Genomic DNA, 57,671 nt, shown 5'->3' with positions numbered 1-57,671 from the left:
TCAACACCAGTACAAGTAGTAAGAGTAGTTTCTTTAATACCAACGATTTCTACTTCGTCACCAACGCGTAGGATACCGCGCTCGATACGACCAGTAACTACTGTACCACGACCCTGGATTGAGAATACATCTTCAATAGGAAGTAGGAACGGTAGATCAACAGCACGCTCTGGAAGTGGAATGTAAGAATCTAGTGCTTCTGCAAGCTCAACAATCTTGTCTTCCCACTCTTTTTCGCCGTTTAGAGCGCCAAGTGCAGAACCTTGAATTACAGGAAGATCATCTCCTGGGTATTCGTACTCAGAAAGAAGTTCACGAACTTCCATTTCTACTAGCTCAAGTAGCTCTTCGTCATCAACCATGTCACATTTGTTCATGAATACGATGATGTAAGGGATACCAACCTGACGACCAAGTAGGATGTGCTCACGAGTTTGTGGCATAGGGCCATCTGTAGCAGCAACAACTAGGATACCGCCGTCCATTTGAGCAGCACCAGTGATCATGTTTTTAACATAATCGGCGTGTCCAGGACAGTCTACGTGTGCGTAGTGACGTTCAGGAGTATCGTACTCTACGTGAGAAGTAGCGATTGTGATACCGCGCTCACGCTCTTCAGGAGCGTTATCGATAGATGCGAAGTCTTTAGCTTCACCACCGTATACTTTTGACAAAGTAGTACAGATAGCAGCAGTTAGAGTTGTTTTACCGTGGTCAACGTGGCCGATAGTACCAACGTTTACGTGCGGTTTCGTACGTTCAAATTTTTCTTTAGACACGAGCGTGTTCCTCTAGGTACGGTTTATAAAGTGGCTTTGTAGACCACGCAACCAAATAAATTGGATGTAAAGTATATATCAAAAGGAAATATTTGCTTGAGAGCTGGTGCTGATAGGCGGATTTGAACCGCCGACCTCACCCTTACCAAGGGTGCGCTCTACCAACTGAGCTATATCAGCACACGATAGATTGGAGCGGGCAGCGGGAATCGAACCCGCATCATCAGCTTGGAAGGCTGAGGTAATAGCCATTATACGATGCCCGCAACACGTAACTCTTCGAGCTATTTCCTTAAGAAATTGGTGGTGGGAGATGGATTCGAACCATCGAAGGCAGTGCCGTCAGATTTACAGTCTGATCCCTTTGGCCACTCGGGAACCCCACCAAATTTTGCTTTCATAAAGAAAGTGGTGCCGACTACCGGAATCGAACTGGTGACCTACTGATTACAAGTCAGTTGCTCTACCTACTGAGCTAAGTCGGCACATAAGTGGAGCGCATTCTATTGGATGATTTCGAACCTTGCAATAAGAAAATGCAAAAAATCTTCAGATTTTGTATTTACGTTGAGCAACGACTAATTTTTCGGCATGTTTAAAGGAAATCACCACACCTTTGTCGTCGTACAATTGAAATATTTGTCTCTTCATGTATGTTGAGGCGATGCAGAAAAGGAAGGCTCAAATCAATGAATCCACACATAAATTTCAACCGACACCAATGGGCGGAGCTAAGAGCATCTGTGCCTATGGTGCTATCTGATTCGGACATTGTAGAGTTGCGTGGTATCAATGAAAAGTTGGATACTCGCGAAGTAGAAGAAATTTACCTTCCCCTATCTCGACTTCTTAACCTACATGCGGGCTCTCAGCAGCGCCGTCAGCGTGTTTTAGATACCTTCTTGAACAAAGAGGACAGTCACAGCCCTTTCATTGTAGGAATCGCTGGTAGCGTCGCAGTAGGCAAGAGCACTACCGCACGTGTCATGCAAGCCCTACTCTCACGCTGGGGAGACCACCCTAAAGTGGCTCTTATTACTACAGACGGTTTTCTTTACCCAAATGAAGTGCTCGAAGAAAAGGGGATAATGCACCGAAAAGGTTTTCCTGAATCTTACGACATTCAAAAATTGGTTGATTTCGTATCGGATGTTAAAGCAGGTAAAGAAAAGGTTGAAGCACCTATCTACTCACACCTCACCTATAACATTACCGATGAAGTGGAAGTAGTTGATAGACCGGATATTTTGATCTTAGAGGGACTAAACGTACTTCAATCAGGAATGGACTATCCAGAACAACCACATCGCGTTTTCGTTTCGGACTTTCTTGATTTTTCCATTTATGTGGATGCCGATAGCACCTTGATTCAGCAGTGGTATGTGCAACGATTTTTGAAATTTCGTTCTGGTGCATTCAAAAAGCCCAACTCTTATTTTGGGCATTACACTAAACTGAGCGAAGAACAGGCCGTAGCTAAAGCATGCTCAATTTGGGCCGACATCAATGGCAAAAACCTAGTCTCAAATATTCAGCCAACTAAAATTAGAGCAAACCTGATCCTCAGGAAAGGCGTTGATCATAAAGTCGATCAAATCCTATTAAGAAGCTGATCTAACAGAAATTTCTCCACCGACAAAAGATTCAATCTGATTGCCAGTGTCGAGCAATAAAGCGCCTTGTTGATCAATACCTTTGCACGTGCCGAACACTTCTCGGTTACCCATAATCAACTTAATCGGCTGTTCCAAGAAATTATCGTATTGATTCCATTGTTCTAGGAAGGGGGTTAATCCTTGATGTTCATAGATACTAATCGCGTCGTGTAATTTTTTTGTCATCACAATCACGATCTCATTCCTAGAAATAGCCAGATCACCTACAATCTCTTTTAAGCTAGTCCAAGGCTGACCAATACCTTGCACATGCTCTGGCATTGATACATTAAGTCCAATACCTATCACTAGGTTAGCGGCGTCACCCGCCTGTCCTGACAATTCAACTAATATGCCTGCAAGTTTCTTATTGTCAAAGTACACATCATTTGGCCACTTGAGCTTGAGGCCTTGTATACCTAACTCTTCAAGGGCATCTACAAGCGCTAGACCGATGACCAGACTTATGCCCATAGCTGCAGGAAGGCCCGCCTCCAGACGCCAGTACATTGAGTAATAGATATTTGAGCCAAAAGGAGATACCCATTCACGGCCACGGCGTCCACGCCCTTGAGTTTGATATTCAGCAACACAAACACTTCCTGATTGAAGCGCTTTCTGTCCCAACATATGTTGATTTGTCGAATCAATAATAGGGATCACTTCTACCGGTAATTCCAGTTTTTCAACCAACAACTGATTATTCAACAGATCCAGAGGTTGCTCTAGCCTATACCCCTTGCCTTTGACACTATAGATATCAATACCAAGTTCTTGGATGGATTTAATATGTCTCGCAATAGCAGCTCTAGAGACACCGAAATGCTCGCCAAGCTGTTCTCCTGAGCAAAACTCGCCCTTGCTAAGCTCCTGAATTAATTTGAGTTTAAAGCTAAAGTCTTTCAATTGGCTTCACCATCAAAAATAGCGTTAAGGTTGGTTTCGCTAGTGCGCCCCATAAATCGGACTTCATGTTCCAGGGTAATCTGATATTTCTGCCACACCGTTTGTTTCACATGCCAAGCTACAGACAAAACATCTTGAGCTGTCGCATCATTGAAATTTACGATAACTAAGGCCTGCTGGTCGTGAACCCTTGCACCACCATGGGTGTACCCCTTGAGGTTAGCATTATCAATAAGCCAGCCGGCTGCAATCTTGATGTTATCTCCCGCGGGGTAACCAACTATGCTCGGATAGCGTAGTTTTAGCTCATCAAATTGAGCGTTAGAGATTACGGGGTTTTTGAAGAAGCTTCCCGCATTACCCATAACCCTTGGGTCAGGCAATTTTGATTGACGAACCTGACAAACAGCATCAAAGATTTTTTGCGCGGTTGGTTCACCTTCAATCAGTTGTTGCAGTGCGCCGTAGCCCGTTTTAGGGCTCCAAGTTTTTGGCAGTTTAAAACCAACTTTAGTGATCAGTGCCTTACCGGATAGTTGTTGTTTAAATATGGAGTCTCGATAACCAAAATTGCATTGATCCGAAGCCAGTCGCCTCAATGTGAATGACTGCAGATCTAGATACTCAACAAAGTCACATACATCCTTCAATTCCACGCCATAAGCCCCAATATTTTGGATAGGCGCTGTCCCAGCACAGCCAGGAATCAAAGCAAGATTTTCCAAACCCGGCATTTCCTTTTCGACTGTCCACTGAACCAGTTTTGGCCAATCTTCTCCAGACGAAATCTCAAGAAAATAGAAGTTCTCATCTTCAGTAACTCGCTTCCCCTTCAATCTATTTAATACCGCTACTCCAGCAAAATACTCGGTAAATAGCATATTACTCCCCGTGCCTATAGGAAGTTTGGGCAAATGTTTCCACTCCGGGTTGCGATAGATTTCGATAAGATCTTCTACTGAACTCGCTTCCACAAGAAAATCGCAGTTCGTTTTAATCGAAAATGTATGGTAGAGAGAAAGTTCCGCTTGAGGGGTTATATGCATCATAGAAATAATTGTTCCATTCCCTTATCGAGATTCCAAAAGGTAGTGTTTGCCACTTTCCCTTATAATACTGGAACAAACTCAATTCCGCAGTTAATTAATGAACAGTCTGATTATCAAAGAGTTGGAGCCTCTGCGTTTGCCGCTCCTAAAAAAATTATACAAATCCCACTACCCTTCGACCAAAATAAAGGCTGGTGAAAAGATCATTGTGGCGGAGCGTGACTCGCAAATCGTGGGGGTCGTACGATATCGTAAGTTAGATAAGTGGGAACTACTGACCGGTATGCTCGTTATTCCTGAAGTGCGAAATCAAGGTATTGCTTCACAGCTTTTACACTTTAGCCAAAATGACATTTTGCAGGACAATTTTTTCTGCTTTGCGTATAAACATCTAGAGCAACTGTACAAGGCTCACGGATTTAAAACTATTCCAGTAGAAGAACTCCCTTCTACATTAGCCAAGCTATATTTACGCTACACTCAGACGGGAAAGCCACTAATTGTCATGCAATATCACAGTTAACTAATTTCAAGATAATTGTTTACCAATTCATCTAGGCACTAAAGCTGCAAATTTGGTAAAATAACAGGCTAGATCAGCCCTTTACAGGACTTAATATTCATAATGGTTTTAGCTAAGAATGTCATCGATGGACTCAAAGCAGTTCCCGTTGATCCAAAAGACTTTAGAACACTTTATTCGGCTAAAGAGTTCAAAGCACAGCTATTAGAGCTTATCAAAACAGCCAAGAAGCGTATCTACATTGCCGCCTTGTATCTTGAGGACGACGAAGCAGGACGAGAGGTCTTTGATGAGATCTACAAGGCAAAGCAAGCTAATCCAGGATTAGATGTTCAGATCTGTGTAGATTGGCATAGAGCTCAACGTGGCCTAATAGGTGCCGAGTCATCTGATGGCAATGCTGCTATGTACACAAAGATGGCTGAGTCTCACAAACATACCGTTCCCGTTTACGGTGTGCCAGTCCGCGGTAAAGAAGTATTCGGTGTATTACATCTTAAAGGTTTTATCTTTGACGATACCGTTCTTTATAGTGGCGCAAGCATTAACAACATCTATCTACATCACCAAGAAAAATATCGTTTTGATCGATATCATCTAATCAATAGCCCTGCAATTGCCGATGCCATGGCTAACTATATTATGGATGCACTCATTAAAAACCCTGCAGTTAATACACTGACAGAAAAAGAGCGTCCAACCACTAAGTCATTAAAAAGTGCAATTCGTCAATTGAGAGCAAGCCTAGCGGTAACTAACTACCGCTTTGATAGTTCAGATGTTTCCGACGGAAATGTATCGGTTACACCTATTGTCGGTGTAGGAAAACGTAGAAACTTTCTCAATATGGCCATCGTTCAATTACTGCGAGATGCCAAAGAAGAAATCACCATCTGCACTCCTTACTTTAACTTCCCTAAGAGTGTTGCAAAGGAGCTAAAGAAAGCGCTGCGACGCGGGGTTAAAGTAACGGTTATTGTAGGTGACAAAACTGCCAACGATTTTTTCATTGATCCTGAAGAAGAGTTTAAAACAGTTGGTGGGCTACCTTATCTATATGAGATGAATCTACGTCGTTTCTTGAAAGCCAATGAAGCGAATATTGCTTGCCGTAAATTGGACATCCTTCTTTGGAAGCACGACTCCAACAGTTATCACTTAAAAGGATTATGGGTAGATAAGCAGAACATGCTGCTAACTGGCAATAACTTAAATCCTAGGGCTTGGAAATTAGACTTGGAAAATGCCTTGTTAGTTAGAGATCCGCAAGGCTATCTAAAATCTCAGTTTGAACAAGAGTTTGAGAATATCCAAGAGAACACCCAACGTATAGGAAGTTACAAACATATTGAAAAGATTGAACACTACCCAGAGGCCGTACAAAAGCTATTACGTAAAATAACGCGTGTCCAAGCTGATAGGGTACTCAAACAGCTTCTTTAACTTTATTAATTCTATCATCGAATAAGAGGCTCCTGTGGAAACATAGGGGCCTTTTTTGGAGTTGCTTCTGCTCTCAGCAAAAGATTAAATCAGTCGAACTGAATGTCCAAAATTGGAAAACATTGCCACTAGTATCGAGTGACTTCAATATATGGAAAGGGTGAACTAAGCCGGCATTCCAGAAATTCGATGGCGCTTTCGTCCAAATGGGCTTTTAACCCAGTTTCAGTGCTGCTTCGAAAAAGCAATAGATGTAAAAAAGGCCCTAGTCTTTCGACTAAGGCCTTTAATATGGCAGGGGTGGAGAGATTCGAACTCCCAACACGCGGATTTGGAATCCGCTGCTCTGCCAATTGGAGCTACACCCCTAAAATTTTTGGTTTCTTAAATCTGAAAAAACCCCGCATAAAGCGAGGTCTTCAGAATAAGTGGCGGAGTGGACGGGACTCGAACCCGCGACCCCCGGCGTGACAGGCCGGTATTCTAACCAACTGAACTACCACTCCGCACCAATTTGTTATTGTCTTGAAGTCTTACTCGCGTTGCTTCAATACAATCTAATTTAAAGCCTGGCGATGTCCTACTCTCACATGGGGAAACCCCACACTACCATCGGCGCTATTATGTTTCACTTCTGAGTTCGGCATGGAATCAGGTGGGTCCACAATGCTATGGTCGCCAAGCAAATTTTAAAATTCGGAAAGCTAATATCTAAAAGTTCTTAATACACATTCAAAGTTCTTACTTCGAGTCCACAAAACCCCTTGGGTGTTGTATGGTTAAGCCTCACGGGCAATTAGTACAGGTTAGCTCAATGCCTCGCAGCACTTACACACCCTGCCTATCAACGTTCTAGTCTTGAACAACCCTTTAGGACACTTAAAGTGCCAGGGAAGACTCATCTCAGGGCTCGCTTCCCGCTTAGATGCTTTCAGCGGTTATCGATTCCGAACTTAGCTACCGGGCAATGCCATTGGCATGACAACCCGAACACCAGAGGTTCGTCCACTCCGGTCCTCTCGTACTAGGAGCAGCCCCCTTCAATCTTCCAACGCCCACGGCAGATAGGGACCGAACTGTCTCACGACGTTCTAAACCCAGCTCGCGTACCACTTTAAATGGCGAACAGCCATACCCTTGGGACCGACTTCAGCCCCAGGATGTGATGAGCCGACATCGAGGTGCCAAACACCGCCGTCGATATGAACTCTTGGGCGGTATCAGCCTGTTATCCCCGGAGTACCTTTTATCCGTTGAGCGATGGCCCTTCCATTCAGAACCACCGGATCACTATGACCTGCTTTCGCACCTGCTCGAATTGTCATTCTCGCAGTCAAGCGGGCTTATGCCATTGCACTAACCACACGATGTCCAACCGTGTTTAGCCCACCTTCGTGCTCCTCCGTTACTCTTTGGGAGGAGACCGCCCCAGTCAAACTACCCACCAGGCACTGTCCGCAATCCCGATAAGGGACCAACGTTAGAACATCAAGCATACAAGGGTGGTATTTCAAGGACGGCTCCAACGATACTAGCGTACCGTCTTCAAAGCCTCCCACCTATCCTACACATGTAGGGTCAATGTTCAGTGCCAAGCTGTAGTAAAGGTTCACGGGGTCTTTCCGTCTAGCCGCGGGTACACTGCATCTTCACAGCGATTTCAATTTCACTGAGTCTCGGGTGGAGACAGCGTGGCCATCATTACGCCATTCGTGCAGGTCGGAACTTACCCGACAAGGAATTTCGCTACCTTAGGACCGTTATAGTTACGGCCGCCGTTTACCGGGGCTTCGATCAAGAGCTTCGACCGAAGTCTAACCCCATCAATTAACCTTCCGGCACCGGGCAGGCGTCACACCGTATACGTCATCTTACGATTTTGCACAGTGCTGTGTTTTTAATAAACAGTTGCAGCCACCTGGTATCTGCGACTCCTAGTAGCTCCATCCGCAAGGGACTTCACCGCCAAGAGCGTACCTTCTCCCGAAGTTACGGTACCATTTTGCCTAGTTCCTTCACCCGAGTTCTCTCAAGCGCCTTGGTATTCTCTACCCGACCACCTGTGTCGGTTTGGGGTACGATTTCTTATAATCTGAAGCTTAGAGGCTTTTCCTGGAAGCATGGCATCAATGACTTCACTGCACGTAGCAGCTCGACATCGTATCTCAGCGTTAAGAAAGTCCGGATTTACCTAAACTTTCCGCCTACATACTTGAACCTGGACAACCATCGCCAGGCCCACCTAGCCTTCTCCGTCCCCCCATCGCAATTATAAGAAGTACGGGAATATTAACCCGTTTCCCATCGACTACGCCTTTCGGCCTCGCCTTAGGGGTCGACTTACCCTGCCCCGATTAACGTTGGACAGGAACCCTTGGTCTTCCGGCGAGGGAGTTTTTCACTCCCTTTATCGTTACTCATGTCAGCATTCGCACTTCTGATACGTCCAGCAGCCCTTACAGACCACCTTCAACCGCTTACAGAACGCTCCCCTACCCCGCATACAAAAGTATGCAGCCGCAGCTTCGGTGTATAGCTTAGCCCCGTTACATCTTCCGCGCAGGCCGACTCGACCAGTGAGCTATTACGCTTTCTTTAAATGATGGCTGCTTCTAAGCCAACATCCTGGCTGTCTGAGCCTTCCCACATCGTTTCCCACTTAGCTATACTTTGGGACCTTAGCTGGCGGTCTGGGTTGTTTCCCTCTCCACGACGGACGTTAGCACCCGCCGTGTGTCTCCCGGATAGTACTCAATGGTATTCGGAGTTTGCAAAGGGTTGGTAAGTCGGGATGACCCCCTAGCCTTAACAGTGCTCTACCCCCATTGGTATTCGTCCGAGGCGCTACCTAAATAGCTTTCGGGGAGAACCAGCTATCTCCAGGTTTGATTGGCCTTTCACCCCTAGCCACAAGTCATCCGCTAATTTTTCAACATTAGTCGGTTCGGTCCTCCAGTTGATGTTACTCAACCTTCAACCTGCCCATGGCTAGATCACCTGGTTTCGGGTCTAATTCTAGCAACTCGACGCCCAGTTAAGACTCGGTTTCCCTACGGCTCCCCTATACGGTTAACCTTGCTACTAAAATTAAGTCGCTGACCCATTATACAAAAGGTACGCAGTCACGCTTCGAGGCGCTCCTACTGCTTGTACGTACACGGTTTCAGGTTCTATTTCACTCCCCTCACAGGGGTTCTTTTCGCCTTTCCCTCACGGTACTGGTTCACTATCGGTCAGTCAGTAGTATTTAGCCTTGGAGGATGGTCCCCCCATGTTCAAACAGGATATCACGTGTCCCGCCTTACTCGTTTTCACTTAAAATGCGTTGTCGGTTACGGGGCTATCACCCTATACTGCGAGACTTTCCAGACTCTTCACCTGACGCATTAAAAGCTTAAGGGCTAATCCAATTTCGCTCGCCGCTACTTTCGGAATCTCGGTTGATTTCTCTTCCTCCGGGTACTTAGATGTTTCAGTTCCCCGGGTTTGCCTCGTTATGCTATGTATTCACATAACGATACGTGCTTATGCACGTGGGTTTCCCCATTCAGAAATCCCAGACTCAAATGGTTATTACTACCTAATCTGGGCTTATCGCAAGTTATTACGTCTTTCATCGCCTCTGACTGCCAAGGCATCCACCGTGTACGCTTAGTCACTTAACCATACAACCCCAAAGGGTCTTGCTTAACGCAATACGCTTGCTACAGCGTAGTATGACGTTTCCAAGGTGCGTTATCTCTTTATTATGAGCGAGATAACATTCGATTTTGCCGGACTCAAATTTGAATGCACTCTGGCAAGAGTACATTCCCAAGAACACTTGAATGTGTGTTGGTACCTACATCATAAAGACATAGGATTTGAGAACTTTTAAATTTGAACAACAATGAAATCACATTGTTGTTCGTCAGCTTTCCAAATTGTTAAAGAGCATGATTCTTTGCTAATAAATAGCTTACGAAACCATTTTTAAGAGTACTTAAGCAAATACGCTTAAAGATGGTGGAGCTATGCGGGATCGAACCGCAGACCTCCTGCGTGCAAGGCAGGCGCTCTCCCAGCTGAGCTATAGCCCCATCTTGGTATTTTTTCTTAAACAAGGCAGATTGTGAGGCCGTGTACATCAGTACACAACGAAGAATCTAACGCAGTATAAGGAAAAATTGGTGGGTCTGAGTGGACTTGAACCACCGACCTCCCGCTTATCAGGCGAGCGCTCTAACCAGCTGAGCTACAGACCCAATTTTTCACAAAACAGTACAAGTACCATTTCGCAAAATACTCTCTTTACTTTCTAAACCGTATCAATCTGTGTGGACACTCATCGTGAGTAATCATCGTATAAGGAGGTGATCCAGCCCCAGGTTCCCCTAGGGCTACCTTGTTACGACTTCACCCCAGTCATGAACCACAAAGTGGTGAGCGTCCTCCCGAAGGTTAAACTACCCACTTCTTTTGCAGCCCACTCCCATGGTGTGACGGGCGGTGTGTACAAGGCCCGGGAACGTATTCACCGTGACATTCTGATTCACGATTACTAGCGATTCCGACTTCATGGAGTCGAGTTGCAGACTCCAATCCGGACTACGACGCACTTTTTGGGATTCGCTCACCATCGCTGGTTGGCCGCCCTCTGTATGCGCCATTGTAGCACGTGTGTAGCCCTACTCGTAAGGGCCATGATGACTTGACGTCGTCCCCACCTTCCTCCGGTTTATCACCGGCAGTCTCCCTGGAGTTCCCACCATTACGTGCTGGCAAACAAGGATAAGGGTTGCGCTCGTTGCGGGACTTAACCCAACATTTCACAACACGAGCTGACGACAGCCATGCAGCACCTGTCTCAGAGTTCCCGAAGGCACCAATCCATCTCTGGAAAGTTCTCTGGATGTCAAGAGTAGGTAAGGTTCTTCGCGTTGCATCGAATTAAACCACATGCTCCACCGCTTGTGCGGGCCCCCGTCAATTCATTTGAGTTTTAATCTTGCGACCGTACTCCCCAGGCGGTCTACTTAACGCGTTAGCTCCGAAAGCCACGGCTCAAGGCCACAACCTCCAAGTAGACATCGTTTACGGCGTGGACTACCAGGGTATCTAATCCTGTTTGCTCCCCACGCTTTCGCATCTGAGTGTCAGTATCTGTCCAGGGGGCCGCCTTCGCCACTGGTATTCCTTCAGATCTCTACGCATTTCACCGCTACACCTGAAATTCTACCCCCCTCTACAGTACTCTAGCCTGCCAGTTTCAAATGCGGTTCCGAGGTTGAGCCCCGGGCTTTCACATCTGACTTAACAAACCACCTGCATGCGCTTTACGCCCAGTAATTCCGATTAACGCTCGCACCCTCCGTATTACCGCGGCTGCTGGCACGGAGTTAGCCGGTGCTTCTTCTGTCGCTAACGTCAAACACATAAGCTATTAACTTATATATCTTCCTCACGACTGAAAGTACTTTACAACCCGAAGGCCTTCTTCATACACGCGGCATGGCTGCATCAGGCTTTCGCCCATTGTGCAATATTCCCCACTGCTGCCTCCCGTAGGAGTCTGGACCGTGTCTCAGTTCCAGTGTGGCTGATCATCCTCTCAGACCAGCTAGGGATCGTCGCCTTGGTGAGCCATTACCTCACCAACTAGCTAATCCCACCTGGGCATATCCTGAAGCGAGAGGCCCGAAGGTCCCCCTCTTTGGTCCGTAGACGTTATGCGGTATTAGCTATCGTTTCCAATAGTTATCCCCCACATCAGGGCAATTTCCCAGGCATTACTCACCCGTCCGCCGCTCGACGCCCAATAAATCACCCGAAGGGTCAATATTGTCGTTTCCGCTCGACTTGCATGTGTTAGGCCTGCCGCCAGCGTTCAATCTGAGCCATGATCAAACTCTTCAATTAAAGTTTTTTGGTCTTTCGACCGGCTCAATGAATACTGACTTCAAAACTGTTCCTTACTCGAAAGTAAGAAGTAATTTTAAAGCTATTATCGTTCCAACAGAACGATAATGAATTGACTGTGCCAATGATTAAAAATCATTGTATTGGTCACTCAGTTCATTGATAAATCTTTTCGATTATCATCAACGAGTGCCCACACAGATTGATAGGTTTAAATTGTTAAAGAGCGTGCTTTAAGTGCCTTAACACTTAAGCAGGTCGCATATATTACGCGACTGACTGTTAAAGTCAACATAAAACTCTAAATAAATTAGAATCTTATGGTGACTCGCTTCAATAGAAGCAAGTCTAAAATTAAAGCCTGGCGATGTCCTACTCTCACATGGGGAAACCCCACACTACCATCGGCGCTATTATGTTTCACTTCTGAGTTCGGCATGGAATCAGGTGGGTCCACAATGCTATGGTCGCCAAGCAAATTTTAAAATTCGGAAAGCTATTATCTAAAAGTTCTTAATACACATTCAAAGTTCTTACTTCGAGTCCACAAAACCCCTTGGGTGTTGTATGGTTAAGCCTCACGGGCAATTAGTACAGGTTAGCTCAATGCCTCGCAGCACTTACACACCCTGCCTATCAACGTTCTAGTCTTGAACAACCCTTTAGGACACTTAAAGTGCCAGGGAAGACTCATCTCAGGGCTCGCTTCCCGCTTAGATGCTTTCAGCGGTTATCGATTCCGAACTTAGCTACCGGGCAATGCCATTGGCATGACAACCCGAACACCAGAGGTTCGTCCACTCCGGTCCTCTCGTACTAGGAGCAGCCCCCTTCAATCTTCCAACGCCCACGGCAGATAGGGACCGAACTGTCTCACGACGTTCTAAACCCAGCTCGCGTACCACTTTAAATGGCGAACAGCCATACCCTTGGGACCGACTTCAGCCCCAGGATGTGATGAGCCGACATCGAGGTGCCAAACACCGCCGTCGATATGAACTCTTGGGCGGTATCAGCCTGTTATCCCCGGAGTACCTTTTATCCGTTGAGCGATGGCCCTTCCATTCAGAACCACCGGATCACTATGACCTGCTTTCGCACCTGCTCGAATTGTCATTCTCGCAGTCAAGCGGGCTTATGCCATTGCACTAACCACACGATGTCCAACCGTGTTTAGCCCACCTTCGTGCTCCTCCGTTACTCTTTGGGAGGAGACCGCCCCAGTCAAACTACCCACCAGGCACTGTCCGCAATCCCGATAAGGGACCAACGTTAGAACATCAAGCATACAAGGGTGGTATTTCAAGGACGGCTCCAACGATACTAGCGTACCGTCTTCAAAGCCTCCCACCTATCCTACACATGTAGGGTCAATGTTCAGTGCCAAGCTGTAGTAAAGGTTCACGGGGTCTTTCCGTCTAGCCGCGGGTACACTGCATCTTCACAGCGATTTCAATTTCACTGAGTCTCGGGTGGAGACAGCGTGGCCATCATTACGCCATTCGTGCAGGTCGGAACTTACCCGACAAGGAATTTCGCTACCTTAGGACCGTTATAGTTACGGCCGCCGTTTACCGGGGCTTCGATCAAGAGCTTCGACCGAAGTCTAACCCCATCAATTAACCTTCCGGCACCGGGCAGGCGTCACACCGTATACGTCATCTTACGATTTTGCACAGTGCTGTGTTTTTAATAAACAGTTGCAGCCACCTGGTATCTGCGACTCCTAGTAGCTCCATCCGCAAGGGACTTCACCGCCAAGAGCGTACCTTCTCCCGAAGTTACGGTACCATTTTGCCTAGTTCCTTCACCCGAGTTCTCTCAAGCGCCTTGGTATTCTCTACCCGACCACCTGTGTCGGTTTGGGGTACGATTTCTTATAATCTGAAGCTTAGAGGCTTTTCCTGGAAGCATGGCATCAATGACTTCACTGCACGTAGCAGCTCGACATCGTATCTCAGCGTTAAGAAAGTCCGGATTTACCTAAACTTTCCGCCTACATACTTGAACCTGGACAACCATCGCCAGGCCCACCTAGCCTTCTCCGTCCCCCCATCGCAATTATAAGAAGTACGGGAATATTAACCCGTTTCCCATCGACTACGCCTTTCGGCCTCGCCTTAGGGGTCGACTTACCCTGCCCCGATTAACGTTGGACAGGAACCCTTGGTCTTCCGGCGAGGGAGTTTTTCACTCCCTTTATCGTTACTCATGTCAGCATTCGCACTTCTGATACGTCCAGCAGCCCTTACAGACCACCTTCAACCGCTTACAGAACGCTCCCCTACCCCGCATACAAAAGTATGCAGCCGCAGCTTCGGTGTATAGCTTAGCCCCGTTACATCTTCCGCGCAGGCCGACTCGACCAGTGAGCTATTACGCTTTCTTTAAATGATGGCTGCTTCTAAGCCAACATCCTGGCTGTCTGAGCCTTCCCACATCGTTTCCCACTTAGCTATACTTTGGGACCTTAGCTGGCGGTCTGGGTTGTTTCCCTCTCCACGACGGACGTTAGCACCCGCCGTGTGTCTCCCGGATAGTACTCAATGGTATTCGGAGTTTGCAAAGGGTTGGTAAGTCGGGATGACCCCCTAGCCTTAACAGTGCTCTACCCCCATTGGTATTCGTCCGAGGCGCTACCTAAATAGCTTTCGGGGAGAACCAGCTATCTCCAGGTTTGATTGGCCTTTCACCCCTAGCCACAAGTCATCCGCTAATTTTTCAACATTAGTCGGTTCGGTCCTCCAGTTGATGTTACTCAACCTTCAACCTGCCCATGGCTAGATCACCTGGTTTCGGGTCTAATTCTAGCAACTCGACGCCCAGTTAAGACTCGGTTTCCCTACGGCTCCCCTATACGGTTAACCTTGCTACTAAAATTAAGTCGCTGACCCATTATACAAAAGGTACGCAGTCACGCTTCGAGGCGCTCCTACTGCTTGTACGTACACGGTTTCAGGTTCTATTTCACTCCCCTCACAGGGGTTCTTTTCGCCTTTCCCTCACGGTACTGGTTCACTATCGGTCAGTCAGTAGTATTTAGCCTTGGAGGATGGTCCCCCCATGTTCAAACAGGATATCACGTGTCCCGCCTTACTCGTTTTCACTTAAAATGCGTTGTCGGTTACGGGGCTATCACCCTATACTGCGAGACTTTCCAGACTCTTCACCTGACGCATTAAAAGCTTAAGGGCTAATCCAATTTCGCTCGCCGCTACTTTCGGAATCTCGGTTGATTTCTCTTCCTCCGGGTACTTAGATGTTTCAGTTCCCCGGGTTTGCCTCGTTATGCTATGTATTCACATAACGATACGTGCTTATGCACGTGGGTTTCCCCATTCAGAAATCCCAGACTCAAATGGTTATTACTACCTAATCTGGGCTTATCGCAAGTTATTACGTCTTTCATCGCCTCTGACTGCCAAGGCATCCACCGTGTACGCTTAGTCACTTAACCATACAACCCCAAAGGGTCTTGCTTAACGCAATACGCTTGCTACAGCGTAGTATGACGTTTCCAAGGTGCGTTATCTCTTTATTATGAGCGAGATAACATTCGATTTTGCCGGACTCAAATTTGAATGCACTCTGGCAAGAGTACATTCCCAAGAACACTTGAATGTGTGTTGGTACCTACATCATAAAGACATAGGATTTGAGAACTTTTAAATTTGAACAACAATGAAATCACATTGTTGTTCGTCAGCTTTCCAAATTGTTAAAGAGCATGTTTATTTCCTAAAAAGGAAAAAACCATTTTTAAAGACACTTAATTTTCTTAAGAAGAAAATGCGTTTAAAGATGGTATCCCGTAGGGGAGTCGAACCCCTGTTACCGCCGTGAAAGGGCGGTGTCCTAGGCCTCTAGACGAACGGGACATAGGCATCTCTTAACTTTCTAAACCATATCAATCTGTGTGGACACTCATCGTGAGTAATCATCGTATAAGGAGGTGATCCAGCCCCAGGTTCCCCTAGGGCTACCTTGTTACGACTTCACCCCAGTCATGAACCACAAAGTGGTGAGCGTCCTCCCGAAGGTTAAACTACCCACTTCTTTTGCAGCCCACTCCCATGGTGTGACGGGCGGTGTGTACAAGGCCCGGGAACGTATTCACCGTGACATTCTGATTCACGATTACTAGCGATTCCGACTTCATGGAGTCGAGTTGCAGACTCCAATCCGGACTACGACGCACTTTTTGGGATTCGCTCACCATCGCTGGTTGGCCGCCCTCTGTATGCGCCATTGTAGCACGTGTGTAGCCCTACTCGTAAGGGCCATGATGACTTGACGTCGTCCCCACCTTCCTCCGGTTTATCACCGGCAGTCTCCCTGGAGTTCCCACCATTACGTGCTGGCAAACAAGGATAAGGGTTGCGCTCGTTGCGGGACTTAACCCAACATTTCACAACACGAGCTGACGACAGCCATGCAGCACCTGTCTCAGAGTTCCCGAAGGCACCAATCCATCTCTGGAAAGTTCTCTGGATGTCAAGAGTAGGTAAGGTTCTTCGCGTTGCATCGAATTAAACCACATGCTCCACCGCTTGTGCGGGCCCCCGTCAATTCATTTGAGTTTTAATCTTGCGACCGTACTCCCCAGGCGGTCTACTTAACGCGTTAGCTCCGAAAGCCACGGCTCAAGGCCACAACCTCCAAGTAGACATCGTTTACGGCGTGGACTACCAGGGTATCTAATCCTGTTTGCTCCCCACGCTTTCGCATCTGAGTGTCAGTATCTGTCCAGGGGGCCGCCTTCGCCACTGGTATTCCTTCAGATCTCTACGCATTTCACCGCTACACCTGAAATTCTACCCCCCTCTACAGTACTCTAGCCTGCCAGTTTCAAATGCGGTTCCGAGGTTGAGCCCCGGGCTTTCACATCTGACTTAACAAACCACCTGCATGCGCTTTACGCCCAGTAATTCCGATTAACGCTCGCACCCTCCGTATTACCGCGGCTGCTGGCACGGAGTTAGCCGGTGCTTCTTCTGTCGCTAACGTCAAACACATAAGCTATTAACTTATATATCTTCCTCACGACTGAAAGTACTTTACAACCCGAAGGCCTTCTTCATACACGCGGCATGGCTGCATCAGGCTTTCGCCCATTGTGCAATATTCCCCACTGCTGCCTCCCGTAGGAGTCTGGACCGTGTCTCAGTTCCAGTGTGGCTGATCATCCTCTCAGACCAGCTAGGGATCGTCGCCTTGGTGAGCCATTACCTCACCAACTAGCTAATCCCACCTGGGCATATCCTGAAGCGAGAGGCCCGAAGGTCCCCCTCTTTGGTCCGTAGACGTTATGCGGTATTAGCTATCGTTTCCAATAGTTATCCCCCACATCAGGGCAATTTCCCAGGCATTACTCACCCGTCCGCCGCTCGACGCCCAATAAATCACCCGAAGGGTCAATATTGTCGTTTCCGCTCGACTTGCATGTGTTAGGCCTGCCGCCAGCGTTCAATCTGAGCCATGATCAAACTCTTCAATTAAAGTTTTTTGGTCTTTCGACCGGCTCAATGAATACTGACTTCAAAACTGTTCCTTACTCGAAAGTAAGAAGTAATTTTAAAGCTATTATCGTTCCAACAGAACGATAATGAATTGACTGTGCCAATGATTAAAAATCATTGTATTGGTCACTCAGTTCATTGATAAATCTTTTCGATTATCATCAACGAGTGCCCACACAGATTGATAGGTTTAAATTGTTAAAGAGCGTACTTTCAAGGCTTGCCTCTCAAGTGGACGGCCATTCTAGCGATTTGAACCTCAGTGTCAAACACTTTTTGAATTTAATTTTCGAAGAGAAGTTAAACTCAATTTGGTTCGGCTAGTTAGCCTACTGAAACACTACGAAGCGTTTCCGCTGTTGCCGTGTCAGTGGGGCGCATTATAGAGACCTAAGTCACATTGGCAAGGGCTTTTTTAAAGTTTTATTTCAAGCGCTCATAAAACAAGCAAAAAGAGTTTTTGCGACATATTAGACGTGATCAGAGGATAAAATTGGAAAAATTATTGTGGCGTGCGTAATATCTATGTGTCTGTTTTGTTAATGAATTTCACACCCATCAATTCACCAATATAGTGATAAGCGAATTATGAACTCAAACAAGTCTCTATTGATTGTCATCATCCTTGCAGTAGCTGGTTTTGCACTTGTGCCTCTCTTGCCTATATCTTCTGGTATTGCTTTCTGTTTAGGCGTAGTTACTACAGCCTTAATCTTATGGCAGAAACCTGCTAGTACTGCTTTAAACTCTAAACCCTCTCATTCGCCTGTACCCGAATCCGTTTCGAGCGATGAGAACACAACCTTATATGTAGGGAACCTTTCCTACAAAGCAAGTGAGGCTCATGTGAAAGAGCTATTTGAAGAATACGGCACCGTTTATAGCGTGCGTCTAATGAAAGATAAGCGAACGGGTAAACGTCGTGGCTTCGGTTTTGTCGAAGTAGAGAATGACGATGCTGATGCTATGATCTCTTCTCTTAATGAACATGAATATATGCAAAGAACAATAAAGGTCCGCGTTGCGAACGAACCTAAGCACCCTTCAGCGGATGAATTCTGATCTCAGAAAAACCTAACTCAGTAAAAGAAGATTGTAGCGCGGACCTGGAATATGGCTCCGCGCTACAGTACACATCGTAGCTTAATTCATCGCTAGTATTTGTCGCTAATATCTCTTTAAGTAGAAACTCAACCCTTCTCGATATAGCCTCCCCCGAATCCACCAGCATCACATCTGCACCTAACACTTGATGAATCTCATTTCTTAATAGAGGAAAGTGGGTACACCCTAATACCGCAACATCGATGTTTCCTTTTAGAGGCTGTAGTACTTGCGCTAGTAAAGTAAGGTCAATACTCACTCCTCTGAGCTTTTGTTCGGCCATGTCCACCAATTCAGTAGTACCGACCATTTTGACGTCTTTATCTTTCGCAAAGTCTTTGATTAAGTCATGGGTATATTCTCTAGTCACGGTAGCTGGAGTCGCAATAAGACCAACACCAAGGTTAGCTCGTTGTGAAGCAGGCTTAATAGCAGGAACAACACCAACTATAGGAATAGAGAACTTATCTCTTAATCTTGGAAGGACAACTGTACTTGCGGTATTACATGCAATCACGACTAAAGATATATTCTGAGTTTCAACGAAGTGCTGCACGTATTTTTCAACACGGTCAACTAACTCATCTTGTGATAGCTCCCCATAGGGATACGCCTCATTATCAAAAGCATAAGTAACACTCACCCAAGGAAGTCTTGCCTTTATGTCTTTAAATACAGAAATGCCACCCACTCCGGAGTCAAACATTAAAATTCTTGTTTCAGGCATTTGCGCTCTTTGTCAGGTTCAGATTATTAATGGAGGCTACTCTATCAAAATACACGACATAGTTAAGTCATCTAATATTATAACGAAGCGAAAGTTACAGCACTGTTTTATGAGCAGACAGCTATTATTGAATCAAATATCTAACGCACACAATCTATACTCCAGAGTCTGATGAGTATAGAATCTGCGCCTCTTGTTTCAAGTCAGGAAAAGTGAATGGCCAACCAAAATGTAAACTCTGAGTCTTATCAGGTGCAGTTAGATGATAAAACCGCACGTCTGCAAGAGATGTTTAGCGAATATACAATGCCATCATTAGAGGTTTTCACTTCTGATGAGCAGCATTACCGAATGCGAGCAGAGTTCCGCGTTTGGCACGAAGGTGAAGATCTGTATTACGTGATGTTCAATCAAGAGACACGTGAAAAATACCGTGTTGACCAATTCCCTGTTGCAAGCCGCTTAATCAATGACTTGATGCCACTATTGATTGAAGCAGTAAAAGAGCACGACATGCTACGTCATAAGCTTTTCCAGGTAGACTTCCTTTCTACTCTTAGCGGTGAAATTTTAATTTCACTTCTTTACCACAAACAACTTGATGATGAGTGGCAAGAGCGAGCTAAAACTCTCAAGCAACGTCTCAATGATGAAGGGTTTAATCTAAACCTTATCGGTAGAGCAAGAAAGATGAAAGTCGTCCTTGATAGAGATTACGTAATTGAAAAGCTAAATGTGTTTGGTAAGACTTACACTTATCAGCAAGTTGAGAATAGCTTTACCCAACCTAACGGTCGCGTTGCTGAGAAAATGCTGGAATGGGCAGTAGACTGCACTAAGGAATCTAAGGGTGACTTGCTAGAGCTTTATTGTGGTAATGGCAACTTCTCACTGGCTTTAGCTCAAAACTTTAATCGTGTACTGGCTACTGAGTTGGCCAAGCCATCTGTAGATTCAGCACAATACAATATTAAAGCTAACGCAATAGAAAACGTTCAGATTATTCGTATGTCTGCAGAAGACTTTACTGATGCTATGGAAGGAAAGCGCGAATTCCGTCGCCTCAAGCAGGCGAATATAGATTTAAGCAGCTACGACTGTAATACCATCTTTGTTGATCCACCTCGTTCAGGTATGGATGAAGGCACCTGTCGTATGGTTCAAGGTTACGAACGTATTTTATACATTTCCTGTAACCCAGACACATTGAAAGATAATTTAGATATTCTATCTACAACGCACAACATTACTCGTTATGCCCTATTTGACCAATTCCCATATACCCACCATATGGAAATGGGGATAATGCTTGAACGCAAAGCCTAGATAATAAAAAAGAGCGGAGATGCGCTCTTTTTTTTATCTTCCCAAGTAACCTAGCTTTCTTCCTATCCACAAAAGTAGTAGCAAGGTAAAGATGATTGAAAAGAAGTTTGAGCCCGCTTCTGGATACTGCGCTTTTAAAAATGCGCCATGTCCAAAGAAACCAATAAAGAAACTACCTAGTCCTAGCAATGGGAAGTCCTCATCCACAGGCTTACTTAAGTAGTTTTGATAAATCACTTGGACGGCTAATACCAAGCAAATCAATGGGAAAATTGAAAAAGAATAGCCTGGCACTGATAGTGAAGACAGCAATGCACTGCCACTCATACCGCAGATCAGTGCTAATAATAGTGACTTTTTATCCGAAGCTGATGCTTCTTTCTTATCTGTCATAGAATCCTCTTAATCTTTCTTATTTTGAAATTGATTCATAGCGTGGCCACCCAAAGAGATCATTCGTACTTGATCAACCAGTCTTTGCCTGTGTGCCGCGCGTTGGTTGGGCTCAATATCAAGAAACTCCGCTCCAGAGCTAAATACTAGAGTAACAATAGCCTCAGCCTGTAGTGACGCAATTTCTCGTGGCAGTTGCTGCGCACTAAGGTAATCCGCTAATTCAGCACAAAAGAATTGAATTTCTCTAGCAACTGCAGCGCGGAACTCTTCAGATGTCCCTGAACGTTCACGTAGCAAGAGTCTAAATATATCTGGGTTAGTCTCAATAAATTCAACAAAAGTTTCTATTGAGGTTTGAATAACACTACGGTCTGGTTGAATCCTTTCGCGAGCTCTGCGCATCAACTGTCGTAGCAACAAACCCGCTTCATCCACCATGACAATACCGAGCTGATCCATATCATCAAAGTGTCGATAAAAAGACGTTGGTGCAATGCCAGCCTCTCTTGCGACTTCCCGAAGGCTCATGCTAGAAAAGCTTCGGCCAGCCGATAACTGCCCAAATGCTGAATCAATGATCGCTCTTCTGGTTTTTTGTTTTTGCTCTGCCCTAACGCCCATATTCTATTCATACTCTTTTTGACCTGCCCCAATAAAACATAACTGCTTCTCTATTTGCAAACTCTCCCTCCCTACAAAGTGATCTTTATTGTGAGACCGACCACTTAGTCACCACTAACTGATTTACCAATATCAACAAAGGTTTAAAATACCATTAACAAAACAAGGAGGTTTCAGTGAGTTCTTCATCGCATTTTGATGTAATCGTAATTGGTAGTGGCCCCGGTGGTGAAGGTGCCGCTATGGGATTGACCAAAGCTGGCTTCAACGTTGGTATTATTGAAAAAGAGAAAAGTGTCGGAGGCGGATGTACTCATTGGGGCACTATTCCCTCTAAAGCATTGAGGCATGCCGTTAGCCGCTTCATTGAATTCAATAACAACCCACTCTTTTGCAAAAACAACCGTAGCTTAGACGCCAGCTTTGACGACATTTTAGATCATGCTAAAACCGTTATAGATAAGCAAACTACTCTAAGACAAGGATTCTACGATAGAAATCAGTGTACATTGATCTTTGGCGAGGCTAAATTCTCCGACGCTCATACTGTAAAAGTCACCGGAGAGGATGGACGCGTTAAGCAGTATACCGCTGACCGATTTGTGATTGCGACAGGTTCACGCCCTTACCACCCAAACAATGCAGATTTTAACCACCAGCGCATCTATGACAGTGACTCTATATTGTCTCTGCATCATCAGCCAAGACACATCATCATTTATGGCGCTGGGGTTATCGGATGTGAATACGCCTCTATATTTCGTGGTTTAGGCGTCAAAACAGATCTTATCAATACCCGTGAACAATTGCTCTCATTTCTAGATAAAGAAATCTCTGATGCTCTTTCTTATCACTTTGGCAGTAATGGTGTAGTAATACGCAATGGTGAGTCATTCGCAGAGATAGAAGGTACTGATGATGGTGTTATTGTTCATCTAGAATCAGGGAAAAAAATGCGAGCTGATTGCTTGCTGTATGCGAATGGTCGCACAGGTAACACGGACACTCTAAACTTAGATGTCACGGGTTTATCTGCAGATTCACGCGGTCAGTTGACAATCAACAGCAACTATCAAACTGATGTTGAGCATATTTATGCGGTCGGTGATGTCATTGGATACCCGAGCTTAGCGAGTGCAGCTTATGACCAAGGTCGCTTTGTCGCCAAAGCGATTGCAGAAGGTGAGGCGACTCAGCGATTGATTGAAGATATTCCTACTGGCATCTACACCATCCCAGAAATCAGCTCTGTGGGTAAGACAGAGCAAGAGCTTACTGCAGCAAAAGTGCCATACGAGGTGGGACGAGCCTCCTTTAAGCACCTAGCACGCGCTCAGATTTCAGGTAAAGATATCGGCAGTTTGAAGATTCTCTTCCACAGAGAAACCAAAGAAATATTAGGTATTCATTGTTTCGGTGAAAGGGCTGCTGAGATTATTCATATAGGCCAAGCCATCATGGAGCAGCCTGGGCCTGCAAATAGTATCGACTACTTTGTGAATACTACCTTCAACTACCCCACCATGGCAGAAGCCTACCGAGTTGCGGCTCTTAACGGATTAAATCGTTTATTCTAATTCCGCTTAAGCATGGGCAGTTTCTAGAAACTGCCCTTTTTTCCACAAACGAGCAAATACCCAAGCCAATGTGGCTCCACGCATAGCCATAAAGCCCAACATAGCAATCCAAAGACTGTGGTTCTCAAGATAAGCAAAGCCAAAATAAAGTGCGAAGAACACTAGCGCTGCAACAAACATGCTATTTCGCATTTCCTTACCGCGTGTTGCGCCAATGAATATGCCATCAAAGAGATAACACCACATCGATACGATAGGCATAATGGCTAACCATGGTAAGTATTCACGGGCCGTTGCTCTGACACTATCTATATCGCTAATCAAGCTAACAATAATATTGCCACCAGCACCAAATAATAAGGCAAATCCGCTACAGATGATCAATCCCCAGAAAAAGGTACCGAGTATAGAAAGAGAAAGCTCATTCTTACTTTTTGCCCCTATGGCTTTTCCTACCATTGCCTCTATAGCATAAGCAAAGCCATCCATTGCATAGGACACCATTAGTACCAAGCTCATCAATACTGCATTCGCAGCCACAATATCGTCACCAAAGTTAGCACCTTGGAAGGTCATAAATGCCAACACAGCTTGCAAGCATAAAGAGCGCAAAAATATATCTCGGTTAAGACGCACAAAGCGAGATAGCCCAGTGAATAATTTGTCTATACCCAGAGAGAGTATCTGTTTAGAGCTCAAAGATACCGCACTACCCCAAATTTTATGACAAAAGTAAATACCGACTGCTGCACCGGTGTAATCAGCAATGACAGATGCTGAGGCCGCACCTGCGACACCATAATCAAGAACAACAACAAATAAGACATCCAAGACAATATTAGTGGCGTTAGTGATAATGACCATCCACATTGGCGCTCTTGCGTTTTGGTTTCCTAGCAACCAACCAAGTAGCACAAAATTGACCATTGCCGCCGGTGCACTCCAAGCTCTAATGGTGAAATATTCATTGGCGTAGAATTGAACTTGCGCACTGGCATCACTGAACCCTAAAGCTAGGTTGATAATTCCTCTGTGTAAAACCAAGAAAATCAGCGCAAAGGCCAACGCCATAAAAATGCCCTGGAGTAACACAAGCGCAAGCTTTCGCGGATCTTGTGCCCCCTTGGCTTGTGCTGATAGACCGGTTGTCGACATACGTAGAAAGCCAAACAGCCAAAACACCATGCTGATCATTGTGCTTCCTAAAGCAACACCACCCAGATACCAAGAATGATCTAAATGACCAACGACCGCAGCATCAACTAACCCCAAAAGAGGAACGGTAATATTAGACAAAACCATAGGTATCGCTAAAGCGAGTATTCTCTTATGCAGACTGAGATCCATCAGGGAGCGAATAACGGGGTTTTGCATGACAATCCTTGAGGTATTTTAGGCAAAAAAAAGCAGCACTCCGATAAAGGGCGCTGCATACAGTGAATCATAATTTTTAGGGTATTGGTATTACATCCAAGTGCTATTGCGGATAATTCCCACCGCAATACCCTCTATAGCGAGATGCTGCTGTGTTAGATCTACCTTGATTGGAGAAAGCTCTTCATTCTCTGGGTGCAATAGGACTGTAGACCCTTTGCGCTCCAACCTTTTAACAGTGACATCTTCGTCGACACGAGCTACGACCACCTGTCCATCTCTAACATCTTGCGTTTTATGTACAGCCAGAAGATCGCCATCCATAATGCCTATGTCTTTCATACTCTCGCCGTGTACACGAAGCAGAAAATCAGCTTTAGGCTTAAACATTTGCGGATCGACCTTATAGTGCGATTCTATATGTTCTTGAGCTAAAATCGGCTCACCAGCTGCAACATTACCAATTAACGGCAAGCCACCATCGTTAGCACTGTCTTGCAGAAGTATGCGAATACCGCGCGATGCACCAGGGATGATCTCTATGACCTGCTTTTTAGCTAGAGCTTTGAGGTGCTCTTCGGCAGCATTTGCTGAACGAAACCCCAATTCGCGCGCAATCTCGGCTCTTGTCGGAGGCATGCCGGTATCTTCGATTTTCGCCTTGATAAGATCGAATACCTGTTGCTGTCTTTGGGTTAAGGGTCTCATACATCACCTGTTCTTTTATACAGTTCACTGTGAGTATATACAGCATGGTTAAATAATCAACCAGTTACCCCTAATAAGCTGAAATTTAAGTTAAAAGAACAAAACTTCAATCCAAATGTATAGAACTAGACCCAAAGCCACAAATACCGCTGCTGACCCAATATCTTTTGCTCTACCTGCCAATTCATGAATATCGGAACCAATACGATCGACTACCGCTTCAACGGCTGAGTTCATTAGCTCAGCAATTAACACGATGAATAACGACAATATCATCAACATTCTTTCGGTTTGACTGACATCGAGAATGCAAGCAATAGGGATAAGAAATAGAGCTAAGAAAACTTCCTGACGAAACGCAGCCTCATGTTTAAAAGCGGCTTTAAGCCCCTGAATAGAATAACCTGTTGCTTTGATAACGCGTTTGAATCCTGTATTACCTTTCATTAATCACCTATTCTTTTTATCTTGCTGTGCTTTTTCATTTATTGACCTAACATTAAAACAATTCTGGTTAAAAGGTTCGACCAGTTCTGCTATTCTTGCGACGCTTATTTTACCACCTAGTCTTGAAGAGTCTTGGGCGCCAAATTTAAATTGGGACAATCATATATATGTCTTCTGGTCATACACTGACACAATCAGCTTTACGCTTTCCGTTGAAAGTACTGGTCAAGGGTAATGTCGTACCCCCTTCCCCTATTAGTGATCTCAACATAGATATAGAGAAACCTATTGTCTATGTATTGCCATTCGAATCCAATGTCGACCTTCTCTCTGTACGTCGTAGAGCTATTCAACTTGGTTTACCTGATCCACTACAACCTCTTGAGGTCGGTGGGAAAAGTTTTAGGCGCTATGTGTTTATTTCTACAGGCAAACTCGACCGAGACAACGATACTCTTGACTCACTGGGATCTCAAAGCCTGTTTACCCAACTCTTAAAGTTACATCGTGAACAGCCTGACCTTGACGTTCAACTCATCCCAACCACTGTCATGTGGGGGCGTAAGCCAGGAAAAGAGGGGCGAGACAAACCGTACTTAGAAAATCTCTCATCTTGGAATAAGATGCGAGCGGTACTGGTTTCCGGGCGCGATTGTATGATTCGTTTCAGCCCACTAGTGTCTATGCGTTACATGGCAGACTCTCGTGGCTCTGATGAAACCATAGCTCAGAAACTGGCTCGTGTAGCACGCATTCACTTCTCTAGGCAAAAATTAGCAGCATCTGGGCCAAGTTTACCAAGTAGGGATGTTCTATTTGAGAGACTCATTAAATCAGAGGCAATCAACAAGGCCATCGCAGACGAAGCCGCTGCTAAAAATATTAGTGTAGAAAAAGCTGAACAGCACGCCCTAAAGATAATGGACGAGATTGCCGCTAAATTCTCTTACTCACTGATCAAGCAAGGTAACTTTGTTCTGACATGGCTGTGGAACAGGCTCTATCAAGGCATCAATGTAAGTAACGCATCGACAGTGCGTAAGCTCGCGCAAGATGGACATGAGATTGTTTATGTTCCATGCCACAGAAGCCACATGGACTATCTACTACTTTCCTATATTCTTTATCATGAAGGGATGGTACCTCCGCATATTGCTGCAGGTGTAAACCTGAATTTCTTCCCTGCTGGCCCTATCTTTAGGCGAGGCGGTGCTTTCTTTATCCGCCGTAGCTTTAAGGGCAACAAGCTTTACTCCACCATCTTCAGAGAGTATCTAGCGGAACTATTCGCCAAGGGATATTCTGTTGAGTATTTCAGTGAAGGTGGGCGTTCTCGTACAGGACGCTTGTTGCAAGCAAAAACAGGTATGCTCGCAATGACGGTACAGGCCATGCTTAGGGGATTAAACCGCCCCGTTACCTTAGTCCCTGTTTATATTGGCTATGAACATGTGATGGAAGTATCCACTTACGCCAAGGAGCTCCGAGGTAAACGCAAAGAAAAAGAAAATGCAGGACAAGTACTGCGCACAATTAGAAAGTTACGTAACTTTGGCCAAGGCTACGTAAACTTTGGTGAGCCGATTCCATTAAATCAGTATCTTAATGAGAATGTGCCGGAATGGCGGGAAAGTATCGGAGCTGCAGAAGGCACCAAGCCAGCCTGGATGACTCCGACGGTCAATGCCATCGCTGAAAAGATGATGACTCACATCAATGATGCAGCTGCAGCTAACGCATTGACCTTAACGGCAACTGCCCTATTGGCTTCAAGACAAAGAGCTCTCACCAAGGAGAGCCTAATCAATCAGATCAATTGTTACCTGAGTATTCTACGCAATGTACCATACACCAGCTATGCCACCATGCCTGATAGCAGTGCCGAAGAGTTAGTGGCACACGCTACCTCACTGGACAAATTTGTGGTCGACTCTGACAGTATGGGTGAGATCATCTCTCTAGACCGTCATCAATCAGTATTGATGACCTATTACCGTAACAACATCATTCATATGCTTGCGCTACCTTCGCTACTAGCACAGCTAATAATCCAATTACCTGACTGCACCCTTACGAGGTTGAAGCGCAATATCGCTGTTTTGTATCCGTTCTTACAAAAAGAGCTGTTCTTGTCCTACGATAGCGAGCAATTGGAAGACAAGGTTGAGCAAATAGTGCAGGAGTTTCTATCTCAACAACTAATTGAGGTAGAGGGTGACAGAGTTAACCTTAATCAGACCAACATCCATACCCTGCAATTACTGTCTCGCACTATCTCCGAGACACTGCAGCGCTATAGCATTGCGCTTAATCTATTGGCAGCTCAACCAGAACTCGCTCAAACAGAACTGGAAATGAGATGTCAGGATATTGCACAACGCCTTGGTCGTTTGCACGGTATCAATGCTCCCGAGTTCTTTGATAAAGGGGTATTCGCGGCGTTATTCAGTACCTTAAAAGAACAAGGTTACCTGAATGCGGAGGGTGAGTGCGATATCGAACGTACTAAGAAGTTGGCACAAGGCCTACTAGAAATACTCTCTCCTGAAGTGAAACTCACCATTAAAGAAGGTATCGCTCAAGCGGTATAAAGACTAAAAAAAATCCCGGATTATTCATCCGGGATTTTTTATAAGTAAGTAACGAACAGTCCTATAGTAACGACCATCCCAACATAGTTATTGTTGAGAAATGCTTGAAAGCAAAGAGCACGATCTCTGGTTTTTATTAGCCACTGTTGATAAACAAACAACCCACCAGCGACTAATACTCCCCAATAGAAAGCCTGCCCAAGAGCTGCATTCTCACCGACAATCAAAAGCAAGATAATGGTAATGGCTTGTAAAACCCCAACGATTAATTTATCGAAGCGCCCAAATAATATCGCAGTAGATTTAATGCCTATCTTCAGATCATCATCTCTATCCACCATGGCGTATTGGGTATCGTAGGCGATAGTCCAAAGCATATTGATAACAAACAACAGCCAAGCTAAAGGTGCTATATGACCAGACTCAGCCGCCCATGCCATTGGAATTGCCCAACTAAAGGCCATTCCTAACACCAATTGAGGTAAATGAGTGAACCGTTTCATAAATGGATAAAGCGCAGCTAGCGCGACACCCACAAACGAAAGCTGAATAGTTAGTGTATTCATGGTCAGCACTAACGCAAAAGAGATAATACTTAGAACACCAAATAGGGCTAATGCTTCTTTTGCCGAAACTAAACCACTAGGGATAGGGCGAAATTGAGTACGTTCAACATGACCATCCAAATTTCTATCTGCAAAATCGTTGATCACACATCCTGCTGAGCGCATCAGAAATACGCCTAAGCAAAATACGATCAATACCGTCCATTGTGGCCTTCCTTCTGATGCCATAACCAACGCCCACAATGTTGGCCATAAAAGCAATAGACTACCGATAGGCCGATCCATTCTCATCAACTGGTAGTAGGCTCTCATTTTAGAGACCATTAATCGGGTTCCTTGTTTGAATATACCGGAGACTTGGGCAAGAACAACTCTGCAACTAGCATAGGCGTTCCGTTCATCCACAGCCTAGAGCGTCTTGCAAGTAAGCGCCTCCCCTCTACATTAATAACGCCAACTTGCAATCCATCACGATAAGCGCCTTCGGAACTAAATACTGTGACTCCTAACGGCAACTCTCCTTGATTCTCAAAATCATGAGAATGAGATTGCAATGAGCTCTGAGGTATTAGCGTGCGGCCATATACCCAATCTTGGCGGTCTCCTCTAAGAATCACTTCTCGTAGTAGGCAAACTTCGTTGTTTAATACTTGTGCTTCTTGAGTTGAAAGCTGTTCAGGTTGTACTTTATTGTTTGTAAACAGCTCCACACTCAAATCAGAGCAAGATAGAGACAATCTGTGAGAAAGAGAATCTTCTTCTAACAACCAATGTTTAGCATTGTTATCCGGAAACCGAAAATCGCTAGGGCTTTGCCAATTAATGTTTAGCAACGCCTGCTGAAATGTCCTTATAGGGCTAGTCATACTTACTTCGTAACTCTTTACCAACTAGTGGCAACTGTATAAATAAAATATTGGCGCAATTGTACCAATCACGATGCCAATAAGGTAACGCAGATCATCAATTAAGTGTTCTGAGTTCGGTTTACGCTATCAAGCCAACCCAATAAACACCCAGCAACCAAACCAGCAAGATGCGCGGCATTTGCAATCGCCATAAATGGTTGCACAAAACCAAGCACTAACCAGATCAACATGAAAGCGAGTATAGGCTTAGGGATATCTAATCCAAACTGCGGAGCTCTTACTGAAAGTACCCATATATATCCGACCAAGGCGTATACGACACCGCTTAGACCACCAAAATTAGCGCCTTCAATCCAGTACTGTGCACACCCAGAAAAAAGAGCCGAAACCAAGAAAATCTTAGTGAGACGACCCCTTCCCAATCTTTGTTCAATATCTCCACCTAATTGCCACCACCATAGTAAATTGAAGGTGATGTGCAAAACTGAAAAGTGCAATACTGCATGGGAAACATAACGCCAAATCTGCCACTGTTGATCAGCCATTGCTGGAAAGTGCAATAAGGAGAATACTTGCTGCTGCATTCCAAGTAGAAGCAAACCATAAATCACAATACAGACAAACATAACCACCAAGGTCATTGGCCCTGCTTTTGCCTTTATCATCTGCAAGAAGCTCGGTGTTGAATAGTTAAACTTCTGTGTGCGTGTCTCAGCCATATCCCAAGAAGCTGCTTGATACTTCTTGTCGCTAGGATTCTTAAGAAACAACTCGAGTTCTTGCTCAACTCGAGGCAATTCAGCGTCATCATGTAGCCACAATACAAACTGCCCATCACCCTCTGGCATCTGAGAAACCGTGATCCGTTGTGACGCCATGTAATCAATAAATGCTTGTGCTATTCGCGGGTTATTAAGTTGTATTAGGCGAATCATTCATGAGCCTCTATAGGCAGTTTCTGTCGCTGCCAAGCCTCAAATCCTCCATCAACACTAAAGACTTGTTCGAAGCCTTGGTTTAGCAAATATTGAGCAGCCCCAACACTACTAATACCGTGGTAACACAAAACTAGAATAGGATCTTCAAACTCCACTGAGTCCATGAACTCTGCGATAGTCTGATTGGTCAGATGATACGCATCTACAGGGTGTGCCACAGTAAAGGCTTGGATGTCACGAATATCCACCAATCTCGCTTGTTGCGTGGTTTGCATTTGGTGCGCCTGAGCCACACTGATTCGTTGTACTTCTTCCATTATTTACTTGTCCTCAAAAAATCCTATCCAAAGCCTCTGAATAATTTCATACCCAGCATTGGGATAACAGTGATCAAATTGCCACCAGCTGTGGGTAAATCTGTGGATTACGTTGATAAAGTGTTTTGATTAATAATGATCCACTATATCTAGTATTGATCCTTAATAATGTGTTGATTTCAAATTATCTATCCCCACTCGATTTATCGATGATAACCCTTGCTTTGACTGAGTTAAAGACATGCTATCGAAATTTATCCCACAGAGTTATCCACAGATTAAGCTTATTATGAAACACAAAAACCGATCCCAATAAAAAAGGCCAAGATCTCTCGATCTTGGCCTTTAAAATTCTTTATCTATATTAGAGATCGCCGACCGCTAATTTAAGCTTCTTCATCGCATTCTTTTCTAGCTGACGGATACGCTCAGCAGAAACACTGTAGGTATCAGCAAGGTCTTGCAATGTTTGCTTCTGATCATCGAGCCAACGTGCACGTACAATATGCTGGCTGCGCTCATCCAAAGTCGCTAAAGCATTTGCTAAGCGTGCATTAGTATGGCTTTCCCAGTTGTCCGCTTCCACATTATCAGCAATATCAGATTCTTTATCTTCAAGGTAAAGTGCTGGCGCTACTGGGTTGAAGTTCGCACTATCATCGTCATCAGCCGAAAACTCAAAAGTTGCGTCTTGAGCTGCTAAACGAGATTCCATTTCACGAACTTCAGATGGAGACACTCCTAGCTCTTTTGCTACCGTCTCAACTTCACCGTTGTTAAACCAACCTAAACGCTTTTTGTTTTTACGCAGATTGAAGAACAGTTTACGTTGAGCCTTTGTGGTCGCAATCTTAACGATACGCCAGTTACGCAATACGTACTCATGAATTTCAGCTTTGATCCAATGAACAGCAAATGAAACAAGACGCACACCCACTTCTGGGTTAAATCGTTTCACTGCTTTCATTAATCCGATATTACCTTCCTGAACTAAGTCAGCTAAAGGAAGACCATAACCAGAATAACCACGAGCAACATGAACAACAAAACGCAAATGAGACAAAATCAGCTCTTTTGCAGCCTCAATCTCACCTTTGTAATGTAAACGCTCGGCAAGATCTCTCTCTTTCTCTGCGGTTAGCATTGGATAGCCGTTTGCAGATCTGATGTAGCTATCTAAGCTATCTTGAGATACTAGTGCCATTGAAAACGTTTTAGTAGCCATTCAATTCCTCATTCATCGAACTTTACAACCTATTCGCTGTTAAATTAGCTACTGCTAAAAAACAACGGACTGGATATTATGCACAGAAATTCATCGAGGGCAACCCCTCGACTGTGAGCTAAGACATACACTCAGCCTGTTACCACTTACTGAGACAAGTAAATTCTACACAGGTTCAATTTCAGAAAGATGACGGCGTGCTGAGGCTTGAGCAGCGGATAAACCGAGAAAGCTACCAATTAACAACAAGATAATCGATTCATCAAAACTTAAAGGGCTCAAGGTGAAACTGCTATCATATAATGATGCGACTGATTGAACCGTACTTCCTAAGAAAAGTGACAGCGCCAAAGTCATTAACCAAGCAAACAAAGAACCTAATAAACCGAACCACATTCCAGTGTAAAGGTAAGGTCGAAGAATGAAACTATTGGTCGCTCCAAGAAACTTCATTACTTGAATTTCTTCTTTTCGCGCTAACACATTAAAGCGCATGGTATTGCCAATGATAAGCACCACAGCTACTAGCATCATGCCGGCAAGAGCTAAAGCAAGTGCACTACTCAGTGCTTTAATTGCATCGAAGCGCTGCAGCCAGTCTTGATCCACTCGCACATCAGTAAATACTTCAACTGCATTGGCAAGACCGAGGATATGTTGTTGCGTGGTATCAGAAGCTTGTGCTGGATGGATCACCAACAATGCTGGCAATGCATAATCATTTAGCAAGCTGATAGCGTCATTGAACCCAGAGTGCGAACTTAGGTCCTGCAATCCTTGCTGTGAAGATATGTATTCAACACTTGCTATTGCATCGTCGCCTTCAAGTTGATCCTTAATCAACATAATGCGAGCTTCTGGTGTCCCCTCTTGCAAATATGCACTTACAGCGGCAGGTTGACTCACTTGCTCAGCGGCATCTAGAATGTTCTTCGCTACAACATAAAGGCTAGACGGCAATGCAAGTACTATCGCAATAACGGCTAGGGTGAACAGATTGCCCAAAGGCCTTTGAGCAATCTCGTGCAACGAGCCTTTTGCTACAAGATAGTGAGAGCGAAAATACCCAATCTTTTGTACTGAACTCTTATTGGCCATAACCCTCTGCCTCGCTCAAAAATCCTTGGTTCAACTCAAAACGACGATATTGCTTTCGAATTTCCATCATACCGACGTCGTGAGTTGCGATAAGAATAGAAACACCTGCACGGTTAAATTCTTCAAATAACCTAAAGATACGATTAGAAAGCTCAGGGTCTAAATTTCCGGTTGGCTCATCGGCCAGCAATAATGTTGGTCTATTGACTACAGCGCGAGCAATACCCACTCGCTGCTGCTCTCCACCTGACAATTGAGTCGGTAGGCAACGTGCTTTATCTAGCAAGCCCGTTTTGTCCAACGCCGCATTTACTCGACGTTTAATCTCGTTCTCTGCAATGGATTCAATACGCATAGGCAAAGCCACATTATCAAACACACTTCGATCCATCAGAAGACGGTGATCTTGAAAGACTATGCCGATATTACGCCTAAGTAGAGGGATCTCTTTGTCGCCAATACGCGTAATGTCATGCCCATTGAACGCTATCTTTCCGTCAGTCGGTCGCTCCATGGCACAAATCAATTTAAGCAGCGTACTTTTACCTGCTCCAGAGTGACCGCCTAAAAAAGCCAACTCGCCCTTTCTTAGGTGGAAATCCACTTTCTGCAACGCTTGATGGCCACCGCGATAAGCCTTGCTAACCTGTTGAAAGTTAATCACTAAATCGTCCTTGCTGTGAGCTATTAATCTTCTCTGCTAAACAATGCGTCAATGAACTCTTGAGTCTCAAATGGACGCAAATCATCAATACCTTCACCCACACCGATATAACGAATTGGGATCTTGAACTTGTCGGCAAGAGCGAAGATAACACCACCTTTTGCTGTGCCATCCAGTTTAGTCAATGTAATCCCAGTTACCGGTGCTACATCACTGAATAATTTCGCTTGGCTCATTGCATTTTGACCAGTACCAGCGTCTAACGTCAGCATGATCTCATGTGGTGCGCTGTCATCAATCTTCTTCATCACGCGAACAATCTTACGAAGCTCTTCCATAAGATTGCTCTTGTTCTGCAGTCGCCCAGCAGTATCTGCAATAACGACGTCATAGCCTCGTGCTTTAGCGGCTTCGATTGCATCATAGATAACAGAAGCACTATCTGCACCTGTGTGTTGAGCAATAACAGGAACATCATTGCGTTGTCCCCAAACTTGAAGTTGCTCTACTGCCGCAGCACGGAAAGTATCACCCGCAGCTAGCATCACTTTTTGCCCTTGAGACTGGAATTGCTTAGCTAGTTTACCAATGGTCGTCGTCTTACCAACCCCATTCACACCCACCATTAAAATAACATAAGGCGATTTTCGCTCATCGACCTGCAACGGTTGTTCTACTTGCGCTAAAATCTCGGCAAGCTCCAGTTTCAGTAAGTCATATAACGCTTCACCGTCTTTTAACTGCTGGCGAGAGGCTTTTTCTGTCAGACTATCGATGATTTTCATGGTTGTTTCCATGCCAACATCAGCAATCAGAAGCTGCTCTTCCAACTCTTCAAACAAATCGTCATCAATCTCTTTGCCCTTAAATAGACCAAAGAAGCCCGCACCAATATTTGCTTTAGTGCGAGCAAGACTGCGTTTTAGTCGGGCAAAGAAGCTCTCTGTTGGCTTCTCCTGAACCTCGGGCTGAATGACCTCAGCTGCTTTCTCTACTGGTTCTTGCTCGCTTTCTTCTTTTGTAGGTTGCTCTTCAACAGGCTCTAATTCTACGACTTCGCTCTCAAGCTTTTCAGTCTGTGTCGTTTGCTGCTCAGCAACTTCAGCCTCTAGCTGCTCCTGTTGCTGTTCATTAATGTCCGTTTCTTTTTGCTCTGGTTGTGTTTGTTCTTCTTCACCAAAACCGAGCCAAGACAATAAGCCACGTTTTTTCTTATCCGTCATCGGAGACTATCCCAGTTACTTTATGATTCGTGCATATATACAGCGCCAATCGGCACGGTACGTTTAATTAGCGATGATTAATCTCGTGTTTACGAGTACAATTTTAAAATAATCAATAGGGTATGATACCACTTATTCGATGGCCAAAAACAGCATGAGAAAACATCAACGCTCCTCTTCTTCACAAAATAGCAAGGGCTCAGGCTCAATCCGCATCATCAGCGGCTTATGGCGCGGGCGAAAGCTCCCCGTTCATGATGCCGAAGGGTTACGTCCAACGACAGATCGAGTAAAGGAAACCTTGTTCAACTGGATTGCCAATGACATTCCAAATGCACGTTGCCTAGATCTGTTCGCCGGCTCCGGTGGATTAGGGTTTGAAGCTGCTTCAAGGCAGGCAGAAGAAGTCACCTTGATCGAGCTCAATAGCAAAGCTTTTCAGCAGTTACAGCAAAACGCGCAGACTGTTAAAGCGACAAACATCAATGTATTGAATCAAAATTCGTTAAACTTCTTGAAACAAGAAGGCCAGCCATACGATATTGTGTTTATTGATCCGCCATTTCGACAAGATTTACTAGCAGAAAGCATAGAATTGCTAGAAAACAATCATTGGCTCAACGATCAGGCTCTGATTTATGTTGAGACTGAAAAAGAGTTGGATATGCCCTCCTTGCCAGAAAATTGGCAATTACATCGTGAAAAAGTGGCAGGACAAGTTAGATTTCAACTATTTATAAGAGAGCAGTAATGAAATATCTTTTAATGCTAGCAAAGGCTGCGATCGCCTTTGTTTGGTTTGTATTAATTTTTAATATTTTTCACCCGTTTCCGGGCAAAGCCGCCATCGCGCTCTACATTATGACCGCATTCCTACTCATGATGCATGGTCTTCAATCTGCGATCTTCCTTGGGGCTTTTGGAGACAAAGTGAAACTTACGTCATGGGAAAAATGGTCGATCTTAATCTTCGGTATCTTTGCCTTACTCGATATCCGACGTAAATACATGATGGATTAACCAGAGTTAGACAAACAGAAAAACGCACTTTCAAGTGCGTTTTTTTTTGTACTTAAAACCATAAACTCCAGATGCAAAAAGCCCTACTCTTTCGAGTGGAGCTTCGTATAGTGGTCGGTGAAAAGGAATTCGATGCGACTGGGCTTCCAGTCCCCGACACAATGCACTTTTCTCACTAAAACCATGAACTCCAAACGCAAAAAAGCCCTACTCTTTCGAGTAGAGCTTCGTATAGTTGGTCGGTGAAGAGGGATTCGATGCGACTGGGCTTCCAGCCCCCGACCCAATGCACTTTTCTCACTAAAACCATGAACTCCAGACGTAAAAAGCCCTACTCTTTCGAGTAGGGCTTCGTATAGTTGGCCGGTGAAGAGGGGTTCGATGCGACTGGGCTTCCAGCCCCCGACCCAATGCACTTTTCTCACTAAAACCATGAACTCCAGACGCAAAAAAGCCCTACTCTTTCGAGTAGGGCTTCGTATGATGGTCGGTGAAGAGGGATTCGAACCCCCGACCCTCTGGTCCCAAACCAGATGCGCTACCAAGCTGCGCTATTCACCGACTTATGTTTCGTTCTGATTAAATCAAAACAGGGAACCGAGATTACCTTAATCAATGGGGTGGCTAACGAGATTCGAACTCGCGACCACCGGAATCACAATCCAGGGCTCTACCAACTGAGCTATAGCCACCACTGATCTTTTACTGCCATCGCATATATGCCATGACCAATTGTAGTGGTCGGTGAAGAGGGATTCGAACCCCCGACCCTCTGGTCCCAAACCAGATGCGCTACCAAGCTGCGCTATTCACCGACAAATTTTAGAGAACTTTGTTATTCCCAGAGGGTCACCTCTAGTCCCGCTATTCTCAAAGACAGGATGCACTAACAAACTGTGCTACTCACTGACTAAATTTCATCTCGATTTAAAATCGAAATAGGAAACCGAAGTTACCTAAATAATGGGGTGGCTAACGAGATTCGAACTCGCGACCACCGGAATCACAATCCAGGGCTCTACCAACTGAGCTATAGCCACCACTATTTTTTGCCAATATGCTGTTTATAAAAACAAGCTTCCGGATGGTACGCCCGAAAGGATTCGAACCTTCGACCTTTGGCTCCGGAGGCCAACGCTCTATCCAGCTGAGCTACGGGCGCATGCCCTATCGGCGGAGTGGAATAATACGGATATCACACTTTGCCGTCTAGTACTTTTTCAGATTTTTTTTGTGATTGCGCTTTTTTTCAACGAAATCGATCTCTCACCGTAGGTTTCGAGATGTGATTTAACCCTCGCCCCAGTAAAGATATAGTTTAATGCAACAATCATAAGATATATAATCACTCAACATTTACAACACCTTAACAGTTAGTTGTTCCATTTTGTGCGAACTACGTACAAATGTTCATCTGGTTGGCGCTTACTCAGGAATTAAAAGAGAGTTAATGGATATGTCTCGTAAACTTATAACCCTATTTACAGCCGCGCTTGTATTCTCCGGAGCTAGCTTCGCCTCTTCAAACCAAGAAGATTATGACGCGATTGCCGAGCGAATTAAGCCCGTGGGCGATGTTTATCTTGCTGGAGCAGAACCCGAGCAAGAAGTTGCCTCAGGCCCTCGAGACGGCGCAACTATCTATGGAACATTCTGCATAGCTTGTCACGGTACAGGTGTGAGCGGTGCTCCTAAAATCAACGATGGGGCTGATTGGAGCGCACGTATCGCTCAAGGCAAAGAAACAATGGCAGATCACGCTATCAACGGCTTCAACGCAATGCCTGCGCGTGGTGCTTGTATGGATTGTAGCGATGATGAAATCATTGCCGCTATCGACCATATGATTGCTGACCTTTAATTGTCTGCAGACACAAAAAAGATGGCCAAGGCCATCTTTTTTTAGTTTTTGCTCAAGCTCTTGGGCTTTTATTTTTTAAACATCGCTCTTAGATTTGCAATATGGGCCTGTCCTTTCTCCATACGCTCTTCTTTAGTTTGTTCTTTCTTCTTGGCTTCCCACTCTAAATCATCGAATGGAAGCTCATCTAAAAAGCGACTTTGGGTTGGCTTAATAAGCTCACCATACTGACGACGCTCTTTACATACAGTAAAATTCAATTCTTTCTGTGCACGAGTAATGCCTACATACATCAATCGACGCTCTTCTTCGACGTTATCTTCATCTATGCTGGTTTGGTGTGGCAAAATTCCCTCTTCAGCACCCATTAGGTAAACATAAGGGAACTCGAGCCCTTTTGATGCATGCAACGTCATCAATTGAACTTGATCGGCCTCAGCATCATCTTCTCCACGCTCCATCATGTCTCTCAGTGTTAAGCGTTGGACGACTTCTTTAAGGGTCTTCTCTTCCTTGTCATAGTTATCCCCTTCAAGATCGGCCACTATCCAAGAATAAAGATCAGACACGTTTTTCATTCGCATTTCTGCCGCTTTAGGGCTGGAAGATGTTTCATAGAGCCAATCTTCATACTTAATATCACGTACTAGACTACGAACAGCATCAACCGTATTACCACGTTCCGCGTTGTCACCCACCCTTACAAGCCACTCGGTAAAGCGACGCAGACTCTCTAAGCCCTTACCTGTAAGCGACTGCTCTAATCCAAGCTCAAACGATGCTTCAAACAAGCTTTTACCACGCATGTTGGCATAGCTACCTAATTTTTCGAGGGTAACGGGACCTATCTCTCTACGCGGTGTATTCACGATACGCAGAAACGCATTATCGTCATCAGGATTTACAAGTACCCGTAAGTAGGCCATTACGTCTTTAATCTCAGCTCTGGAAAAAAACGAGGTCCCTCCAGAAATTCGATAAGGCACTCTGTTCTGCATCAACGACTTTTCAATCAGACGCGATTGATGATTACCACGATAAAGGATCGCGTAATCTTTGTAATGAGTTCGATTAACAAACTTATGAGCAATTATTTCACCCGTAATTCGCTCTGCTTCATGGTCTTCATTTTTGGCCATCAGCACTTTAAGCTTTTCACCATCAGGTATTTCTGAGAAGAGCTTCTTTTCATACACGTGTGGATTGTTTGCAATTAAGATGTTTGCTGAGCGCAAGATTCGGCTAGTAGAACGGTAGTTCTGCTCCAATTTAACCAGCTTCAGATTTGGGTAATCTTCACCAAGCAACACCAAGTTTTGAGGTTTAGCACCGCGCCATGAATAGATGGACTGATCATCATCACCTACCACCGTCAGCCGACCACGCTCACCAACCAACAGCTTAACAAGCTCATACTGGCTGGTGTTAGTATCTTGATACTCATCTACCAGAAGATAACGAATCCGCGCTCTCCAACGCTCTCGCACTTCCTCGTTTTGCTTTAATAGCAATACAGGCATAAGAATCAAATCATCAAAGTCTAGGGCGTTGTAAGCCACCATTTGGCGCTGATACATCTCAAAACAATCGGCAAATAACGTATGTTGTTCACCCTGCGCTGAGGCTCTTGCTTGAGCCGGCGTCAGCATGTCGTTCTTCCAGTTTGAAATAGTACTGACTAGCTGACGAAGTAGATCTTTATCACCATCTAGCAAGTCTTCCGTGAGTTCTTTGAGCATAGAAAGCTGGTCTTGATCATCAAAAAGTGAAAAACCCGCTTTTAAACCTAATGCTTTGTATTCTCGACGAATGATATTGAGGCCTAAGGTATGAAAAGTAGAAACCATCAAACCTTTGGATTCATTCTTACCTAAAGTCTGACCGACACGCTCTTTCATTTCTCGTGCCGCTTTGTTGGTAAAGGTCACTGCCGCGATATTACGAGCTTTATAACCACATTGCTGCACCAAATAAGCAATCTTATTAGTAATTACGCGAGTTTTTCCTGAACCTGCACCCGCCAAAACCAAACAAGGCCCTGATACAAATTTTACTGCTTGGTCTTGCTGTGGATTCAGCCTCATAACGCCACCGAGATACAAAAAAGGGCTCTAATCATACTGATCACCTCACTCATTTCCAATCGAATTTTCCTTTTCCAAATGCTTACCTATGCTTACAAATGGTTGCATTTTAATAATTGCGCATTAAAATGAATGAACGTTCATTCATTTGGGTGGGGGATACTATATCCATGAGTTCTAAAACCAAGCGCGAAGACATCTTAGAAGCAGCAGTGACTATTTTAGGTCGTGATGGCTTCAATGGCCTTTCAATACAAAGACTCGCGAAAGAAGCCAAGATGGCAACGGGCACGGTGTATCTCTACTTCAAAGATAAAGATAGCGTGATTGCAGAGCTTAGGCTCTGGTTAACAAGACAGGTTGCAGAAATCATTCAGAAGGATGTGCTCCCAAATCAATCGCTCTATAAAAGGTACGAAACTATGTGCCACAACGTATGGAGTATTGGAGGGTCTCAATTGGGACTGTTGCAAACTCGAATTCAGTATGAATCGTTACCCTCGCCTTTGAGCGTTGAGATTCGAAACCTAGAAAAAAAACTGTTTGATCGACTGCTCAGTGTCTTTGAAGAAGGCAGGCAGTCAGGAGAACTTAAACATTTACCCGATTCGGTTTTATATAGCCTTAGCTTGGAAAGCTGCGTTGCACTAACTCGCAAGCACTTTCAAGAAATAGAACCTATCGACAGCAATACTTACAAACTGGCCATCCAAGCAAGCTGGGACGCCATTACAACTAAATAACTGGAGAACCGTTCCATGAAAAAGTGGACACTAATTATGCTTATTATTGCTATCGCCCTATTCGGTAGCGTGATTGGCTTCAATATCTTCAAACAACAGAAGATAGCGGAATACATGGCAAATCGCCCAGAGCCAGTGTATCCAGTTACCGTAATGACGGCCTCTGCTGAAGAGTGGACGCCAAGTATAGACGCAATTGGGTTTATTGAGCCACTGCAAGGTGTAACACTGACTGCAGAAGCAAGCGGCATTGTGACCAAAATTAACTTTGTTTCTGGCCAACAGGTATCTAAAGGAGCCTCTTTGGTGCAGTTGGATTCTGATGTTGAAAAAGCAAACTTACAAAGTGCTCAAGCACGATTCCCAGCTTCAGAGGCAAAATACAAGCGTTACAAAGGCTTGATTAAGAAAGGGGCTATCTCCCAAGCAGATTTCGATGATGCTGAGGCCTCTTATTTATCGTTGAAAGCAGATATTGCAGGCCTTAAAGCGACAATCGATCGTCGCGACGTAAATGCACCGTTCACCGGTGTTATTGGTATTCGTGGCGTTAACCTTGGTGAATATATGCAAGCGGGTAGCCGAATCGCTCGTCTAGAAGACATCAGTGTTATGCGTATGCGCTTTACCGTTTCACAAAACGATATCTCACGTATTAACATTGGTCAGGCGATCCGCATCGAAGTTGATTCTTATCCTGGTAGCATTTTTGATGGCACCATTTCAGCGATAGAACCAGCAATCAACTATCAAAGTGGTCTATTACAAGTACAGGCTGATATCCCAAATACTCAGGGCAAGCTGAGATCGGGTATGTTTGCTCGCGCACAAATTGTGTTACCAAAACTTCAAGACCAGGTTGTACTACCTCAAGTCGCTATCACCTACACCCTATACGGTGATAGCGTATTCGTTCTCGATGAAGAAACTCATCGCGTCGCGCAGCGTGTTATTAAAGCGGGTGAACGTGACCAAGATAAAGTACGAATTTTAGATGGCGTTAAGCCTGGTGAAGTGATCGTCACTTCTGGTCAGGTGCGCCTGAGCAACGAGTCCAAGGTGAAAATTGTGGAAAGTGATGCCACGACTCCACCAACTGAACTTCCGATGCTGTAAGGGATAAACAATGCGATTTACAGACATTTTTATAAAACGCCCAATACTCGCAGTCTCTATCAGCTTTTTGATAGCCCTGTTGGGTATGCAAGCTATCTTCAAGATGCAGGTGCGTGAATACCCTGAAATGACGAACACCGTGGTTACGGTATCAACCAGTTACTACGGCGCTAGTGCTGATCTGATTCAGGGTTTTATCACTCAACCACTTGAGCAAGCTATCGCTCAGGCTGACAACATCGACTTCATGACATCTCAATCAGTACTTGGTAGCTCTACCATTACTGTCACTATGAAGCTTAACACTGACCCGAATGCGGCGTTAGCAGACATACTTGCTAAAACCAACTCGGTTCGCTCGCAGCTTCCTAAGGAGTCGGAAGATCCTACAGTAACCATGTCGACAGGCTCGACAACTGCGGTTATGTATATAGGATTCACTAGTGATGAATTGGCTTCAAGCCAAATAACTGACTACCTTGAGCGTGTTGTTAATCCTCAGCTATTTACCGTGAATGGCGTATCTAAAGTCGACCTCTACGGCGGCATGAAATACGCCCTACGTGTATGGCTAGATCCTGAAAAAATGGCGGGCTTACGACTCACTGCAACTGACGTGATGGGGGTACTGGATGCCAATAACTTCCAATCTGCAACCGGTCAGGCAACAGGTACTTTTGTTCTCTACAATGGTAGTGCCAACACTCAGGTTGCTAATGTTGAAGAGCTTAAAAACCTCGTAGTTAAACAAGATGGTGGCCAGGTCGTTCGTCTTAGTGATATAGCGAAGGTAACTCGAGAGAAGAGCCATGATATCTATCGTGCAAGTGCCAATGGTCAAGAAGCTGTTGTAGCTGCAATCAACGGGGCACCAAGTGCTAACCCAATTAACATTGCTGCTGATGTTCTAGAGCTTTTACCTCAACTTGAAAAAAACCTGCCAACCAACATCAAGATGCAGGTGATGTACGACTCCACGGTCGCGATTAATGAATCAATTCAAGAGGTGGCAAAAACCATTTTTGAGGCAGCTTTAATCGTATTAGTCGTAATCACTTTATTCTTGGGCTCTATACGCGCGGTATTGATTCCTATCGTAACTATTCCCCTATCACTGATAGGTGTAGCTTTGTTTATGCAAGCATTAGGGTTCTCTTGGAACTTGATGACTTTGCTGGCAATGGTACTGGCTATCGGCTTGGTGGTGGATGACGCCATCGTAGTACTCGAAAACGTAGACCGGCACATTAAGTTAGGAGAAACACCATTTAGAGCTGCGATTATTGGTACGCGTGAGATCGCTGTCCCTGTTATTGCAATGACACTGACACTCGGCGCAGTTTACGCTCCTATTGCCTTAATGGGCGGTATTACTGGTTCCCTATTTAAGGAGTTTGCACTCACTCTTGCAGGCGCGGTGTTTGTATCTGGGATTATCGCGTTAACGCTGAGTCCTATGATGTGTTCGACCATTCTTAAGCAGAATGAGCAACCAAATCGCTTTGAACAATTCGTTCATAAGAAGTTGGATGCATTAAGTGAGAATTATGCTTCTGCACTTGCTTCAGTTATGCAGCACCGAAGCGTAGTCATTGTCTTTGCATTGATTGTATTCGGTAGCTTACCGTTGCTGTTCAAGTTTATTCCAAGTGAACTGGCACCGTCAGAAGATAAGGGTGTGGTTATGATGATGGGTACAGGCCCATCGAATGCAAACTTGGATTACCTGCAGAACACCATGAATGATGTCAATGATATCCTCAACGAGCAGCCAGAAGTTGCCTATGCACAGATCTTTACCGGTGTTCCTAACTCAAATCAGGCATTTGGTATTGCATCTCTAAAACCGTGGAGTCAACGTGAAGCTAGTCAATCTGAGATCACCAACCGCGTTTCTGGCTTAATCGCAGATGTACCTGGTATGGCAATCACTGCATTCCAGATGCCGGAGCTTCCTGGTGCAGGTTCAGGCCTTCCGATTCAGTTTGTTATCACTACACCAAACAGCTTCGAGAGTTTGTTCCAGATTGCGACCAACACACTTGCTGAAGTAAATGCAAACCCACAGTTTGTCTATTCCGATCTCGACCTGAATTATGATTCAGCGACGATGAAGATCACCATAGATAAAGACAAAGCAGGTGCTTATGGCGTTACCATGCAAGATATCGGTATCACTCTAAGTACTATGATGGCTGATGGTTATGTTAACCGTATCGACTTGTATGGTCGTTCATATGAGGTTATCCCACAGGTGGAGCGTAAGTTCCGAATGAACCCTGAATCGATGAATAACTATTACGTACGTTCATCTACAGGCGACTCTGTACCATTGGGCAGTTTAATATCTATCAATGTTATTCCTCAACCTAGGTCTCTACCTCACTTTAACCAGTTGAATTCCGCTACTGTGGGTGTGGTTCCAGCTCCTGGTGTTGCTATGGGTGATGCAATTGCATGGTTTGAAGCTACTGCAGCTGAAAAACTACCAAGTGGATACAACCATGACTATATGGGTGAATCTCGTCAATATGTGACTGAAGGAAGCGCGTTATACACCACCTTCTTGTTAGCAATCGCGATCATCTTCTTGGTACTGGCGATACAATTTGAGTCTCTACGTGATCCACTAGTCATCATGGTATCTGTACCACTGGCGATTAGTGGGGCTTTGATAGCGTTGGCTTGGGGACTATCGACGATGAACATCTACTCACAGGTAGGATTGATTACGCTGGTTGGTCTTATTACCAAACACGGCATCTTGATCTGTGAGGTAGCAAAAGAGGAACAATTACATCATCAACGTAATCGTATAGATGCAGTAATGACCGCAGCTAAGGTACGCCTAAGACCTATTCTAATGACTACGGCAGCCATGATTGCAGGCTTGATACCTCTAATGTATGCAACAGGCGCTGGTGCTGCACAGCGATTCAGTATAGGTATCGTAATTGTCGCGGGGCTTGCTATTGGTACCGTGTTTACCTTATTTGTCTTGCCAGTTATATACAGCTTCCTTGCTTCAGAGCATAAGCCATTACCAGAATTTGATGAAAGCGAAATTGTTGAATCAAACTAATCCAAGGTAATAAACCTATAAGGGCTCATTTCTGAGCCCTTTTTTATATCAAAAACAAATATCTGTCTCGATATTATTTGCGACAAAAGACGCTGAATTGCTTAGAATATAACAAACGATTTTGGAGAAACGCCCCTATGTTCGACCCTAAAAAATTAGAGCAGATTGCAAAGCAAATTCATGAATCTATGCCTCAGCCAGTGAAAGACCTAGGCACTGACGTTGATCAAAAAGTCCGTCAAGTCATTCAAGCTCAACTAAACAAGCTAGACGTGATCAGTCGTGAAGAGTTTGAGGTTCAAACCCAAGTATTACTCCGCACTCGCCAAAAGCTGAACGAGATGGAAAAGAAGATGGCCGATCTAGAAGAGAAGCTTTCGAGTAAAGGCGAATAGCCATCTCACGTACAAACAAAAAGGCTTGGTATTTTCATACCAAGCCTTTTTTACGTTAGCAGTACCGCCGAACTCGTCGGCGGACTTTTAATTAACGATTAACCACCAACAGCGATACGCTTCATGTCGGTCATGTAACCACGTAGTTCTTCACCTACGTACTCAACTGGATGGTTACGAATGGCTTCGTTCACTTCGATTAGACGTTGGTTATCAGCGTAGTTAGATGCTTCACCTAGGCCTTTACCGATAACGTCTGTTGCTACTGAAGGCATGAACTTCTCACGTAGAAGCGGAGTTGCTACGTTTGCGAATAGGTAGTTACCGTACTCAGCTGTATCAGAGATAACAACGTTCATTTCATATAGACGCTTACGTGCAACGGTGTTCGCGATTAGCGGAAGCTCGTGCAGTGATTCATAGTAAGCAGACTCATCGATAATGCCTGAAGCAGTCATTGCTTCAAACGCAAGCTCAACACCAGCGCGAACCATAGCGATCATTAGGATACCGTTATCGAAGTACTCTTGCTCAGAGATCTCTACATCAGACTCTGGGTAGTTTTCGAAGTCAGTTTCACCAGTCTCTTCACGCCACTTGAATAGGTTAACGTCATCATTTGACCAGTCAGCCATCATAGTGCGAGAGAATTCGCCCTGGATGATGTCATCCATATGCTTGTTGTAAAGCGGACGCATAAGATCTTTAAGCTCTTCAGAAAGGTCAAAAGCACGGATCTTAGCAGGGTTTGATAGACGGTCCATCATGTGAGTGATACCACCGAACTTCAGTGCTTCAGTAACAGTTTCCCAACCGAATTGAAGAAGCTTGCCAGCGTAACCAGCATCGATGCCATCAGCGATCATCTTCTCGTAGCATACGATAGAACCCGCTTGTAACATGCCACAAAGGATAGTTTGCTCACCCATTAGGTCAGACTTAACCTCAGCAACAAAAGAAGACTCTAGACAGCCAGCACGGTGACCACCAGTACCTGCAGCCCAAGCCTTAGCGATATCCCAGCCTTCACCTTTAGGGTCGTTTTCTGGGTGAACAGCGATCAATGTTGGTACACCAAAACCACGCTTATACTCTTCACGAACTTCAGTACCTGGGCACTTAGGTGCAACCATAACTACTGTTAGATCTTCACGAATCTGCATGCCTTCTTCAACAACATTAAAGCCGTGAGAGTAACCTAATGCAGCGCCCTGTTTCATTAACGGCATTACAGTTTCAACAACGTTGCTGTGTTGCTTGTCTGGAGTAAGGTTAACAACTAGGTCTGCTTGAGGAATAAGAGTCTCGTAACTACCTACTTCAAAGCCATTCTCTTTTGCATTTTTGAAAGATTGGCGTTGCTCATCAATAGCAGCTTGGCGCAATGCATAAGATACATCTAGGCCAGAATCGCGCATGTTTAAGCCTTGGTTTAGGCCTTGAGCACCACAACCTACGATAACCACTTTCTTACCTTTTAGGTAATCAGCTTCTGTAGAAAATTCAGAACGGTCCATAAAACGGCAACGACCCAGTTGGTCCAATTGCTCACGTAGGTTTAGCGTGTTGAAATAGTTAGCCATGACGGGCTCTCCTTAAAAATTCTTTCCATAGTTCGGCTTTGTTTGCCGATTGATTTCATACTAATTCAGGTTGAAAGTTGCTTAAAGTGATATATTTACAACTAATCATTGCAAATTATGCAACAAGAAGATTACTCAAATGAACATCAAAAGCCTACAGATTTTTCTACATCTTTCTGAAAGTAAGAACTTCAGCAAGACTGCGTCTGCCATGCACATGAGTCCATCGGCTTTAAGTCGTCAAATAAAGCGCTTGGAACAAGAAGCAGAGCAAATTCTATTCATTCGGGACAATAGAAGTGTTGATTTAACTACCGCAGGTAAAGAACTGCTCCCTGTTGCTCACAATATCGTGAATCAATGGCAGACTTTTACTCTTAATTTTTCCGATGATAAGGATGTACTAAAGGGAGAAATACGACTTTTTTGTTCAGTGACAGCTAGCTATAGCCACCTACCTCGTCTGCTTTCAGAGTTTCGATTACTGCACCCACTGATCGAATATAAGCTCAGTACAGGAGACCCTGCACAAGCGATAGAAAAGGTGCTCAATGATGAAGCAGATATCGCCATCTCTGCAGAAAGTGACCAACTGCCTTCTAGAATTGCATTTGAGAACATCAGCGAAATATCCTTATCTGTTATAGCCCCTAAAGGAGTAGCCAATATAGAAAGCATGCTCACAGAGCCCATCAACTGGAACGAAATCCCCTTTATTATCCCTTCAGAAGGCACTGCTCGTGATCGCTGCAATACCTGGTTTAAACGAAGCAAAATTAAGCCCAACATTTATGCACAAGTTGCCGGGCATGAGGCCATTGTTAGTATGGTGGCGTTAGGCTGTGGCATTGGAATCGCACCGGATGTAGTTATTAATAACAGCCCGGTAAAAGATCATATTCAGAAGCTGGATGTAGAGCCTGTAAAACCTTTTAAGCTAGGTGTTTGTTGTAAGCGTTCCCAGCTCAACAACCCTCTAATAAAGGCTCTATGGAGTGTGGCAGAAGCAAATTATATTGCTAGCTAAAGCGCCTATTTAAAAGGCCATTTTGTATTCTAAATAACCTTCACCATCAAAATCAGTATTGCTGTTTAGTACCTTACTATTGCTTTCTGAACCGTTGTAGCCAAGCCGAATTTGATGGTTTTTATATTGATAACTAATGAAAGTATCAATATAGATGCTTTCATAATCCGATTCACCTAAAGTATAAAATGGGTCCACACCCAGTGAAAAACCGGACCCGAGCTTAAATCGGTTATAAAACCCAACGGTTCCAGTAGCAATCCATTCATCTTCAATGATCTCTATTGAGCCTAAAGTGGCAATGGGATAAATGATCCAAAGCTCTCCAACCTTTAAAGTTGATACAGCACCAATGCTAGCAGAAGTGCCAAAGTCATTATTCAGTTGTAGAGTTGATTCTGCATAAACACCAATACCCTGCCATAAGTCCATATGGGCATAACGTACGTTAACTGCATCCATACCTTGCTTAGACTCTACCGCTAGCATGTTCTTACCCCATGCAAACCCTGCAGAGAAATCAAGATCTCCATTAGTATATGCATGCGCTCCAACACTAGAGTAAACAGCTGTTGGGTCCGCCATATCAACCGATTTGGACTGATTAGAGTCAGATTGAGCAAAAACAACCATTGGAGCAAGATATAGACAAACTAGCAAAAAACGATTCATAGAGTCTCTCTTAACCAGAAGAAAGGCCAATTTACGCTAACTCACTATCAATCCCCAATGAAAACGAAACATACCTGATATTCAATTGAAGAATTTTTACCTTAAAAATCCCAGATACAACAAAGCCCCGTCCAATGACGAGGCTTTTGAATGCAAACCTGGCGATGTCCTACTCTCACAGGGCGGTGCGTTGGTCCGGCACTCCGGCGATCCGCAAACACACGCTACTTTTCTAAACTCCAGATACAACAAAGCCCCGTCTAATGACGAGGCTTTTGAATGCAAACCTGGCGATGTCCTACTCTCACATGGGCGGTGCGGCGATCCGCAAACACACACTACTTTTCTAAACTCTAGATACAACAAAGCCCCGTCTAATGACGAGGCTTTTGAATGTAAACCTGGCGATGTCCTACTCTCACATGGGCGGTGCGGCGATCCGCAAACACACACTACTTTTCTAAACTCTAGATACAACAAAGCCCCGTCTAATGACGAGGCTTTTGAATGTAAACCTGGCGATGTCCTACTCTCACATGGGGAAACCCCACACTACCATCGGCGCTATTATGTTTCACTTCTGAGTTCGGCATGGAATCAGGTGGGTCCACAATGCTATGGTCGCCAAGCAAATTTTGTATGCAATCAGATTAATTATCTAATAGCAAAATATGGTGCTAGTACCCAGAGTCGAACTGGGGACCTCACCCTTACCAAGGGTGCGCTCTACCAACTGAGCCATACCAGCAATTTGTCGTCTAGAGAGACGAAAAAACCCGCTTCAAAAGCGGGTTATTCAAAATTAAAGCCTGGCGATGTCCTACTCTCACATGGGGAAACCCCACACTACCATCGGCGCTATTATGTTTCACTTCTGAGTTCGGCATGGAATCAGGTGGGTCCACAATGCTATGGTCGCCAAGCAAATTTTAAAATTCGGAAAGCTATTATCTAAAAGTTCTTAATACACATTCAAAGTTCTTACTTTGAGTCCACAAAACCCCTTGGGTGTTGTATGGTTAAGCCTCACGGGCAATTAGTACAGGTTAGCTCAATGCCTCGCAGCACTTACACACCCTGCCTATCAACGTTCTAGTCTTGAACAACCCTTTAGGACACTTAAAGTGCCAGGGAAGACTCATCTCAGGGCTCGCTTCCCGCTTAGATGCTTTCAGCGGTTATCGATTCCGAACTTAGCTACCGGGCAATGCCATTGGCATGACAACCCGAACACCAGAGGTTCGTCCACTCCGGTCCTCTCGTACTAGGAGCAGCCCCCTTCAATCTTCCAACGCCCACGGCAGATAGGGACCGAACTGTCTCACGACGTTCTAAACCCAGCTCGCGTACCACTTTAAATGGCGAACAGCCATACCCTTGGGACCGACTTCAGCCCCAGGATGTGATGAGCCGACATCGAGGTGCCAAACACCGCCGTCGATATGAACTCTTGGGCGGTATCAGCCTGTTATCCCCGGAGTACCTTTTATCCGTTGAGCGATGGCCCTTCCATTCAGAACCACCGGATCACTATGACCTGCTTTCGCACCTGCTCGAATTGTCATTCTCGCAGTCAAGCGGGCTTATGCCATTGCACTAACCACACGATGTCCAACCGTGTTTAGCCCACCTTCGTGCTCCTCCGTTACTCTTTGGGAGGAGACCGCCCCAGTCAAACTACCCACCAGGCACTGTCCGCAATCCCGATAAGGGACCAACGTTAGAACATCAAGCATACAAGGGTGGTATTTCAAGGACGGCTCCAACGATACTAGCGTACCGTCTTCAAAGCCTCCCACCTATCCTACACATGTAGGGTCAATGTTCAGTGCCAAGCTGTAGTAAAGGTTCACGGGGTCTTTCCGTCTAGCCGCGGGTACACTGCATCTTCACAGCGATTTCAATTTCACTGAGTCTCGGGTGGAGACAGCGTGGCCATCATTACGCCATTCGTGCAGGTCGGAACTTACCCGACAAGGAATTTCGCTACCTTAGGACCGTTATAGTTACGGCCGCCGTTTACCGGGGCTTCGATCAAGAGCTTCGACCGAAGTCTAACCCCATCAATTAACCTTCCGGCACCGGGCAGGCGTCACACCGTATACGTCATCTTACGATTTTGCACAGTGCTGTGTTTTTAATAAACAGTTGCAGCCACCTGGTATCTGCGACTCCTAGTAGCTCCATCCGCAAGGGACTTCACCGCCAAGAGCGTACCTTCTCCCGAAGTTACGGTACCATTTTGCCTAGTTCCTTCACCCGAGTTCTCTCAAGCGCCTTGGTATTCTCTACCCGACCACCTGTGTCGGTTTGGGGTACGATTTCTTATAATCTGAAGCTTAGAGGCTTTTCCTGGAAGCATGGCATCAATGACTTCACTGCACGTAGCAGCTCGACATCGTATCTCAGCGTTAAGAAAGTCCGGATTTACCTAAACTTTCCGCCTACATACTTGAACCTGGACAACCATCGCCAGGCCCACCTAGCCTTCTCCGTCCCCCCATCGCAATTATAAGAAGTACGGGAATATTAACCCGTTTCCCATCGACTACGCCTTTCGGCCTCGCCTTAGGGGTCGACTTACCCTGCCCCGATTAACGTTGGACAGGAACCCTTGGTCTTCCGGCGAGGGAGTTTTTCACTCCCTTTATCGTTACTCATGTCAGCATTCGCACTTCTGATACGTCCAGCAGCCCTTACAGACCACCTTCAACCGCTTACAGAACGCTCCCCTACCCCGCATACAAAAGTATGCAGCCGCAGCTTCGGTGTATAGCTTAGCCCCGTTACATCTTCCGCGCAGGCCGACTCGACCAGTGAGCTATTACGCTTTCTTTAAATGATGGCTGCTTCTAAGCCAACATCCTGGCTGTCTGAGCCTTCCCACATCGTTTCCCACTTAGCTATACTTTGGGACCTTAGCTGGCGGTCTGGGTTGTTTCCCTCTCCACGACGGACGTTAGCACCCGCCGTGTGTCTCCCGGATAGTACTCAATGGTATTCGGAGTTTGCAAAGGGTTGGTAAGTCGGGATGACCCCCTAGCCTTAACAGTGCTCTACCCCCATTGGTATTCGTCCGAGGCGCTACCTAAATAGCTTTCGGGGAGAACCAGCTATCTCCAGGTTTGATTGGCCTTTCACCCCTAGCCACAAGTCATCCGCTAATTTTTCAACATTAGTCGGTTCGGTCCTCCAGTTGATGTTACTCAACCTTCAACCTGCCCATGGCTAGATCACCTGGTTTCGGGTCTAATTCTAGCAACTCGACGCCCAGTTAAGACTCGGTTTCCCTACGGCTCCCCTATACGGTTAACCTTGCTACTAAAATTAAGTCGCTGACCCATTATACAAAAGGTACGCAGTCACGCTTCGAGGCGCTCCTACTGCTTGTACGTACACGGTTTCAGGTTCTATTTCACTCCCCTCACAGGGGTTCTTTTCGCCTTTCCCTCACGGTACTGGTTCACTATCGGTCAGTCAGTAGTATTTAGCCTTGGAGGATGGTCCCCCCATGTTCAAACAGGATATCACGTGTCCCGCCTTACTCGTTTTCACTTAAAATGCGTTGTCGGTTACGGGGCTATCACCCTATACTGCGAGACTTTCCAGACTCTTCACCTGACGCATTAAAAGCTTAAGGGCTAATCCAATTTCGCTCGCCGCTACTTTCGGAATCTCGGTTGATTTCTCTTCCTCCGGGTACTTAGATGTTTCAGTTCCCCGGGTTTGCCTCGTTATGCTATGTATTCACATAACGATACGTGCTTATGCACGTGGGTTTCCCCATTCAGAAATCCCAGACTCAAATGGTTATTACTACCTAATCTGGGCTTATCGCAAGTTATTACGTCTTTCATCGCCTCTGACTGCCAAGGCATCCACCGTGTACGCTTAGTCACTTAACCATACAACCCCAAAGGGTCTTGCTTAACGCAATACGCTTGCTACAGCGTAGTATGACGTTTCCAAGGTGCGTTATCTCTTTATTATGAGCGAGATAACATTCGATTTTGCCGGACTCAAATTTGAATGCACTCTGGCAAGAGTACATTCCCAAGAACACTTGAATGTGTGTTGGTACCTACATCATAAAGACATAGGATTTGAGAACTTTTAAATTTGATAAATAATGAAATCACATTATTTATCGTCAGCTTTCCAAATTGTTAAAGAGCATGAATTTCTTTCGAAACCATTTTTAAATATTTTCTCTTCTTTCTAGAGAAAAGAACAAAAACACTTAAAGATGGTGGAGCTATGCGGGATCGAACCGCAGACCTCCTCGCTGCCAGCGAGGCGCTCTCCCAGCTGAGCTATAGCCCCATCTGGAAGTCTTTCCTGCTCTAACTTTCTAAACCGTATCAATCTGTGTGGACACTCATCGTGAGTAATCATCGTATAAGGAGGTGATCCAGCCCCAGGTTCCCCTAGGGCTACCTTGTTACGACTTCACCCCAGTCATGAACCACAAAGTGGTGAGCGTCCTCCCGAAGGTTAAACTACCCACTTCTTTTGCAGCCCACTCCCATGGTGTGACGGGCGGTGTGTACAAGGCCCGGGAACGTATTCACCGTGACATTCTGATTCACGATTACTAGCGATTCCGACTTCATGGAGTCGAGTTGCAGACTCCAATCCGGACTACGACGCACTTTTTGGGATTCGCTCACCATCGCTGGTTGGCCGCCCTCTGTATGCGCCATTGTAGCACGTGTGTAGCCCTACTCGTAAGGGCCATGATGACTTGACGTCGTCCCCACCTTCCTCCGGTTTATCACCGGCAGTCTCCCTGGAGTTCCCACCATTACGTGCTGGCAAACAAGGATAAGGGTTGCGCTCGTTGCGGGACTTAACCCAACATTTCACAACACGAGCTGACGACAGCCATGCAGCACCTGTCTCAGAGTTCCCGAAGGCACCAATCCATCTCTGGAAAGTTCTCTGGATGTCAAGAGTAGGTAAGGTTCTTCGCGTTGCATCGAATTAAACCACATGCTCCACCGCTTGTGCGGGCCCCCGTCAATTCATTTGAGTTTTAATCTTGCGACCGTACTCCCCAGGCGGTCTACTTAACGCGTTAGCTCCGAAAGCCACGGCTCAAGGCCACAACCTCCAAGTAGACATCGTTTACGGCGTGGACTACCAGGGTATCTAATCCTGTTTGCTCCCCACGCTTTCGCATCTGAGTGTCAGTATCTGTCCAGGGGGCCGCCTTCGCCACTGGTATTCCTTCAGATCTCTACGCATTTCACCGCTACACCTGAAATTCTACCCCCCTCTACAGTACTCTAGCCTGCCAGTTTCAAATGCGGTTCCGAGGTTGAGCCCCGGGCTTTCACATCTGACTTAACAAACCACCTGCATGCGCTTTACGCCCAGTAATTCCGATTAACGCTCGCACCCTCCGTATTACCGCGGCTGCTGGCACGGAGTTAGCCGGTGCTTCTTCTGTCGCTAACGTCAAACACATAAGCTATTAACTTATATATCTTCCTCACGACTGAAAGTACTTTACAACCCGAAGGCCTTCTTCATACACGCGGCATGGCTGCATCAGGCTTTCGCCCATTGTGCAATATTCCCCACTGCTGCCTCCCGTAGGAGTCTGGACCGTGTCTCAGTTCCAGTGTGGCTGATCATCCTCTCAGACCAGCTAGGGATCGTCGCCTTGGTGAGCCATTACCTCACCAACTAGCTAATCCCACCTGGGCATATCCTGAAGCGAGAGGCCCGAAGGTCCCCCTCTTTGGTCCGTAGACGTTATGCGGTATTAGCTATCGTTTCCAATAGTTATCCCCCACATCAGGGCAATTTCCCAGGCATTACTCACCCGTCCGCCGCTCGACGCCCAATAAATCACCCGAAGGGTCAATGTTGTCGTTTCCGCTCGACTTGCATGTGTTAGGCCTGCCGCCAGCGTTCAATCTGAGCCATGATCAAACTCTTCAATTAAAGTTTTTTTGGTCTTTCGACCGGCTCAATGAATACTGACTTCAAAACTGTTCCTTACTCGAAAGTAAGAAGTAATTTTAAAGCTATTATCGTTCCAACAGAACGATAATGAATTGACTGTGCCAATGATTAAAAATCATTGTATTGGTCACTCAGTTCATTGATAAATCTTTTCGATTATCATCAACGAGTGCCCACACAGATTGATAGGTTTAAATTGTTAAAGAGCGTACTTTCGAGACTTGCCTCTCAAGTGGACGGCCATTCTAGCGTTTTGAACCAAAGTGTCAAACACTTTTTGAATTTAATTTTCGAAGAGAAGTTAAACTCAAATTGGTTCGGCTAGTTAGCCTACTGAAACACTGCGAAGCGTTTCCGCTGTTGCCGTGTCAGTGAGGGCGCATTATAGAGATGCGCGTCACATTGGCAAGCGTTTTTTATAAGTTTTTCGCACTTTCTTTTTTTACGTTCAACAAACAAACAACCCGCTTAAAAAGCGGGCTGTTTTATTAAGGTTAGAACAATTTTGCTAGCTTTAGATGAAAGCAAACGCATCAGAATAGATTTGTTCCACCTTTGCTTTCTTATTAAAGATAAATTGTTCCCTTGCACTGCCTGCCATTTCAAATCGGCCTGCTATATAGATGTCATATTCAGATAGGTCCGAAAAGTCCTGCATCACGGCTTGTAGAACATTACCGGTTTTTCCCGTCCAAATACCTTCATCATCTTCTACTACGGGAATAAAGTGGATATTTGAGTGCTGCTGTTCAATGGCCGTCAATTCATCAAAAGCATACAGCTGAGATTTACTTCTTGCTCCCCAATACAAATATATCGGGTTATTGATATTTTGGCTGATGCAATGATCAAGGATAGAACGCACATAACTAAAGCCAGTTCCACCAGCAATAAGAAGCATAGAGCGCTCACTCACTTTAAGCGCCGCATCTCCATGGGGAGCATCGATAACTATGTCACTGCCATTACTAAGCGCTTCATGCATACGATGAACTACCTCAAGAGCATAAGCATTTTCTTCGGCTGCACCAATATGAAGCTCTAGCTCTCCCTCATGTCGACAAGGACTACTTGCGATAGAAAAAGGACGCTTGTCTTTCTCACCCATTACGACCATCAAGTACTGCCCCGCTTCAAACTCAACAGAGGTTTCAGGGTGCAACAATACTCGGAATGTATTGCTAGCTAGGGGCTTGATTGATTTTACTTTGCAACGAATGGTCATATCTTCCTCTATATCCTTACTCATCAAAAGTAAGTACTAAATCTGTGTTAGCAAACGCTTGGCAAGCAAAGACCCAGCCTTGGGCTTGCTCTTTCTCTGTTAGCATAGGTTCTAACTGATACGCTACTGTACCAGTCTTTAATCGGCATAGACACATTCCGCACGCTCCAACTTGGCACCGATTAGGGAATGCGATGTTCTGAGATAAAGCAGCGTCTAATATGGTTTGCTGTGCCTCTATCTCAAACATTACACCACTGGGTAAAAGTTTTACTTTGTACGTCATAAGATGTTGAGTTGTTCCCAGATCTTATCAATACGGGCAACGAGTTCTTTATCCTTATGGATAGGTCTACCCCATTCTCTTGTCGCTTCGCCTTGCAACTTGTTAGTTGCATCTATACCGAGTTGAGATTGTGGCCCATCGATAAACTTACTATCACGAGCAGGATCCATACGGGTGGTAATAGCCCAAATCACATCATTCCAGTTTCTAATATTGACGTCTTGATCGCAGACAATGACAAACTTCATCTTGGTATACTGAGAAAACTCAGCCAACACGGCATCGATCACTTCTATTCCTTGATGAGCTTGTTGCTTATCTATAGATAGAATAGCCATTCCGCCAAAACCTGCTTCAACAGGTAAATAACAATCCTTTATGCATAGAAGTTGCTGTTTTAATCCGTCAAATACTAGATCAGCTTTTTCCTTCTGCAGAGCAGGTAAAGTACTAGAGACATCTTCATTCGACATTACTAGCTCTGCTGGCCACTTTATAGTCGCATCTAGTCCCATTTTCGAGCCAAGCCCTGCAACTGGTGAAGCAAAATCAAGAGAATCTATCGGGGTGTTCTCAATCATTACAATGTCGCGTTTCGGCTGCAGGTGTTCTGTCATTGTCGCGATAACTTGATTCCAATCTCTAGCATCGACACTCTCATCACATACCAGTACATATTTGGTGTACATGAATTGACGTAAGAAGGACCACACTCCCATCATCACGCGCTTGGCATGACCTGGGTACTGCTTTTTCATGGTCACAACTGCCATACGATAAGAACACCCTTCTGGAGGCAAGTAAAAATCTTCTATCTCAGGAAATTGCTTTTGTAAAATAGGGACAAAGACTTCGTTAAGGGCGACACCTAATACCGCAGGTTCATCTGGCGGGCGTCCTGTGTAGGTACTGTGATAGATAGGGTCTTTACGCATTGTAATGTGTGTAATGGTAAATACGTTGTGGCTTTCTACTTCATTATAATAGCCGGTATGGTCACCATAGGGACCTTCATCTGCAAATTCGGTAGGGTCGATATAACCTTCCAGTACAATCTCAGC

The 57,671-nt window shown here is 45.1% G+C and carries 38 protein-coding genes, 16 tRNA genes, 10 rRNA genes and 1 pseudogene (2 of these 65 cut by a window edge); 15 read left to right on the top strand and 50 right to left on the bottom strand.

The annotated features are described in order from the left end of the window. From tuf to OCU48_RS00560, 5 genes are all read right to left on the bottom strand, one after another. Positions 1-779, bottom strand: the 5' portion of a protein-coding gene (tuf, locus tag OCU48_RS00580) for an elongation factor Tu (protein WP_337983893.1). 406 nt of this gene lie to the left of the window's left edge; only the first 779 of its 1,185 coding nucleotides appear in the window; its start codon is at positions 777-779; its stop codon lies beyond the left edge, outside the window. A 104-nt stretch (positions 780-883) separates the two neighbouring features. Beyond that, positions 884-959, bottom strand: a tRNA-Thr gene (locus tag OCU48_RS00575). A gap of 11 nt (positions 960-970) precedes the next feature. Next, positions 971-1,045, bottom strand: a tRNA-Gly gene (locus OCU48_RS00570). A gap of 35 nt (positions 1,046-1,080) precedes the next feature. Next, positions 1,081-1,165 (bottom strand) — tRNA-Tyr (locus OCU48_RS00565). Positions 1,166-1,188: 23 nt separating this feature from the next. Further along, positions 1,189-1,264, bottom strand: a tRNA-Thr gene (locus OCU48_RS00560). 204 nt (positions 1,265-1,468) lie between these two features. On the opposite strand from OCU48_RS00560, the gene coaA reads away from it, so the two are divergent. Further along, entirely contained in the window at positions 1,469-2,392 is a 924-nt protein-coding gene (gene coaA / locus OCU48_RS00555) for a type I pantothenate kinase (protein ID WP_141347419.1), read from the top strand. Here coaA and birA read toward each other — a convergent pair. Together birA and murB are read right to left on the bottom strand one after the other, a co-directional pair. Next, positions 2,381-3,340 (bottom strand): bifunctional biotin--[acetyl-CoA-carboxylase] ligase/biotin operon repressor BirA, encoded by a 960-nt coding sequence (gene birA / locus OCU48_RS00550; protein WP_141347418.1) that lies wholly within the window; start codon positions 3,338-3,340, stop codon positions 2,381-2,383. The genes coaA and birA overlap by 12 nt on opposite strands. Then, positions 3,337-4,389, bottom strand: coding sequence for a UDP-N-acetylmuramate dehydrogenase (murB, locus tag OCU48_RS00545; protein WP_141347417.1), 1,053 nt, complete (start codon positions 4,387-4,389; stop codon positions 3,337-3,339). The genes birA and murB overlap by 4 nt, the downstream gene beginning before the upstream one ends. A gap of 97 nt (positions 4,390-4,486) precedes the next feature. Between murB and OCU48_RS00540 the strand changes: the two genes are divergently transcribed. Both OCU48_RS00540 and pssA read left to right on the top strand, forming a co-directional pair. Next, positions 4,487-4,912 (top strand): GNAT family N-acetyltransferase, encoded by a 426-nt coding sequence (locus OCU48_RS00540; RefSeq protein WP_141347416.1) that lies wholly within the window; start codon positions 4,487-4,489, stop codon positions 4,910-4,912. Positions 4,913-5,014: 102 nt separating this feature from the next. Further along, entirely contained in the window at positions 5,015-6,355 is a 1,341-nt protein-coding gene (gene pssA, locus OCU48_RS00535) for a CDP-diacylglycerol--serine O-phosphatidyltransferase (RefSeq protein WP_141347415.1), read from the top strand. A gap of 292 nt (positions 6,356-6,647) precedes the next feature. Here pssA and OCU48_RS00530 read toward each other — a convergent pair. From OCU48_RS00530 to OCU48_RS00480, 11 genes are all read right to left on the bottom strand, one after another. After that, positions 6,648-6,724: transfer RNA gene (locus OCU48_RS00530), tRNA-Trp, on the bottom strand. Positions 6,725-6,784: 60 nt separating this feature from the next. Further along, positions 6,785-6,861, bottom strand: a tRNA-Asp gene (locus tag OCU48_RS00525). Between the two features lie 61 nt (positions 6,862-6,922). After that, a 5S ribosomal RNA gene (gene rrf, locus OCU48_RS00520) occupies positions 6,923-7,038 on the bottom strand. A 92-nt stretch (positions 7,039-7,130) separates the two neighbouring features. Beyond that, a 23S ribosomal RNA gene (locus OCU48_RS00515) occupies positions 7,131-10,020 on the bottom strand. A 338-nt stretch (positions 10,021-10,358) separates the two neighbouring features. Further along, positions 10,359-10,434: transfer RNA gene (locus OCU48_RS00510), tRNA-Ala, on the bottom strand. 88 nt (positions 10,435-10,522) lie between these two features. Next, positions 10,523-10,599, bottom strand: a tRNA-Ile gene (locus tag OCU48_RS00505). 101 nt (positions 10,600-10,700) lie between these two features. Beyond that, positions 10,701-12,253 (bottom strand): 16S ribosomal RNA (locus OCU48_RS00500). 359 nt (positions 12,254-12,612) lie between these two features. After that, positions 12,613-12,728 (bottom strand): 5S ribosomal RNA (rrf, locus tag OCU48_RS00495). Between the two features lie 92 nt (positions 12,729-12,820). Beyond that, positions 12,821-15,710: ribosomal RNA gene (locus tag OCU48_RS00490) — 23S ribosomal RNA — on the bottom strand. Positions 15,711-16,055: 345 nt separating this feature from the next. Beyond that, positions 16,056-16,131: transfer RNA gene (locus OCU48_RS00485), tRNA-Glu, on the bottom strand. Between the two features lie 67 nt (positions 16,132-16,198). Then, positions 16,199-17,751, bottom strand: a 16S ribosomal RNA gene (locus OCU48_RS00480). Together the 16S, 23S and 5S rRNA genes with 5 tRNA genes alongside form the textbook arrangement of a ribosomal RNA operon. A 609-nt stretch (positions 17,752-18,360) precedes the next feature. Here OCU48_RS00480 and OCU48_RS00475 point away from each other — a divergent pair. After that, complete coding sequence (locus tag OCU48_RS00475; protein WP_141347277.1) at positions 18,361-18,834, top strand: RNA recognition motif domain-containing protein; 474 nt, start codon at positions 18,361-18,363, stop codon at positions 18,832-18,834. Here the strand turns inward: OCU48_RS00475 and murI are convergent. Then, positions 18,806-19,603, bottom strand: a complete 798-nt coding sequence (murI, locus tag OCU48_RS00470; protein WP_141347278.1) for a glutamate racemase — start codon at positions 19,601-19,603, stop codon at positions 18,806-18,808. The genes OCU48_RS00475 and murI overlap by 29 nt on opposite strands. A 216-nt stretch (positions 19,604-19,819) precedes the next feature. Here murI and trmA point away from each other — a divergent pair, with 216 nt between their 5' ends. Then, complete coding sequence (gene trmA / locus OCU48_RS00465; RefSeq protein ID WP_141347279.1) at positions 19,820-20,929, top strand: tRNA (uridine(54)-C5)-methyltransferase TrmA; 1,110 nt, start codon at positions 19,820-19,822, stop codon at positions 20,927-20,929. Positions 20,930-20,962: 33 nt separating this feature from the next. Here trmA and OCU48_RS00460 read toward each other — a convergent pair whose 3' ends face one another. Both OCU48_RS00460 and fabR read right to left on the bottom strand, forming a co-directional pair. After that, positions 20,963-21,322: a YijD family membrane protein gene (locus OCU48_RS00460; protein WP_141347280.1), complete on the bottom strand. Its 360-nt coding sequence runs from the start codon at positions 21,320-21,322 to the stop codon at positions 20,963-20,965. Positions 21,323-21,331: 9 nt separating this feature from the next. Beyond that, the gene (gene fabR / locus OCU48_RS00455) at positions 21,332-21,946 is read right to left on the bottom strand and encodes an HTH-type transcriptional repressor FabR (protein ID WP_141347281.1); all 615 of its coding nucleotides are present in this window, start codon (positions 21,944-21,946) and stop codon (positions 21,332-21,334) included. Positions 21,947-22,122: 176 nt separating this feature from the next. Here fabR and sthA point away from each other — a divergent pair, with 176 nt between their 5' ends. After that, positions 22,123-23,523: a Si-specific NAD(P)(+) transhydrogenase gene (gene sthA, locus OCU48_RS00450; RefSeq protein WP_141347282.1), complete on the top strand. Its 1,401-nt coding sequence runs from the start codon at positions 22,123-22,125 to the stop codon at positions 23,521-23,523. Positions 23,524-23,529: 6 nt separating this feature from the next. Here sthA and dinF read toward each other — a convergent pair whose 3' ends face one another. The 3 genes from dinF to OCU48_RS00435 all read right to left on the bottom strand — a co-directional run bounded on the left by dinF (position 23,530) and on the right by OCU48_RS00435 (position 26,052). Next, on the bottom strand, positions 23,530-24,897 hold the full coding sequence (gene dinF / locus OCU48_RS00445) for an MATE family efflux transporter DinF (protein ID WP_141347283.1): 1,368 nt from the start codon (positions 24,895-24,897) through the stop codon (positions 23,530-23,532). A gap of 90 nt (positions 24,898-24,987) precedes the next feature. Further along, positions 24,988-25,605: a transcriptional repressor LexA gene (gene lexA / locus OCU48_RS00440; RefSeq protein ID WP_141347284.1), complete on the bottom strand. Its 618-nt coding sequence runs from the start codon at positions 25,603-25,605 to the stop codon at positions 24,988-24,990. Positions 25,606-25,695: 90 nt separating this feature from the next. After that, a complete protein-coding gene (locus OCU48_RS00435; RefSeq protein ID WP_141347285.1) occupies positions 25,696-26,052 on the bottom strand; it encodes a diacylglycerol kinase in 357 nt (118 codons plus the stop codon). Positions 26,053-26,219: 167 nt separating this feature from the next. Here OCU48_RS00435 and plsB point away from each other — a divergent pair, with 167 nt between their 5' ends. Continuing rightward, a complete protein-coding gene (gene plsB / locus OCU48_RS00430) occupies positions 26,220-28,643 on the top strand; it encodes a glycerol-3-phosphate 1-O-acyltransferase PlsB (RefSeq protein ID WP_141347286.1) in 2,424 nt (807 codons plus the stop codon). A 38-nt stretch (positions 28,644-28,681) separates the two neighbouring features. On the opposite strand, the gene ubiA is transcribed toward plsB, so the two are convergent. From ubiA to ftsY, 8 genes are all read right to left on the bottom strand, one after another. Next, a complete protein-coding gene (gene ubiA / locus OCU48_RS00425; RefSeq protein WP_141347287.1) occupies positions 28,682-29,533 on the bottom strand; it encodes a 4-hydroxybenzoate octaprenyltransferase in 852 nt (283 codons plus the stop codon). Next, positions 29,533-30,075, bottom strand: coding sequence for a chorismate lyase (locus OCU48_RS00420; protein WP_141347288.1), 543 nt, complete (start codon positions 30,073-30,075; stop codon positions 29,533-29,535). The genes ubiA and OCU48_RS00420 overlap by 1 nt, the downstream gene beginning before the upstream one ends. Before the next feature lie 101 nt (positions 30,076-30,176). Continuing rightward, positions 30,177-31,013, bottom strand: coding sequence for a rhomboid family intramembrane serine protease GlpG (glpG, locus tag OCU48_RS00415; RefSeq protein ID WP_141347289.1), 837 nt, complete (start codon positions 31,011-31,013; stop codon positions 30,177-30,179). Next, a complete protein-coding gene (gene glpE / locus OCU48_RS00410) occupies positions 31,010-31,333 on the bottom strand; it encodes a thiosulfate sulfurtransferase GlpE (RefSeq protein ID WP_141347290.1) in 324 nt (107 codons plus the stop codon). Before glpE ends, glpG begins: the two co-directional genes overlap by 4 nt. A 364-nt stretch (positions 31,334-31,697) precedes the next feature. Next, positions 31,698-32,558 carry an RNA polymerase sigma factor RpoH gene (gene rpoH / locus OCU48_RS00405; protein WP_141347291.1) on the bottom strand — a complete coding sequence of 287 codons (861 nt, stop codon included), beginning with the start codon at positions 32,556-32,558 and terminating at the stop codon, positions 31,698-31,700. Between the two features lie 165 nt (positions 32,559-32,723). Further along, positions 32,724-33,656 carry a permease-like cell division protein FtsX gene (gene ftsX / locus OCU48_RS00400; RefSeq protein WP_141347292.1) on the bottom strand — a complete coding sequence of 311 codons (933 nt, stop codon included), beginning with the start codon at positions 33,654-33,656 and terminating at the stop codon, positions 32,724-32,726. After that, on the bottom strand, positions 33,646-34,320 hold the full coding sequence (gene ftsE, locus OCU48_RS00395; RefSeq protein ID WP_065599759.1) for a cell division ATP-binding protein FtsE: 675 nt from the start codon (positions 34,318-34,320) through the stop codon (positions 33,646-33,648). Before ftsE ends, ftsX begins: the two co-directional genes overlap by 11 nt. 23 nt (positions 34,321-34,343) lie before the next feature. Next, on the bottom strand, positions 34,344-35,543 hold the full coding sequence (gene ftsY, locus OCU48_RS00390; RefSeq protein WP_141347293.1) for a signal recognition particle-docking protein FtsY: 1,200 nt from the start codon (positions 35,541-35,543) through the stop codon (positions 34,344-34,346). Between the two features lie 154 nt (positions 35,544-35,697). On the opposite strand from ftsY, the gene rsmD reads away from it, so the two are divergent. Both rsmD and OCU48_RS00380 read left to right on the top strand, forming a co-directional pair. Then, positions 35,698-36,294 (top strand): 16S rRNA (guanine(966)-N(2))-methyltransferase RsmD, encoded by a 597-nt coding sequence (gene rsmD / locus OCU48_RS00385; RefSeq protein ID WP_208727235.1) that lies wholly within the window; start codon positions 35,698-35,700, stop codon positions 36,292-36,294. Beyond that, positions 36,294-36,563 carry a DUF1145 domain-containing protein gene (locus OCU48_RS00380; protein ID WP_141273600.1) on the top strand — a complete coding sequence of 90 codons (270 nt, stop codon included), beginning with the start codon at positions 36,294-36,296 and terminating at the stop codon, positions 36,561-36,563. Before rsmD ends, OCU48_RS00380 begins: the two co-directional genes overlap by 1 nt. A gap of 484 nt (positions 36,564-37,047) precedes the next feature. Here OCU48_RS00380 and OCU48_RS00375 read toward each other — a convergent pair. The 5 genes from OCU48_RS00375 to OCU48_RS00355 all read right to left on the bottom strand — a co-directional run bounded on the left by OCU48_RS00375 (position 37,048) and on the right by OCU48_RS00355 (position 37,725). After that, a tRNA-Pro gene (locus OCU48_RS00375) sits at positions 37,048-37,124 on the bottom strand. A gap of 55 nt (positions 37,125-37,179) precedes the next feature. Next, a tRNA-His gene (locus OCU48_RS00370) sits at positions 37,180-37,255 on the bottom strand. A gap of 46 nt (positions 37,256-37,301) precedes the next feature. Further along, a tRNA-Pro gene (locus tag OCU48_RS00365) sits at positions 37,302-37,378 on the bottom strand. A 149-nt stretch (positions 37,379-37,527) separates the two neighbouring features. Further along, positions 37,528-37,603 (bottom strand) — tRNA-His (locus OCU48_RS00360). 45 nt (positions 37,604-37,648) lie between these two features. After that, positions 37,649-37,725: transfer RNA gene (locus OCU48_RS00355), tRNA-Arg, on the bottom strand. Between the two features lie 288 nt (positions 37,726-38,013). On the opposite strand from OCU48_RS00355, the gene OCU48_RS00350 reads away from it, so the two are divergent. Then, on the top strand, positions 38,014-38,424 hold the full coding sequence (locus tag OCU48_RS00350) for a c-type cytochrome (RefSeq protein ID WP_141347295.1): 411 nt from the start codon (positions 38,014-38,016) through the stop codon (positions 38,422-38,424). 68 nt (positions 38,425-38,492) lie between these two features. On the opposite strand, the gene rep is transcribed toward OCU48_RS00350, so the two are convergent. Next, on the bottom strand, positions 38,493-40,508 hold the full coding sequence (rep, locus tag OCU48_RS00345; RefSeq protein ID WP_141347296.1) for a DNA helicase Rep: 2,016 nt from the start codon (positions 40,506-40,508) through the stop codon (positions 38,493-38,495). 170 nt (positions 40,509-40,678) lie between these two features. Here rep and OCU48_RS00340 point away from each other — a divergent pair, with 170 nt between their 5' ends. From OCU48_RS00340 to ubiK, 4 genes are all read left to right on the top strand, one after another. Continuing rightward, entirely contained in the window at positions 40,679-41,251 is a 573-nt protein-coding gene (locus tag OCU48_RS00340) for a TetR/AcrR family transcriptional regulator (protein ID WP_141347297.1), read from the top strand. A gap of 15 nt (positions 41,252-41,266) precedes the next feature. Further along, complete coding sequence (locus OCU48_RS00335) at positions 41,267-42,367, top strand: efflux RND transporter periplasmic adaptor subunit (RefSeq protein WP_141347298.1); 1,101 nt, start codon at positions 41,267-41,269, stop codon at positions 42,365-42,367. Positions 42,368-42,377: 10 nt separating this feature from the next. Beyond that, on the top strand, positions 42,378-45,449 hold the full coding sequence (locus OCU48_RS00330) for a multidrug efflux RND transporter permease subunit (RefSeq protein ID WP_141347299.1): 3,072 nt from the start codon (positions 42,378-42,380) through the stop codon (positions 45,447-45,449). 137 nt (positions 45,450-45,586) lie between these two features. After that, positions 45,587-45,844 carry a ubiquinone biosynthesis accessory factor UbiK gene (gene ubiK / locus OCU48_RS00325; RefSeq protein WP_141347300.1) on the top strand — a complete coding sequence of 86 codons (258 nt, stop codon included), beginning with the start codon at positions 45,587-45,589 and terminating at the stop codon, positions 45,842-45,844. A 98-nt stretch (positions 45,845-45,942) separates the two neighbouring features. Here the strand turns inward: ubiK and ilvC are convergent, their stop codons facing one another. Beyond that, on the bottom strand, positions 45,943-47,427 hold the full coding sequence (gene ilvC, locus OCU48_RS00320; RefSeq protein WP_141347301.1) for a ketol-acid reductoisomerase: 1,485 nt from the start codon (positions 47,425-47,427) through the stop codon (positions 45,943-45,945). 139 nt (positions 47,428-47,566) lie between these two features. On the opposite strand from ilvC, the gene ilvY reads away from it, so the two are divergent. Beyond that, positions 47,567-48,454, top strand: coding sequence for an HTH-type transcriptional activator IlvY (ilvY, locus tag OCU48_RS00315; RefSeq protein ID WP_141347302.1), 888 nt, complete (start codon positions 47,567-47,569; stop codon positions 48,452-48,454). A gap of 9 nt (positions 48,455-48,463) precedes the next feature. Here ilvY and OCU48_RS00310 read toward each other — a convergent pair whose 3' ends face one another. From OCU48_RS00310 to ubiD, 11 genes and pseudogenes are all read right to left on the bottom strand, one after another. Continuing rightward, positions 48,464-49,126 (bottom strand): hypothetical protein, encoded by a 663-nt coding sequence (locus OCU48_RS00310; protein ID WP_244312392.1) that lies wholly within the window; start codon positions 49,124-49,126, stop codon positions 48,464-48,466. 513 nt (positions 49,127-49,639) lie between these two features. Beyond that, a 5S ribosomal RNA gene (gene rrf, locus OCU48_RS00305) occupies positions 49,640-49,755 on the bottom strand. Positions 49,756-49,798: 43 nt separating this feature from the next. Beyond that, positions 49,799-49,874 (bottom strand) — tRNA-Thr (locus OCU48_RS00300). A gap of 59 nt (positions 49,875-49,933) precedes the next feature. Then, positions 49,934-50,049: ribosomal RNA gene (rrf, locus tag OCU48_RS00295) — 5S ribosomal RNA — on the bottom strand. A 92-nt stretch (positions 50,050-50,141) separates the two neighbouring features. Next, positions 50,142-53,031 (bottom strand): 23S ribosomal RNA (locus tag OCU48_RS00290). 342 nt (positions 53,032-53,373) lie between these two features. Continuing rightward, a tRNA-Ala gene (locus OCU48_RS00285) sits at positions 53,374-53,449 on the bottom strand. A gap of 76 nt (positions 53,450-53,525) precedes the next feature. Further along, positions 53,526-55,078: ribosomal RNA gene (locus tag OCU48_RS00280) — 16S ribosomal RNA — on the bottom strand. 535 nt (positions 55,079-55,613) lie between these two features. After that, a complete protein-coding gene (gene fre, locus OCU48_RS00275) occupies positions 55,614-56,324 on the bottom strand; it encodes an NAD(P)H-flavin reductase (protein ID WP_141347327.1) in 711 nt (236 codons plus the stop codon). A 16-nt stretch (positions 56,325-56,340) separates the two neighbouring features. After that, positions 56,341-56,610: a 2Fe-2S iron-sulfur cluster-binding protein gene (locus tag OCU48_RS00270; RefSeq protein ID WP_141347326.1), complete on the bottom strand. Its 270-nt coding sequence runs from the start codon at positions 56,608-56,610 to the stop codon at positions 56,341-56,343. Then, a complete protein-coding gene (locus OCU48_RS19705; protein WP_371859143.1) occupies positions 56,607-57,083 on the bottom strand; it encodes a UbiD family decarboxylase in 477 nt (158 codons plus the stop codon). Before OCU48_RS19705 ends, OCU48_RS00270 begins: the two co-directional genes overlap by 4 nt. After that, a pseudogene (gene ubiD, locus OCU48_RS00265) lies at positions 57,078-57,671 on the bottom strand (4-hydroxy-3-polyprenylbenzoate decarboxylase) (its annotated part continues 795 nt past the right edge of the window); the annotation flags it as partial. The gene OCU48_RS19705 and the pseudogene ubiD, both read right to left, overlap by 6 nt.

Origin of the sequence: Vibrio inusitatus (assembly GCA_024346935.1) — a bacterium.
Taxonomy (GTDB): domain Bacteria; phylum Pseudomonadota; class Gammaproteobacteria; order Enterobacterales; family Vibrionaceae; genus Vibrio; species Vibrio inusitatus.
The sequence above is the reverse complement of the archived record's forward strand: the minus strand, read 5'-3'. Positions and strand labels throughout refer to the sequence as shown.

Bases quoted from the DNA above. Each gene is read 5' to 3' on its own strand.
- coaA (WP_141347419.1), top strand. From the start codon at position 1,469: ATGAATCCACACATAAATTTCAACCGACACCAATGGGCGGAGCTAAGA.
- murB (WP_141347417.1), bottom strand. From the start codon at position 4,389: ATGATGCATATAACCCCTCAAGCGGAACTTTCTCTCTACCATACATTT.
- OCU48_RS00540 (WP_141347416.1), top strand. From the start codon at position 4,487: ATGAACAGTCTGATTATCAAAGAGTTGGAGCCTCTGCGTTTGCCGCTC.
- pssA (WP_141347415.1), top strand. From the start codon at position 5,015: ATGGTTTTAGCTAAGAATGTCATCGATGGACTCAAAGCAGTTCCCGTT.
- OCU48_RS00475 (WP_141347277.1), top strand. From the start codon at position 18,361: ATGAACTCAAACAAGTCTCTATTGATTGTCATCATCCTTGCAGTAGCT.
- murI (WP_141347278.1), bottom strand. From the start codon at position 19,603: ATGCCTGAAACAAGAATTTTAATGTTTGACTCCGGAGTGGGTGGCATT.
- trmA (WP_141347279.1), top strand. From the start codon at position 19,820: ATGGCCAACCAAAATGTAAACTCTGAGTCTTATCAGGTGCAGTTAGAT.
- OCU48_RS00460 (WP_141347280.1), bottom strand. From the start codon at position 21,322: ATGACAGATAAGAAAGAAGCATCAGCTTCGGATAAAAAGTCACTATTA.
- fabR (WP_141347281.1), bottom strand. From the start codon at position 21,946: ATGGGCGTTAGGGCAGAGCAAAAACAAAAAACCAGAAGAGCGATCATT.
- dinF (WP_141347283.1), bottom strand. From the start codon at position 24,897: ATGCAAAACCCCGTTATTCGCTCCCTGATGGATCTCAGTCTGCATAAG.
- lexA (WP_141347284.1), bottom strand. From the start codon at position 25,605: ATGAGACCCTTAACCCAAAGACAGCAACAGGTATTCGATCTTATCAAG.
- OCU48_RS00435 (WP_141347285.1), bottom strand. From the start codon at position 26,052: ATGAAAGGTAATACAGGATTCAAACGCGTTATCAAAGCAACAGGTTAT.
- plsB (WP_141347286.1), top strand. From the start codon at position 26,220: ATGTCTTCTGGTCATACACTGACACAATCAGCTTTACGCTTTCCGTTG.
- ubiA (WP_141347287.1), bottom strand. From the start codon at position 29,533: ATGGTCTCTAAAATGAGAGCCTACTACCAGTTGATGAGAATGGATCGG.
- OCU48_RS00420 (WP_141347288.1), bottom strand. From the start codon at position 30,075: ATGACTAGCCCTATAAGGACATTTCAGCAGGCGTTGCTAAACATTAAT.
- glpG (WP_141347289.1), bottom strand. From the start codon at position 31,013: ATGATTCGCCTAATACAACTTAATAACCCGCGAATAGCACAAGCATTT.
- glpE (WP_141347290.1), bottom strand. From the start codon at position 31,333: ATGGAAGAAGTACAACGAATCAGTGTGGCTCAGGCGCACCAAATGCAA.
- rpoH (WP_141347291.1), bottom strand. From the start codon at position 32,558: ATGGCTACTAAAACGTTTTCAATGGCACTAGTATCTCAAGATAGCTTA.
- ftsX (WP_141347292.1), bottom strand. From the start codon at position 33,656: ATGGCCAATAAGAGTTCAGTACAAAAGATTGGGTATTTTCGCTCTCAC.
- ftsY (WP_141347293.1), bottom strand. From the start codon at position 35,543: ATGACGGATAAGAAAAAACGTGGCTTATTGTCTTGGCTCGGTTTTGGT.
- rsmD (WP_208727235.1), top strand. From the start codon at position 35,698: ATGAGAAAACATCAACGCTCCTCTTCTTCACAAAATAGCAAGGGCTCA.
- OCU48_RS00380 (WP_141273600.1), top strand. From the start codon at position 36,294: ATGAAATATCTTTTAATGCTAGCAAAGGCTGCGATCGCCTTTGTTTGG.
- OCU48_RS00350 (WP_141347295.1), top strand. From the start codon at position 38,014: ATGGATATGTCTCGTAAACTTATAACCCTATTTACAGCCGCGCTTGTA.
- rep (WP_141347296.1), bottom strand. From the start codon at position 40,508: ATGAGGCTGAATCCACAGCAAGACCAAGCAGTAAAATTTGTATCAGGG.
- OCU48_RS00340 (WP_141347297.1), top strand. From the start codon at position 40,679: ATGAGTTCTAAAACCAAGCGCGAAGACATCTTAGAAGCAGCAGTGACT.
- OCU48_RS00335 (WP_141347298.1), top strand. From the start codon at position 41,267: ATGAAAAAGTGGACACTAATTATGCTTATTATTGCTATCGCCCTATTC.
- OCU48_RS00330 (WP_141347299.1), top strand. From the start codon at position 42,378: ATGCGATTTACAGACATTTTTATAAAACGCCCAATACTCGCAGTCTCT.
- ubiK (WP_141347300.1), top strand. From the start codon at position 45,587: ATGTTCGACCCTAAAAAATTAGAGCAGATTGCAAAGCAAATTCATGAA.
- ilvC (WP_141347301.1), bottom strand. From the start codon at position 47,427: ATGGCTAACTATTTCAACACGCTAAACCTACGTGAGCAATTGGACCAA.
- ilvY (WP_141347302.1), top strand. From the start codon at position 47,567: ATGAACATCAAAAGCCTACAGATTTTTCTACATCTTTCTGAAAGTAAG.
- OCU48_RS00310 (WP_244312392.1), bottom strand. From the start codon at position 49,126: ATGAATCGTTTTTTGCTAGTTTGTCTATATCTTGCTCCAATGGTTGTT.
- fre (WP_141347327.1), bottom strand. From the start codon at position 56,324: ATGACCATTCGTTGCAAAGTAAAATCAATCAAGCCCCTAGCTAGCAAT.
- OCU48_RS00270 (WP_141347326.1), bottom strand. From the start codon at position 56,610: ATGACGTACAAAGTAAAACTTTTACCCAGTGGTGTAATGTTTGAGATA.
- OCU48_RS19705 (WP_371859143.1), bottom strand. From the start codon at position 57,083: ATGTCGAATGAAGATGTCTCTAGTACTTTACCTGCTCTGCAGAAGGAA.